Here is a 44748-nt window from a genome sequence, read left to right on the forward strand (position 1 = left end):
TCCGCATCCGCTACAACAGCAGCCGCCAGCCGCTGCAGATCACCGAGACGGGCTTCAGCCCATTGGATGCCCAGGGCCAGCCCGCAGGCAATGCGGACGGCGCCACGCCCATCGAGCGCAGCACGCGCTACCGCTACACCGAGATCAACGGCCGCAGCGTGCTGGTGGACATCGACGGGCCGCTGCCCACCTCGCTGGCAGGCTATGACGATGGAAGCCCGGCGCAGAACGACCTCACGCGGCTGCGCTGGGACCGCAGCGGCAGCCACGTCACGCGCGTGCTGCAGCCCGATGGCACCGCCGTGGCGCTGGAGCATGACCAGGCCGGGCGCATCATCCAGATGCACAGCCGGGATCCCTCGGCCAAGGAGGATGAAACGGGCTGGCGCACCGAACTGCGCCACGACGCCCAGGCCCGACTGGTGGCCATGCGCAGCCTGGCCCCAGACACCAGCGTGCTGCAAGAGCAAAGCTGGCACTACGACGCGCTGGGCCACCTCACGGAAACCGGCACCGGCGGCTGGCCCGGCAACGGGGACAAGACGGGCAATGCCGCCTATGCGGCCCAGACCCGCCAGCACCATGACGCCCTGGGCCGCCTGCTGTGGAGCGCCGATGTCCGAGGCAGCTTCACACAGCACCGCTACGACACGGAAAGCCGCCTGCTGCAGTCCGGTCGCTACGGTGGCCGCGCCGATGACGGCAGCCGCCTCATGGCCCAGGTGCAGACCTACCGGCCCGGCGCGCCAGAGCAGCCGCCATCCGCCGCAGACGAGGCCGGCACTGAACCTGCACCGCAGGCACGCCAGTTCTACGACGACTTCGGCCGCAGCGTCGCCACCCTCAGCCCCGACAGCGGCCTGAGCATTCGCGGCTACGACGCCACCGACCGGTTGGTCTCGGGCCGCGACGCCCTGGGCCAGCAGGCGCGCTACGAATACGACCTGCGCGGCCGCATCCTGCGCCAGACCATCACGCAACTGCCGCAAGATGGTGCGCGGCCACGAACCACCACCACCCGCTGGCGCTACCAGGGCCCCAGGCTGGTGGCGCTGGAGCATCCCGAGCAAAGCGAGGCCTACGAATACAACGACCGCGGCCTGCGTGTACGCAAGCGCATCACCCGCCATGAAGAAAGCGGTGCAAACGGTGAAAGCGGGGAGAGCAGCCAGCACCACACCCTCCACTACGAATACGACAGCCACGGCAGACTCTCCGCCGCCAGCCTTCCCGACGGCAGCTGGCTGCACTACCTGCGCGACGGCCATGGCCAGATCACCGGCCTGCAGCGGCAGCGCGTGCGCACTCCCTGGCTGCGCTGGCTCAGCCCGGCGCAAACCATTGCCACCGGATTCGAGCGCGACCTGGTGGGACTGCGCAGCTGGCAGGCAGGCAACGGCATCAAGGCCCGCTATCAGCGCAGCCGCGAAGGCCTGCTGGCGCGCATCGTCTACCGCCAGACCGGCAAGAACAACACACGCACTGCCTCTGGCACATCCCATGACTGGATGCTGGGCGCCCGGCCCACCGACATTGCAGAGCAACTGCTAGGCCTGACCCCGGCCCATGCGGCCGAGCCCATGCAGGCCAAGGCACAGGCCACTGCAGCAACTGCCGCGCAAACGACAGCCGAACCGGCGCCCGACCAGCCCGGAGCACTGGGCCAGCCCACCGACCCCCAAGCCCTGCTGGACATGCGCTACCTGTGGGACAGCCAAGGCAACCTGCTGCTGCGCCAGGACCACTACAGCCAAGCCCCGCAGACTTTTCACCAGGACAGCCATGCCTACGACATGCACGACCGCCTGATCGTCCAGGTCCAGCGCACTGGCCAGGAACTGCGCTCCAGCCGCTACCACTATGACGAGGCCGGCAGGCGCACCCTGGACCAGCAGAACGTGTCCTCCGGCAATCTGAAGGCGGGCACGCGGGCCATCGCCTACCTGCCAGGCAGCCACCGCTGGAGTGCCGAGCGTGCAGCGGACCAGAAAGACACAACCACCCAGCGCACCCAGTACAACGCCAACGGCCAGCCCCTGCAGGCAGGCCCGCACAGCTACCGCTGGGACGCATTGGGACGGCTGGAACAGGTCAGCGAACAGGGCGCCCCGCTGGCCCGCTACCGCTACAACCACCGGGGCGAGCGCATTGCCAAACACACCGGCAAGGCCCAAGGAGGCAGCCGGGCGTACCTCTACGAATCTGGCCAACTCAGCGCCGAACTCGATGCCCAGGGCCGCATCACGCGCCAGTACATCCACCTGGGCCAGTGGCCCCTGGCCGTCATCGACACGCCCCAAGGCCGCAAGCCTGCGGATGGCGCCGGCACGCTGGGGCGCATCGTGCAGGACCTGGGCACCATCGCGGGCCGCTGGGTGGGCGGCGGCGAACGCCTGGCCTGGCTGCACACCAACCACCTGGGCGCCGTGGAAGCGGCCACCGACACGCAGGGCCAGTTGATCTGGCGCGCCCGCTACACGGCGTTTGGCCGGCAGCAGGTGATGTCCCAACCTTCAGCCCCGGGCTTTGAAATGCCGCTGCGCCTGCCGGGCCAGTACCACGATGCCGAAACCGGGCTGCACTACAACCTGCACCGCTACTACGACCCGGACCGGGGCCAATACCTCACACCCGATCCGTTGGGCATGCCGGATGGACCCAATCCTTACAGCTATGTGCGGGGCAATCCGCTGCGGTATGTGGATCCGGAGGGGTTGATTCTTTTTGCGTTTGATGGGACCAATAATTCCAATCCACCGCCAGATAAGGATACTTGGTCCAACGTCTACAAGTTTTATTTGGCGTATGACGAAGAATCAAACGGGGAGAAATGGTATATGAACGGCGTGGGCCGCGATGACAAGGAGGGAAAAATCATCGCACCAAAAAACGACTACAAAATTGCCACTACCGCACGTTCGCGTGTGGACCATATGCTGAAAAATCTTGATAAATTCATGGAGGAGCATACGTTTTCAGATGGCAAAAAGGTCAGTATCGATATCGTGGGTTTCAGCCGTGGTGCAGCCATGGGCCGGGACTTTGCGAACCGGGTTGCCACCCGTATCAAAGAACAGCATTGGAAAGAGAAATCCGCTTGCGTTGGGCTGAATTTCTTGGGTTTATGGGACACAGTGGCGCAATTTGGTGCAAATGGGCTACACAATGATCAATGGCAACTGGCCATTCCTTTGGAAGTGCAGCATGTTTTCCATGCAGTAGCACTCAATGAGCATCGCTACCTGTTCCCAGGAGAGGGTATAACCCGAGGCACTCAACTGGGATTCATAGGAAGCCATGCAGATATCGGCGGCAGCTTTGGCACCGGAGATCTATCGAATGTGGCGTTGAACTGGATCGCTGAAATGGCAAAAGAAAGTGGTATCACTATGAATGACTGGAAGGATGTGGGAAATGCAAAATGGGGCAAGGTAACAGAGCCAGTTCTCCACGACAAAAGCTATATCTATTCTGATCCTCCCGAAGACAGTGCCTTTTGCATAAGAGAAAACAATGGAAGAGCAAAAGATTGTGTTCCCAGAAAAAAGCTCAGTCCTGGCGGCATGAGTTCTGAGGAAAGCCAGAAATTCATCATATACAGAACCAGGCCGGGGTTGGATTCAGATGGATCTTCCCGCATCACCGGTGACGTCAACATGAAGGAGTACGCCCAATGGCTCAAAGAAAATTATGGACTGACCGTCGCGCTGCAATAAGATATTGCTGCGCGACAATCGCTTCGTCTCTGACTGGTTGTGCGCATAGGGAAACAGGCTTCGGCTTATCGCTGAAATTTTATAATAAAGGTTCTCGCCCGCTGGTAACCAGAAGATTTTATTTTGACGGAAAACGAGGGCCAATACCTGGCTATCTTGGCCCTGGTGGAGGTGGCGCAAATATGAGCTTCATGCCAGGAGACATTAAAAGTGGAGTTCCGAAAATCGTAGAGGCAGAGTGGATTCTTCATAGCAAGGAATATACCGCGTGGTCAAAAAGCACCTCCCGTGAGGAAAAATACACCATTGAAAATGAAAAAATCTATGAACAACTATGGGCTGCAAACCCTCATTACATACAGCGCGTAGATTTGACTCCCATTCTGACCCCAGAGCTCATCGCAAAAGTCCAAGCAGACCGGGAGAACACTCAGTTAAAGATGATTGTCATATTTCGAGATGACAAGGTGGAAATCACCGCTGAACCTTATAAGTGGCGCTAAACAGAAGCAATTACTCAGAACATTCAACAAGGGACATATGCAGGAAAATAAACTCCAGCCCATCCATGACGATATGGATGCAAACCCCGTAAGACAGGCCTGCAACAGCCATGCCAGAGCCAGTTCGGACAACGGTGTGCCCGAGACTGCAACAGAGCCACCCACCATGCACCGTCGCCCCATCGCCGCACGAGAGCATGGCTGGGCGCGGGCATTGAGCTCTGCGCTAGCGCGGTGTGCGATCACGCCCAACCAGATCTCTGTGTCCAGTGTTCTGTTTGCAGGAGCAGGCGCCGCCATGCTGGTGTGGATGCCGACGCCCATGGGGTGGCTTGGCTGCGCAGCCTGTGTGCAATTGCGCCTGCTGTGCAATCTGCTGGATGGCATGGTGGCCGTGGAAGGGGGCAAGCAAACCCCAACCGGCACGCTCTACAACGAGTTTCCCGATCGGATAGCAGATTCGCTGCTGCTGCTGGGCCTGGGCACTGCAGCTGGGCAGTCCTGGCTGGGATGGTTGGGCGCCCTGCTGGCTGCATTGACCGCCTATGTGCGGTTAACGGGCGCCAGCCTGGGTCTGGAACAGGATTTTCGCGGCCCGATGGCCAAGCAGCATCGCATGGCGGTGCTGACAGCGGCCTGCCTTTTGGCCGCAGGCCTGGGCCTGCTGGGCCACGAAGTTGCTAGCCTCATTCTGGGCACTGCAGCCTGGGGCATAGCACTCGGAGCGCTCTTGACCTGTGTGGCCCGCACCCAGGCGATCGCCAGGCTGTTGAAAGGGGACTGAGATGCTGCCGCACCTGCTTGCCGCATCGGCACGGATTTTCATTGGCGCCTATCCGCGCTGGCAGGGCTCAAGTCCACAGTCGCGCCAACGCGTCTACTTTGCCAATCACGCCAGCCATCTGGACACGGTGGCACTATGGGCAGCACTGCCACGCCATTTGCGCGCCCGTACCCGGCCGGTAGCCGCCCGGGACTACTGGGGACGTGGATTGCACAGCCTGCTGGCCTTGCGCGGCTTCAATGCCGTGCTGATAGACCGCCACCGCGCCCAACCCGAGCAAGATCCGTTGCAGCCGCTGTATGAGGCACTCGAGCGTGGTGATTCACTGATCCTCTTTCCCGAAGGCACGCGCCATCAGGAGACCATGCCCCAGCCATTCAAGTCCGGCCTCTACCACCTGGCCCGACGTTTTCCTCAAGTGGAGTTCATTGCCGTCTATCTGGACAATGCGCGCCGCTGCCTGCCCAAAGGCAGTGTGGTGCCTCTGCCGCTGATCTGCACCGCACGGTTCGGGTCACCCGTTGAACTGCAGCCTGGCGAGAGCCGGCTGGATTTTCTGGAACGCGCCCGCGCCGCAGTGGAGAGCATGGCATGAGCACTCCATTCCAGGACCACCTTCCCGCCTCTTTGGTGGTCGCCACCAACGCACGTGTGCCCGACAGCTTCTGGTGGATCTTCGTTTCCCTGCTGGGGCTGCTTTCCGTGGCCAGCGCCACAGGCGCGGCCTTGTCGCTTTACCGCCCCGGGCCAGTGGTCCAGAACCTCAACGCACGCATACGGTCTTGGTGGCTGATGGTCGCGATTCTGGTCATCAGCTTCTTGCTGGGCAAACCCGTCACGCTGGCGCTATACGGAATGCTCTCGTTTTTTGCGCTGCGCGAATTCATCTCGCTGACGCCGACGCGGCACGGAGACCATCTTGCCTTGTGTCTTTGCTTTTATGTAGCGATCCCGTTGCAGTACTGGCTGATCGGCACGGACTGGTATGGCCTGTTCTCCATCTGCATTCCTGTCTATGCCTTTTTGCTGCTGCCTGCGGTGTCTGCACTGTCAGGCGATACCACGGATTTTCTGGCGCGCAGTGCCAAGGTCCAATGGGGCCTGATGCTCACGGTGTATTGCCTGAGCCATGCTCCGGCGCTGATGCTCTTGCAGATCCCTGGTTACGAAGGCCAGAGCCTGATGCTGCTGCTTTATCTGCTGCTGGTCGTGCAGTTGAGCGATGTCCTGCAATATGTGTTTGGCAAGCTGTTTGGCAAGCACCTGCTCGCCCCCCAGGTCAGCCCGTCGAAAACCGTGGAAGGCCTGATAGGAGGTGGCCTGAGTGCGGCATTGGTGGGAATGGGATTGTGGTGGATCACGCCTTTCACACCGGTTGAATCAGGACTACTCTCCCTATTGATCGTGCTGTGCGGTTTTCTGGGAGGTCTGGCCCTGTCAGCCGTCAAGCGCAGCCTGAAAGCGAAAGATTGGGGCGAGATGATTCAAGGCCATGGGGGCATGCTGGATCGCCTGGATTCAGTGGTGTTCTCTGCCCCCGTCTTCTTTCATGTTGTGCGCTATGCCTATGCATGAATTCGACAGACCATCGATCTATATATCATCATCTTAATTGTTTATACTCATTTCAAAAAACACATATCAATTATGAGAAATATTATTGCCCAAAAATTAATTTCCTATGCTATAGCGATATTTTCTTCTGCGCTGGTTTCCGGCTGTGGAATCTGGAGACCTTATGATGGATTCAAGGACCCACCCTACGCAAAGGGACAGCTTGTAGAAGTGCAGCATAAAATCAACCAATGTCATTGGTGCAAGTCTGGAGGCTATGGTGACTCAGCATATTTTTCAAAGGAAAACTGTTCCAACGGAATGTCATCTTCAAGCCAGATGTATGACATTGAAAAAATATTTAAAGATGCAGATAAACTGCTGGCTCAAGCCATACCAAAAGAAAAATGGATTTTCACCAGAAAGACATTTGTTGGCACTGATAGATATTTTTATCCAGCAAGAGTGTTCATACCCAGCATAGACCCCTTGACACTTATCATTATTCCTTGGAATAAATATGACTTAAAGCAAATACTCGATCATTCGTCACACATATTAGACATTACACAGAAATACTATGAATTTGAATATATCGATAAAAGTAAATCAAATTTACAAAAAAGAATCGTCATTGGATGGCCATCCGAACTATTCATTCCACTTGAAGTAAGAGGTAGCTTGCCGGTGATTCCAGAGCAACTAAGAGTTATTGCCAAGGGCTTCGATAAGACAATAACCATCCCGGCAGTCCACAAAAATCAAAAATTTACCTTGGACGTTGCAGATCAGAAAATTGAATTCACTCCATCAGGTGAAAAATTAAATATCGCGTTCACAAGTAAAGGCATAAATTGCCGATAGACTCAAAAAAGCATCATTCAATGCGGGGGCCCTCGCTTTCGAACAACCAAAATATTGCAGGGCCTACATGCAACGGCCACAGCGTTGACCGTGGGCTGTCCAAGCCGGCACCCACCAACCGGCCCTTCCCCTCACCGCAACGTAAACACCTCCAGCGACCGCTCCAGCGATTGGGCGCTGGCGCGCAGCGAGCCCGCCGCGCCGGCCGATTGTTCGACCAGGGCGGCGTTTTGCTGGGTGACGGAGTCGAGCTGGGCCACGGCGTCGTTGACCTGGGCGATGCCTACGGATTGTTCGCGCGTGGCGATGCTGATCTGGTGGACCAGGTCGCTGACGCGGCCCACGGCGTCGACCATGCCGTCGATGGTGCGGCCTGCGGCGTCCATGCGGGCGTTGCCGTCGTTGATGCCGTCCACGGTGCGGTTGATGAGGCCGCTGATTTCCTTGGCGGCGGAGGCGCTGCGCTGGGCCAGGGCGCGCACTTCGCCGGCCACGACGGCAAAGCCGCGGCCCTGCTCGCCTGCGCGTGCCGCTTCGACGGCGGCATTCAGGGCCAGCAGGTTGGTCTGGAAGGCAATGCTTTCGATCACGCCGATGATCTCGCCCATGCGGCGCGAGGAGCCGCGGATGTGCTCCATGGCAGCGCCCACTTCCTGGATGGCGGCGCCGCTCTTGCCGGCGACCTGGCGGCTCTGGTCGCTTTCATGGGCCATGAGCTGGGCCGTGTCGGCGGTCTGTGCGACGGTGCCCGATATCTCTTCCATCGAGGCTGCCGTCTGCTGCAGGCTGGTGGCCTGGGATTCTGTGCGCTGCGCAAGGTCGAAGCTGCCCTGGGCGATCTCGTGGGCCGTGGTGGCAAAGCCGCGCATTTCGGTGCGCACGTCGCCGACCACGGCGCGCAGGTTGATCTGGATCTGCTGCAGCCGCTGCATCAGGGCACCCATGGGGCCGCTGTAGTCGTGCTGCATGTCCGTGCCCAGCTGGCAGCTGGCAATGTCGGCGGCAAAGCCGCTGGCCTGCTCCAGGCCTGCCACGCAGCGCTGCTGGAAGCGCCACAGCACAAAGCTGCCACCCGCCAGCAAGGCGGCCAGGCGCGTGCCCCAGGCTGCGGCACCCTGCCAGCCCAGCAGGTCGGGCAGCATGGCGGCCAGGCCCACGCCGCCCAGCATCAGCGCCATGCGGGCTGTCAGGCCCAGGTCGCTGCGGCGGTCCCACAGGCCTGCCAGGCCCAGGCGGCGCAGTTCACCGCCGCGCAGTCGCAGGGTTTCCTGGCCGGCATCGGCTTCGGCGCGCATGCGGGCATAGAGGGCTTCGGCGGCTTCGATCTCAGCCGCCTGGGGCTTGGTGCGCACGGACAGGTAGCCGCGCGGCCGGCCGCCTTCCATGATGGGCGTGACGTTGGCGCGCACCCAGTAGTGGTCGCCGTTCTTGCGCCGGTTCTTGACCAGGGCGGTCCACGGGTAGCCGTGGGCGATGGTGCGCCACATGTCCTTGAAGGCGGCGGCCGGCATGTCCGGATGGCGGATGAGGTTGTGCGGCTGGTCGATCAACTCCTCGTAGGTATAGCCGCTGACCCGCACGAAGGCAGGGTTGCAATGGGTGATCTCGCCCTTGGTGTTGGTGACGGATACCAGCAGCTCATCGCCCGGAAAGTCGTAGTTGAGCTGGCTGACGGGCAAATTCACGCGCATGGGTACCACTCCTTTGGGATGTCTCTTGTTCTTGTGAAATGGCAAGGCGAAGCGCACTGAAGCCACCGGAATCCATCAAACGGAAACACAAATTCACATTTCCAAATCATCTCACAGCACGGCAACCTCAGTCCCATGCTCGGAACTGGTGCATGGTTTTACAGCGTGTGCGCCAGATTTGTGGTGATGATTCAGAACAGTTGAGGTGTAAAGGGATCGCTGTCCGGCGCGGGCTGGGCCGGTCCCCTGAGCAGTTGCTCGCGCGCCAGCGGGTCGTGGGCGGTGGCGTTCCAGTCGGCCGTGCGAACGAGGTTGCCCACGCGCACGCCCAGCAGGCGCAGCCGCTTGGCCAGGGGCACGCGCTTGAGGCATTGGCCTGCGGCGCGGCGCAGGGTGGCGGCATCGGCCATGGGCAGCTCCAGCGTGTGGTCGCGCGTGGCGGTCTTGAAGTCGTCGTAGCGCAGCTTGATGCCCACGGTGCGGCCCATGTAGCCCTTGCGCTGCAGGTCCTGGGCCAGGCGTTCGCACAGGTCGGTGAAGATGGCGCTCAGTTCGGCCCGGTCGCGCACGGCGTGCAGGTCGCGCTCGAAGGTGGTCTCGCGGCTCATGGAGACGGGCTCGCTGTGCGTGACCACGGGCCGGTCGTCACGGCCCCAGGAGGCACCATGCAGCCAGTTGCCGTAGGCGCGGCCAAACCATTGCACGAGCTGGGGCAGGCTTTGCGCGGCCAGCTCGCCGATGGTCCGTATGCCCAGCGCCTGCAGCTTGGCGTCGGCCTTGGGGCCTATGCCATTGATCTTGCGGCAGGCCAGCGGCCAGATGACGGTCTGCAGGTCCTCGGGCTGGACGATGGAGATGCCGTTGGGCTTGTTGAATTCGCTGGCCATCTTGGCCAGCAGCTTGTTGGGGGCCACGCCGATGGAGCAGGTCAGGCCCGTGGCGTCGGTGATGGTTTTCTGGATCAGCCGAGCCAGCACGCGCCCGCCTTCGCGCTGGCCGCCAGGCACGTCGGTGAAGTCGATGTAGACCTCGTCCACGCCGCGGTCCTCCATCAGCGGGGCGATGGAGACAATGATCTCCTTGAACATGCGCGAGAAGCGCCGCACCTCGGCAAAGTCCACGGGCAGCATGATGGCCTGGGGGCACAGGCGCGCGGCCTTCATCATGCCCATGGCCGAGCCCACGCCGAACTGGCGCGCCGGGTAGGTGGCCGTGGTGATCACGCCCCGGCCGACGTAGTCCTTGAGGCGCGAGAACTCGTCCACCGGAATCTCGTGCAGCCGCCCGGCGTAGCGCGCATCCAGCGCCTCGTCATGCGCGCGGCGCCCGCCGCCGATGACCACGGGCAGTCCCTTGAGCTGCGGATAGCGCAGCAGCTCCACCGAGGCATAGAAGGCGTCCATGTCCAGGTGGGCGATGCGGCGCGCAGGCGCAGCATCGGCAGGGCTTGCGGGTGTCGTGGGTGTCGTTTCAGGCACGCCGCCATTATTGCGGCAACTGTGCATTCATACAGCCTGCAGGGCTTGTTCCCACAGGCCCTGGACCATTCATCCCTGCAGGCAGATCAGCACCAGTCCCAGCACCATCAGAGCCATGCCGATCTTCTCCTGGCGGCTCAGGCTTTCGCTGAGCACGCGGCGCGAGACGATGTAGCTGAACACCACCTCGACCATGCCCAGCGTGCGCACGGGCGCGGCGCCTTGCAGGGCGTAGGCGGTGAACCAGGCCAGCGAGGCGGCCGCGCCCATGCCGCCGGCCAGCAGCGACACGCGCCAGGCGCGGAAGATGGGTCGCAGGCCCTGCGCGTGGGTGCGCGCAATCCATGCGCCCAGGCCCAGGGTCTGCATGAGCTGGGCAATCAGCACGCCCCAGGCGCCCGACAGCCAGGGAGATATCTCGCCCAGCCGCGCCAGTTCCACGGCGCCGCCCCGGTAGCCCACGGTGGCGATGGCAAAGCAGGCGCCACAGGCCAGGCCGTAGAGCGCCGAGCGGCTGGCCCAGGCCGACAGCGACAGCATCTGGCCGCGCGGCGGCAGCGACAGGATGAGCACGCCGAAGGTGGCCAGCGCCATGGCCAGCAGGGCCACGGCCGTGGGCAGCTCGTGCAGGAAGAGGCCTGCGAACAGGGCGACCTGCAGCACCTCGGTCTTGGACAGGGTGACGGCCACGGCGAAGTTGCGCTCCTTCATGGCCAGCAGCAAGGCCGCCGTGGCCGCTACCTGGAAGAAGGCGCCCAGCGCGATCCAGCCCAGGTAGGCCCAGGAGAACCGGGGCAGCGCCCAGGCCCCGTCCCCTCCCAGGTACAGCGCCAGCAGGTAGATGCCGGCAAACGGCAGGCCGTAGAGAAAGCGCACCAGGGTGGCCGGCAGGGTGCCGAGTTCGGAGGTCAGCGAGCGCTGGGCCGTATTGCGCACAGTCTGGGCGGCTGCGGCGAACAGCACCACGGGCACCCACAGCCAGGTCAGGTCTTGGAGGGAAGAAAGCATGTCGGCAAAAAAGGGAAGGCACCGCCGGCATGGCGCGGGCGACTGAGTGCCGGCCAGCATAGCCGCCGGTCGGGCACCAGGCGCACGCACTTGGAGAAGGCTGCCGCGCCCGGCAGCGAAACAGAGGCCGGCCAGCCAACGCTGCACGCGCGCCCTGCTCTGGCCAGGGCAAGCAGGCTGCGTTGTGCAGCAGCACGGCCGTCGCCAATGGCGAGCGGGCCTGCGCGGCGCGCTACAGGTCGCGCCGGATCAGCGCGCCCTTGAACAGCACCGGTCCCGTGGGTCCGGTCTGGCTGGGCACGCCGCCCTTGGGCTCCAGGCTGATGGCCAGGGCAGGCACGCCCTGGACTTCGGCGGCCGCTGCCGTCAGCTTCACGAGCTTGTCGCGTCCCAGCACGCCCAGCGACTGCGGGCCGCCCTGGGGCGGCAGGGCCCACAGCTGCAGCGATTTGTCTGCGGCCTCGTGGAAGTCGCCCACGCGCTGCAGCACCAGGCTGTTCTTGCCGGGGTCGAAGGTCACGAGCATGGAGGCATCGGCCTTGTCGTCGGCCAGCACGGCCACGTACTGGATCTGGGGCGTTGCCTGCAGCGCGACCTGGGCGGCCTGCAGCTGGTTGCGCAGCACGGCCAGCTGGCGCTCACCGCTTTGGCGCAGGTCCTGGTGCGACCACAGCCCCACGGCCACGGCCGCCACGGTGGCGCAGGCGCCCAGCAGGGCCGCGCCGCGCCACCAGGCCAGGGCACGGCCCACGCCGGATTTCGCGCGTTCGTCCAGGCCTTGCCCATCAACGGCGCGCCGCCGGTGCGGCTGGGCGGCGCGGGCTTTTTCGGCCTGCAGCAGGTTGTCGATGCGGACCCAGACCGCATCGTCGGGGCGCACGGGAGCCTGCATTTCGGACAGGGCCGACCAGCGGCCCTGCCACAGCAGGGCGGCGGCGCGCACCGGGGCCTGGTCACGGGCCAGTTGCTCGAAGCGGCGGCGTGCCGCACCGCGCAGCGTGCCCAGGGCGTATGCGGCGGCCAGCCGGTCCAGCAGTTCGGGGTGTCGGGAAATATTCATGGCAAATCCTTGGGCCGCTCAGAGCATGTCATCTGCATCACGCATGGCGCGAGAGGCAGCGGCGCAACTGCTCCAGGCCGCGCCGGATCCAGGTTTTGACCGTGCCCAGCGGCAACTGCAGCTGGCCGGCCAGTTCGCCATGGCTGAGGTCACGCAGGTAGGCCAGGCTGACCACCTCGCGCTGGCGGCCTTCCAGCCGCTCCAGGCACTGGTACAGCGCCACCGCCTGCTCGCTGGCCTCGGCCAGTTGCAGCGGGCCCTGGCTTTCATCGCTCCCGCCGCCATGGGCCGCCAGTTGCGCCTCATCGAACTCCTCGTTCAGGTGCAGGCGTTCGGCGCGGCGCCGGCGCAGGAAGTCCAGCGCCCTGCTGCGCACCACCAGGCCCATCCAGGCCAGCGGCGGGCTCAGCGAGCCCCGGTAGCCCGAGGCGCTGCGCCAGATGTGCAGGTAGCTGTCCTGCAGCACGTCTTCGGCCCAGTCCTTGTGCCGCAGGATGCGCAGCGCAAGCCCGTACAGCCGGGACGAGGTGGCATCGTACAGGCTGCGGAGCGCGGGCTCGTCCTGCGCTGCGATGCGGTCCAGAAGGTCCATCAGCTCTTGGTCGGTTGGTGTGGTGCCCATGCACGCATTGTGGGCGAGCGGGCGGCCCCGTGGCCCGCACTGTTGCGTCGCCGCCCCGGGGGGCTTGTCGTGTCCTTCAATCGGCTGCAGGGGTCATATCGGTGGCCTGCAGGGGGTCTGGTACCGGTCTGCCGGCCTGCGCCGGCTCTCACTGGGCAATACGCAGCACATTGCGAACCGGATGCGGATAAATTTTTTTTGCACCCAGGTGAATCCAACCTCACCCATGCTGCGTATTCCGTGTGTCGCGCCCCGGACAGCGGTCCAAGGCGACATCCCTCAACCCCTCGACCTGGAGAACCTCATGAGCTACATCCTCCCCCTCGGCCTGGCCACCATGGCTGCACTGACGCTTGGCGCCTGCTCCTCCATGGACATGAGCAAGAGCTATTCCCAGTCCGGCCTGCCGGCCGCCGTGCAGGTGCCCGCAGGCCACAAGGTCGCCATGGAAACCGTCGGCATCGGTCAGATCACCTACGAGTGCCGCGCCAAGAAGGACCAGGCGATGGAGCAGGAGTGGGCCTTCGTCGGCCCCGATGCTCGCCTGACGGACCGCCAGGGCCGCGTCATCGGCCGCTACTTCGGCCCGCCCGCCACCTGGGCGCACCAGGACGGCTCCAAGGTCACGGCCACCCAGGTCGCGGTGGCTCCGTCCAGCGCAGGCAGCATCCCCCTGCAACTGGTCAAGGCCGAACCTGCCACCGGCATGGGCGCCATGCAGGGCGTGACCTATATCCAGCGCGTGGCCACGCGCGGCGGCGTGGCGCCGGCCATGGCCTGCAACAGCTCCACGCTGGGCCAAAAGCAGGTGGTGCAGTACCAGGCCGACTACATCATCTGGAAGGCTTCCTGATCCGCCGCCACCGGTGCCGCTACGGCTGCCCGCCCCCTGCCCCGAAGGCCGAGGGCGGCATGCCGAACTGGCGCCTGAAGGCCAGCGAATAGGCGCTGTGGCTTTCATAGCCGGCCTCCAGCGCCACCTGCACGATGGGCCGGCCGGCCAGCAGGGCCTGCATGGACGACAGCAGCCGCGCGCGCTGCCGCCAGCGGCCGAAACTCAGGCCGGTGGCCTGCAGGAAATGGCGGTGGAAAGTCTTCTCGCCCATGGCCAGCCGTGCGGCCCAGTCGGCGGCCGTGGCGGCCAGGTTTTCAGCCCGTTCACCGCCCTGGCCCACGGCCTGGCCGCCTTCGGCCAGCGCGCGGCAGACAGCCGCCATGCGCGCATCCTGCGGCCAGGGCAGGTGAAATGGCACGACAGGCGGCTGGCGCAATTCCTGCAGCAGCAGTTCGACGACCAGCCGGTTCCTCGTTTCATCCTGTCCGCGCTGCGGTGCCGCCGGCCAGCGCGCGACCTCGCTGATCAGCTCGCGCAACAGCGGCGAGACCTCGATCACGCAGTCCGCCACCGGCAGCCCCTGCGCCGCCTGGGCATCCACGAACAGGCTGCGCACCTGCACGGCACCACGCATGCGCAGGCTGTGCGGCACGCCCGAGCACAGCCAGACGCCGCGCGTGGGCGGCACCACCCAGCGCCCGCTGCGCGCGCGCACCTCCAGCACGCCCTGCACGGCATAGAGCAGTTGGCAGCATTCGTGGGAGTGCTCCTGCACTTCCATCCCGGCCGGATAGTCACCGGCCACGCCCGTGACGGGCAAGGGCGCGGCAGCCTGCAGCTCAGGCAGGCCGGCATGGCCACAGGGCACGGCGGGAAGGTCGGCGGCAGTGCGCATGTTTGTCCAGATCCATGGAGAAAATGAGAAATTCTATAAAGACAGACAAATGCCCTGCCCGCAAACTGGCACCCGTTCCCTGTGATTCACCGCCATCGCACCATGCACCGCCTGCCCTCGCCCTCCCTACCATCCCTGGCCCATGGCCGGGGTCCGGGCGCCTGCGCAGGCGCCGCATTTCGCACCGACTCTCCCTGATCCCGGCCTGGCGCAGCTTCCCCACACCGGGAAGCCAGGAGAGCGGGGCTGCCGGCCGATCCGGTGGCTGCATACCCAGCGTTTCCTGCGAGGCCCGCATGCTGAAGAATCCCGCGTCCAGATACCTTCCCTTCCCCGCCGTCGACCTGCCCGACCGCCAATGGCCTTCGCGCCAGCTGAGCCAGGCGCCCGTGTGGCTGTCCACCGACCTGCGCGACGGCAACCAGGCCCTGTTCGAACCCATGAACCGCGAGCGCAAGCTGCGCCTGTTCCACGAGCTGGTGCGCATAGGCTTCAAGGAGATCGAGGTGGGCTTTCCCTCTGCCTCGCAGACCGACTACGCCATCGTGCGCCACCTGATCGACGAAGGACTGATCCCCGCCGATGTGACACCCATGGTCATCACCCAGCTGCGTGAGGACCTGATCCGCGCCACGGTGGACAGCGTGGCCGGCGCGCGGCGCGCCATCGTGCACTTCTACAACGCCGTGGCACCGGCCTGGCGCGAGATCGTCTTCGGCATGCAGGTGCCGGCGATCATCGCCATGGTGGAGCACCACATCGCCCTGCTGCGCGAACTCACCGATGCCCACCCCGAGACCGAATGGGTGCTGCAGTACTCGCCCGAGACGTTCTGCATGGCCGAGCTGGAGGTATCGCTGGCCGTGTGCAACGCGGCCATCCGCGCCTGGGATGCAGGCCCCGCGCGGCCCATGATTATCAACCTGCCGACCACGGTGGAGGTGAGCACGGCCAATGTCTTCGCCGACCAGATCGAGTGGATGCACCGCCGCCTGGAGCGGCGCGAGCACATCGTGCTGTCCGTGCACCCGCACAACGACCGGGGCACGGGCGTGGCCTGCGCCGAGCAGGCGCTGCTGGCCGGCGCCCAGCGCGTGGAAGGCTGCCTGTTCGGCAATGGCGAGCGCAGCGGCAACCTCGATGTGGTGACGCTGGCGCTCAACCTGTACACGCAGGGCATCGCGCCGGGACTGGACTTCTCGGACATCGCCGCCGTGGCGCGCATTGCGGAGGAATGCACGGCCCTGCCCATCCACCCGCGCCACCCCTATGTGGGCGACCTGGTGTTCACGGCGTTTTCGGGCTCGCACCAGGACGCCATCGCCAAGGGCTTTGCGGCGCAACGGCCCGATGCGCCCTGGCGCGTCCCCTACCTGCCCATCGACCCGCAGGACCTGGGCCGCACCTACGACAGCATCGTGCGCGTCAACAGCCAGTCAGGCAAGGGCGGCATCGCCTTCCTGCTGCAGCGCGACCATGGCGTGACCATGCCCCGGCGCATGCAGGTGGAATTCAGCGCCGTGGTGCAGCGCCAGGCCGACGCCAGCGAGGCCGAGCTGGCCAGTGAAGACCTGTGGGAGCTGTTCGAGTCCACCTACCTCGCACCCCGGCAGCTTCCCTGGCGCTACCACAACCACTATCTGTTCGACAGCGCCAAGGGCCAGGGCATTGCGCTGGAAGTGGTGCGGACGGACGGGCTTCGAATGCAGCTGCATGGCGATGGCAGCGGTCCCATCGACGCCGTGGCCGCTGCCATCGGCCAGCACCTGGGCGTGGCGCTGCGCATAGACCACTACGAGGAGCGCAGCCTGGGCCAGGGCGCCGGCGCCACGGCGCTGGCCATCGTCGAGGCCGCCCTGCCCGGCGTGGCGGGCACGCGCTTCGGTGCGGGGCGCCATGCCAACATCGTGACCGCCTCCATCCTGGCGGTGCTGCATGCGGCGGGCCGGCTGGTGGCGGCGCAGCCGGAAAACCGGCGCGTACCTGCCCAAGCCTGAGGCGCAGCCTGAAAGGAAAAAAGGACCGCCGAAGCGGTCCTTTTCTCGTGCAGCTTTTGCCGGTTCAGCGCACGGCGCCCGGATAGGTTCCGGGCAGCAGGATGCTGCGGTCCACGGTATCGATCTGCGTGTGGCCGCAGAAGGCCATGGTGGTCTCCAGCTCCTTCTGGATGATCTGCAGGGCGCGCGTCACGCCATGCTCGCCGTAGGCACCCAGGCCGTAGAGGAAGCTGCGGCCGATCATGGTGCCCTGGGCGCCCAGGGCACGCGCCTTGAGCACGTCCTGCCCGCTGCGGATGCCGCCGTCCATCCAGACCTCGATGTCCTTGCCCGCCGCCTCGGCAATGCCCGGCAGCGCCTCGATGGACGAGGGTGCGCCATCGAGCTGGCGCCCGCCGTGGTTGCTGACGACGAGCGCGTCAGCGCCGCTGTCGGCCGCCAGGCGCGCGTCCTCGGCGTCCATGATGCCCTTGAGGATGAGCTTGCCGCCCCAGAGCTTCTTGATGCGCTCCACGTCGCCCCAGTTCAGGCTGGGATCGAACTGGCTGGCGGTCCACGACGACAGCGAACTCATGTCGGCCACGCCATCCACATGTCCGACGATGTTGCCGAAGGTGCGGCGCTTGGTGCCCAGCATGCCCAGGCACCAGTGCGGCTTGGTCGCCAGGTTGGCCAGGTTGCGCAGCGTGGGCTTCGGTGGCGTGGACAGCCCGTTCTTGATGTCCTTGTGGCGCTGGCCCAGGATCTGCAGGTCCAGCGTCAGCACCAGGGCCGAGCAGTTGGCCGCGCGGGCACGCTCGATCAGGCGCTCCATGAACCGGCGGTCGCGCATCACATAGAGCTGGAACCAGAACGGATGGCGGCCCGTGTGCTCGGCAATGTCCTCGATGGAGCAGATGCTCATGGTGGACAGCGTGAACGGAATGCCGAAGGCCTTGGCCGCGCGCGCGCCCAGGATCTCGCCGTCGGCATGCTGCATGCCGGTCAGGCCCGTGGGCGCGATGGCCACGGGCATGGCGACCTGCTCGCCGATCATGGTGGTGCGCGTGCTGCGCCCCTCCATGTTCACGGCCACGCGCTGGCGCAGCTTGATCCGGTGGAAGTCGTCCTCGTTGGCGCGGTAGGTGCCCTGGGTGTAGGAACCCGAATCGGCGTAGTCATAGAACATGCGCGGCACGCGGCGCTGGGCCACGACGCGCAGGTCTTCGATGCAGGTGATTTTGGAAAGGTCGGTGGACACGTTTTCTGGCTTTCTGGAACCCGCATGCCGCGGGACTGCCGAGCATGGTAGTGCCGTGCGCGGGCTCCGGCCACCCGTTCGGGTTTGAAGTGATTTGTGCGCCGATTGAAATTTTCTCTCTCGCAGCCCAACCCAGGGCTAACGCTAGTGCGCCAAACCGCCATGGGAGTAACGATCCGCCCCGCACAACATCCTAAAAACTCTTCAGGAGAAGCTCCTATGGTTTGGCAACAGGTCTACGACCCTCTTTCCAACATGTGGCTGTCCACACTGCTTGCGGCCATTCCGGTCGTGGTCATGCTGGTGGGACTGGGCTTTTTGCACATGAAGGCCCATCTGGCGGCCGGCGCCGGGCTGGTTGCCGCGCTGGTGATCGCGGTCTTCGTCTACAACATGCCGGCCGGCATGGCCGGGCGCGCGGCGCTGTTCGGCGGCTTCACGGGGCTGCTGCCCATCGGCTGGATCGTTCTGAACATCATCTTCCTGCACCAGCTGACCGAGAAGAACGGCAGCTTCAAGATCCTGCAGGACTCCATTGCCGGCATCACCGAGGACAGGCGCATCCAGCTGCTGCTGATCGCCTTCGCCTTCGGCGCCTTCTTCGAGGGCGCGGCCGGCTTCGGCACGCCCGTGGCCGTGACGGCGGCCATCCTCATCGGCCTGGGCTTTTCGCCGCTGGCCGCCTCGGGCCTGTCGCTGATCGCCAATACCGCGCCCGTGGCCTTCGGCGCGCTGGGCACGCCGGTGATCACGCTGGCCAAGGTCCATGGCTACGACCTGATGGAGGTCACGGCCATGGTCGGCCGCCAGCTGCCGTTCTTCTCGGTGCTGGTGCCGTTCTGGCTGATCTGGGCCTTTGCCGGGCGCAAGGCCATGATGGAGATCTGGCCCATCATTTTGGTGACCGGCGTGTCCTTCGCCATTCCGCAGTACCTGGTGTCCAACTTCATCGGACCCGAGCTGGTGGACATCATCGCGGCCATCGTCTCCATGGTCTGCACGGTCGGCTTCCTGCGCATATGGCAGCCCAGGACCATCTGGCGCTCGACCTCGCTCAAGGGCCATGAGAGCAGCGGCGGCGAGGCCCAGGCGCCCCGCGCCGTGACCCAGCACCCGCGCGCCGACGTGATCCGCGCCTGGACGCCCTGGGCCATCCTCACGGTCTTCGTCTTCATCTGGGGCCTGCCCTCGGTCAAGGCGGCGCTCAATGGCCTGTTCGCACCGGCCTTTCCCATGGAAGGCTTGCACAACATGGTCGAGAAGGTGCCGCCCGTGGTGCGCCAGCCCACCAAGGAAGGCGCCATCTACACGCTGAACCTGCTGTCGGCCACGGGCACGGGCATCCTGCTGTCGGCCATCGTGGGCGGCCTGGTCATGAAGTACAACCCCGTGCAACTGGTCAGCCAGTTCGTGCGCACCCTCTGGCTGGTGCGTTATTCGCTCATCACCATCGTGCTGATGCTGGCGCTGGGCACGTTGACGCGCTACTCGGGCACCGACACCACGCTGGGCCTGGCCTTCGCCAACACGGGCGTGTTCTACCCCTTCTTCGGCACGCTGATGGGCTGGCTGGGCGTGGCGCTCACGGGTTCGGACACGGCATCGAACGTGCTGTTCGGCGGCATGCAGAAGGTGGCGGCCGAGCAGCTGGGCCTGTCGCCCAACCTCATGGGCGCGGCCAACAGCTCGGGCGGCGTGATGGGCAAGATGATCGATGCGCAGTCCATCGTCGTCGCCTCCACGGCCACGCGCTGGTTCAACCACGAGGGCGACATCCTGCGCTACGTGTTCTTCCACTCCGTCGCCCTGGCCTGCCTGATGGGCATCTTCGTGACGCTGCAGGCCTATGTCTGGCCGTTCCGCCTGATGGTCAATTGAGCCTTGCGCATCTGCGCCAGGCCTCAGCCGCCCACATGCGCCGGGCGGCTTTTTTGCGCCTGGGGTATGCATCGCTGCATCAACAGATGCGCAGCGGCATTTATGGTTGTACCATGCAACCATATTCAAACCCTGCACGGCCCCAAGGAGCACCCATGCCGCAGCACGATCTTTCCCTGGTGGACGACATCCGCGCCGCCTCGCGCCAGATGGTGCGCGAGCTGGGCTTCATGCAGGCCACGCTGGCGGCCACGGACTATCCGCCCTCGGCCGTGCACGCCATCCTGGAGATCGGCGCGCAGGGGTCCATGGCGGCCTCGCAGCTGGCCCAGGCGCTGGGGCTGGAGAAATCCAGCGTCAGCCGCATGGTGCGCAAGCTGGTGGAGGCCGGCGAGCTGAAGGAAACCGCCGATGGCGAGGACGGCCGCGTCAAGCGGCTGGCCCTCACCGCCAAGGGCCGGCGCACGCTGGCCGCCATCGAGGCCTTCGGGCGCCAGCAGGTGACGGCCGCGCTGGACCGCATGCAGCCGCCGCAGCAACAGGCGGTCTCGCGCGGGCTGGCCCTCTACGCCCAGGCACTGCAGGCGCATCGGCAGGAGGAGCCCCTGCCCGCACCCGCGCAGATACAGGTCCTGCCCGGATACCGGCCCGGCTGCATCGGCCGCATCGTGGAAATGCATGCGCGCTTCTATGCACGCCACGCAGGTTTCGGCGTCTTCTTCGAAAGCCGCGTGGCCAGCGGCCTGGCCGAGTTCGCTAGCCGGCTGGACAAACCCTGCAACCAGCTGTGGACGGCGCTGGACGGCGACCGCGTCATGGGCTCCGTGGCCATCGATGGCGAAGACCTGGCCAAGCACCCCGAGGACCGCCAGGCGCACCTGCGCTGGTTCATCCTGGACGACGGCCTGCGCGGCGCCGGCACGGGGCGCCAGCTGCTGCAGCAGGCCCTGGCGTTCTGCGACCAGCAGGCCTTCGAGGCCACCCAACTGTGGACGTTCAGCGGCCTGGATGCGGCACGCCGGCTCTACGAATCGTCAGGCTTCACCCTGGCCGAGGAATGGCCGGGCCAGCAATGGGGCGAGACCGTGACCGAGCAGCGCTTCGTACGGGCTCGGCCCTGATGCTGCCCTGAGGCTGCCCTGGGGCCGCACTGCGGCGTTCAGCGCCCGCCCGCGCGCGAAGCCACCACGCCGGCGCCGCGCACCTCCACCTGCACGCTGTCCAGCACCTGTCCCTTGGCATCGACCAGTTCCAGCCGGTGGCGGCCGGGCCAGGGCATCCAGGCGGCGGCAGCCCCCCGGCCGATCTCCTTGGGCGGCGGCTCGGCCGCGCCGGGCGCGGCAGCACTGACCATGCGCCAGCGCAGGCTGGCGTCCTGCCATTCCTGCGTGGCGGCCGTGCCTGCCGGGCGAGCCGACAGCTGCACGCGCTGGCGGTCTGGCGGAATGTCGGGGTCCAGCGCGAGGATGGTGCCGTTGGCCGGGCGCGCAATGCGCACGGGCGAGGCGGCCGAAGTCCCGCGTGTTGATGCGGATGCGGCAGGCAGGCCGCTGCCCGCCATGGCGAACAGGCTCTGCTGCGTGCCCGCCACGAACCATTCGCTGCGCGCGCTCTCCAGCGGCAGGCCCGACGCATCGGGGCCGAAACGCACGGCCTGCTGCAGCACGCCCGCCGGCGCCTTGGGCGCGCGGCTGGGCGTGTGGGCGTGCAGGAAGCCCATCACGGCGGCCCAGACAGGTGCCGCGCCGCTGGTGCCGCTGACCGAGTGCATGGCCTCGCCGCGCGCATTGCCCACCCACACGCCCACGGTGTAGCGCTGCGACCAGCCCACGGCCCAGTTGTCGCGCATGTCCTTGCTGGTGCCGGTCTTGACGGCCGACCAGAAGCGCGTGGCCAGCACGCTGTCGGTGCCGAAGGTGGGCGCGCGCGCCATGGGATCGGACAGGATGTCGCCCACGATGAAGGCCGCGCGTGCGTCGATGGCCTGCACGGGCGCAGCCGGCTTTTGCGCTGCGGACCCCGCGCCCGTGGGCTGCACCGCCCAGCGCACGGGCGTCAGCTGCCCGCCGTTGGCCAGGGCGCGGTAGGCGTTGGTGAGCTGCAGCAGCGGCACCTCGGCACTGCCCAGCGCCAGGCTGAAGCCGTGGTAGCCGCCGCTTTCGCGCAGCGGCAGGCCCAGGCGCTGCAGTTGCGAGAAGAAGGCATCGGGCGTGACCATGACCAGGGTGCGCACGGCCGGCACGTTGAGCGACGACGCAAGCGCCGTGCGCGCCGAGACCCAGCCCTTGAAGCGCCGGTCGTAGTTCTGCGGGATGTAGAGCCCGTTCTGCGTGGGAATGTGGGCCGATGAATCCTCGATCAGCGAGGCCGCCGTCAGCCGCCGCTCGGCAATCGCCTGGGCATAGAGAAAGGGCTTGAGGGTGGAGCCGGGCTGGCGCATGGCCGTGACGCCATCCACCTCGGCCGCCTGGCTCAATTCGCCCGACGAGCCCACCCAGGCCAGCACCTCGCCCGTGGCGTTGTCCAGCACGACGATGGCGCCGTCCTCCACGTTGCGGCCCTGCAGCTCGCGCAACTGCTGCTGCAGGCTTTGCACGGCAAAGCGCTGCACGGGCGCGCTCAGCGTGGAGCGCACGCGGGCCTGGCCTTTGGACTGCGGCTCGGCCAGCAGGCGGCGCGCCAGGTGGGGGGCCTGGCCTTCGCTGGCCGCCCATTGCCGGCGCAGCAGCACGCTGGCGGTGAGCAGTTCCATGGCCGTGCAGTCGCGCGCCGCCGCATCCTCGGGCGCCAGCGACTGCAGCACGCCGCAGGCGCGCCGGCCCACGCGCTCGGGCGAGGCGTTGGGGGCACGCACCAGGGCGGCGGCAATGGCGGCCTCTCGCGCGTCCAGCCCGTGCGCGGCCTTGCCGAACAGGGTGCGCGACAGCGCATCGATGCCCACGATCTCGCCCCGGAAGGGCACCAGGTTCAGGTAGGCCTCCAGGATCTGGTCCTTGCGCCAGCGCCGGTCCAGCACCTGGGCAGAGACGGTCTGGCCCAGTTTCTGCACCACGCTGCGCCCGCCCGGGCCCTGGCGCCAGTCGCCGTCCAGCAGGCCCGCCAACTGCATGGTGATGGTGCTGGCGCCGCGCGTGCGCTGGTTCCAGAGGTTGCCCCAGGCGGCGGCGGACACGGCCGCCCAGTCCACGCCGCTGTGCTCGTAGAAGCGCTTGTCCTCGCTGAGCACCAGGGCCGTGCGCAGCGCGGGAGAGATGTCGGCCAGGGCTACCCAGTCGCCACGGCGCACGCTGGCGTCGGTGCGCTGGCGCTGCAGCACCTCGCCCTCGCGCGAGAGCAGTTCGGTCTCGGAGGAGCGGTGGCCTTCGCGGACTTCGGAAAAGCTGGGCAGCGCCTGGGCGGCACCGGCCGCCGCGAACAGCAGCGCGGCCGCCAGGGCCGCGCGGGGAAGACGCATGAAGGGGGAAGGTCGCCGGGATTCGATCATGGAGCCGGCATTGTCCGCCTTTGGGCCAGCGGCTCAGGAAGAATGGCGTATGCCCTTCTTGAGCTTGAAGGACAGCAGCACCATGAGCACGCCGAAGACCACCGCATAAGTGGCCAGCACCCAGAGCATGGCCATCATGCCCGCGCCCGGCTGGGCCAGCACGAAGGCGCCGAACAGCACGGACAGCACGCCGCCCAGGATCAGCAGCCACTCGCCCGTGATCTCCTTGCGCAGCCGCACGGCCGCCACGATCTGCAGCAGGCCCGTGACCAGGGCCCAGGCGCCGATGTACAGCGTCATCACCAGGGCCGTGACGCCGGGCGCGACCACGGTGAGCACGCCCACCACCACGCCGGCCAGGCCCCACAGCAGCAGCACCCACCAATGGCGCATCTGGTCGCGCCCCTGGATGGCCGAATACACGCCCAGCAGGCCATCGACGAAGGTGAAGGCGCCGAAGGTCAGCACCAGCGCCGCCAGCGATACCGCCGGCTGCGCCCAGGTCAGCACGCCGAAGGCGATGGCGACCAGGCCGCGCAGCAGCAGTACCCACCAGGTGCGGTGAAGAATCGTGGACAGCGGATTGGGGCTCATGGATGCTCCTTCAAAACAGTCCCCATGACCTTGGAGCAGGCCCGCCACACTGTCTGTAGGCGAAGGCCGGCTTGGCGGCGGACCCTGACCTGGATCAATCCAGCTGCAGCAGCACGGGCTGGTGGTCCGAGAGCCTTGTGTCGCTGTCCACGGCCCAGCCACGCACATGGCCGCGCAGGCTGTCGCTGACCCAGGCGAAATCGCAGGCGCCGGGCTCGGGACCCCACTGGCGGTCGAACAACCGGAAGGTGGGCGGCTGGGGCTGGTCCGGGTGCAGCACGCTCCAGCTGTTGTGCCACTGGCCGGCGCTCAGTGCGCCTTCCTCGCCGGCCGCCCAAGGCCGGGACAGTCGGGCGTATTCGTCCTCGTGCGGCTCGAAGTTGAAGTCGCCGCAGAGCACGGCATGCGGCGTGTGCGGCTTGGTCTGCTGGGGCGAGCCGTCGCTGGCTGGCTGGGGCGGCGCCTCGGCCTGGCCCAGGGCCTCGATCTGCAGGGAACGCAGCGCCAGCGCCTGGGCCATGCGCTGGCGGCGCGAGAAATATTCGAGGTGGGTGCTCATCACGCGCACGGGGCCCAGTGCGGCATCCATCACGGTCACTGCCGTGCAGCAGCGCGGCATGCTGCGCACGCCGCCATCGTGCGGATACGGCAGGCGGTGATGGGCCACCTGCAGAGCAGGCAGGCGCGTGGCCACCAGGTTGCCGAAGCGCTGCCGGCCCACGGCCGTGAATTCGTCCACGGCCGCGCCGAAGAAGACCTTCCAGCCTTCGGGCAGGGCCGCGCGCACCTGCTCCACCTGGTCGCCGGGCGCGCCCTGCAGGCCCGGATAGTGGATGGCGATTTCCTGCAGGCACAGCACGTCGATATCGGCCATGGACAGCGCATGCGCCACGATGCGCTCCGGGTCCATGCGGCCGTCCAGGCCCAGGCACCATTGGGTGTTCCAGGTGAGGATCTGCATCATGCGGGCAGCGGCTCGCGCAGCTGGAACAGGTTGCCTTCGGGATCCATGGCGTTGCACACGCGAAAGCCCGGGCCCTGCCAGGACTGCTCCCACAGCTGGCCGCCATGGGCGATGACCAGGGGGCGCACGGCCGCAAAGCTTTTCACGGTGGCAAAGAACTTGATGGCCACGTTCTCGCGCGGCTGGGGTGGCTCGGTGATGGTGATGTGCCGCGCAATCGCCTCGGGAATGGCGTGCAGCACCAGTTGCAGGTCCGGCGACTGCAGCACCATGAGCTCGCTCGTGTGGTGCAGCATGCGCATGGCCAGCACCTCCATGTAGAACAGCGCCAGCCTGTCGGGCTGCTTGGCGTAGATGAACAGGCCGGCGCTAGCGGGTCCGGACATGGTGAACCTCGGCATTGAAAGCAGGGAAGAGTGACTTTAGCACCGCCGTCACTTGATCCCCGCACGCATGAAGCTCTGCACGAACTGGCGCTGGAACAGCACGAAGGCCACCAGCAGCGGGCCCGAGCTCATCAGCGTGGCGGCCGTGATGGTGGCCCATTCCACGCCAGACTCCACGCTGGAGAACACCTGCAGCCCCACGGTAAGCGGCCGCGTCTGCACGCTGTTGGTGATGATCAGCGGCCACAGGAAGTTGTTCCAGTGAAAGCTCACCGACACCAGCGCAAACGCCAGGTACACGGGCCGCGCCAGCGGCACGTAGACGCGCCACAGGATCTGCAGGGTGCTGGCACCCTCCACCCGCGCGGCCTCGTCCAGTTCCCGGGGAATGCCCAGGAAGGTCTGGCGCAGCAAAAAGATCGCAAAGGCCGATGCGAAGTACGGCAGGCCTATGCCCAGCAGCGTATCGACGGCGCCCAGTCGCGACACGGTCTGGTAGTTCGCCACCAGCAGGATGTCCGGCATGATCATCAGCTGCACCAGCACCAGCGCAAAGGCCAGGCCCTGGCCGCGAAAGCGGTAGCGTGCAAAGGCATAGGCGGCCAGCGTGCCCAGCACCAGCTGGGCCGCCAGGATCATGGCCACCAGCACGGCCGTGTTCAGGAAATAGCGCGCAAAGGGCGCGGCCTGCCAGGCACGGCGAAAGTTCTCCAGCGTCCAGGGCGCGGCCAGGTCGAAGCGTGCCGAGTATTCGGGCGGATGGAAGGCCGTCCAGAACGCATAGGCCAGCGGCAGTATCCACAGCAGGGCCAGCAGCCAGGCGGCCAGCGTGTCCAGCCAGGTGGCGCCGTACAGCGCGGGCGGCGCATGGCGCGGGGCAACGGGTGCGGCGCTCATTGGTAGTGCACCTTCTTGTCGAGCACGAAGAACTGCAGCAGCGCCACGGCCGCAAGCACCACGACCAGCACCACGGTGATGGCCGCCGCATAGCCCGTGTCCCAGAACTTGAAGCCCACTTCGTACAGGTGATAGAGCAGCAGCGTGGAGGCGTTGTCCGGCCCGCCGCGCGTGAGGATGAAGAGGTGGTCCACCAGGCGGAAGGCATTGATCACCGCATTGACCAGCACGAACAGCGTGGTCGGCATCAGCAGCGGCCACTGCACGCGGCGCAGGAAGTACCAGCGCGAGGCCCCCTCGATGGCCGCCGCCTCCTTGAGGCTGGGATTGAGCGTCTGCAGCGCGGCCAGGTAGAAGATCATGAAAAAGCCCGCCTCCTTCCACACCGCCACCACGGTCACGCAGGCCAGCGCCGTGGAGGGATCGCCCAGCCAGTTGTGCGCGGGAAGGCCCAGTGCGCCGCGCAGCTGCTCCAGCAGCCCGTACTGCGGTGTGTAGAAGAACAGCCAGATGTTGGCCACGGCAATCATGGGCAACACCGTGGGCGTGAAGTACGCCATGCGCACGAAGGCGCGGCCGGCCAGCCTCTCGTTGACCCACAGCGCCATGGCCAGCGCCAGCGCCATGGACAGCGGAATCGTGGCCGCCGCAAACCACAGGTTGTTGCGCACGGCCTGCCAGAACACCGGGTCGTCCAACATGACGGCGTAGTTCTCCAGCCCCACCCATGGCCCCGGCTGGCCGCCGCGCGGCGTGGCATGCAGGCTGTCGATCAGCGTGGCCACGGCCGGCCAGTGCGTGAAAGCCACCAGCAGCACCAGCGCCGGCAGCAGCATCAGCCAGGCATGGACGGCCTGGCGGCCGCTCGCAAAAGAGGAGGAAGCGTGGCTCATGCGGTCAACGGCGCGAGGCCATCACTTGTAGCGGCGCAGGATGCGGTCGGCCTCCCTTTGCGCATCCTGCAGGGCCTGGGCCGAGGTCTTGCTGCCGTTGAGGGCGGCCTGCACGGCGTCGTTGAGCACCTTGGTCACGCGCTGGTTCTCATGCGTGGAGAACTCGGCCACCGACACGGGCAGCTGGTCGCGCGCCACCAGGGCCTGCGGGAAGTCCTGGCCGTACTTCTTGAGCGCGGGCGTGTCATAGGCGGCGGGCGAGACGGCCACGTAGCCGCTGTCCATGCTCCACTGCGCGGCCAGCGGGGGCTGGGTGACCCACTTCATGAACTGGAAGGCCGCCTCCTGCTGCTCCCGGGGCGCCTTCTTGAACAGGTAGAAGTTGCCCCCGCCCGTGGGCGAGCCCTTGCGCACGTTGCCTGCGATCTGGCCCACGCCGAAGTCGAATTTGGCATTGGCACGGATATTGGTCAGGTTGCCCGTGGTGGTGACGATGATGGCGGCCTTCCTTTCCATGAAGTCCTTGGGCGTCGTGCCCCACTCCACCACGCCGGCAGGGTGCACGCCTTCCTTGACCAGGCCCACCCAGAAGTCCAGCGCCTCCACTACCTTGGGGCTGTCCAGCGTGACCTGGGTGCCTGCCTCGTTGGCCAGCAGCACGTCATTGGGCGTGGTCAGCGTCTGCAGCATCCAGTAGGCAAAGCCGGTGGACGGGATCTGGATGCCGTACTGCACGACCTTGCCGCTGGCGTCCTTCTTCGTCAGCCTGTGGGCGGCTTCCTTGAGCTCCTTCCAGTTCTGCGGCGCCTTGTTCGGGTCCAGGCCGGCTTCCTTGAAGGCTTCCTTGTTGTAGTACATGACCACGGTGGAACGCTGGAAGGGCACGCCCCAGGTCTTGCCGCCCGCCTGACTGTTGGCCATGAAGGCCGGGTAGAAGCCCTTGAGCCAGGCCCGGTCGGCATCGGTCTTCACGAAGTCGTCGATGGGGGCGATGGCGTCCTCGTCGATCAGCGTGAACATGTCGGTGGACAGCAGCACCGAGGTGGCCGGCGGCTTGCCCGACTTGTGGGCCGTCAGCGCCTTGACGATGGTCTCCTGGTAGGTGCCCGCATAGACGGGCGTGATCCGGTACTGCGGATGGGCCTTGTTGAACTCGGCCGCATAGCCGTCGATCACCTTGGTGATGGGGCCGCCCACGGCCACGGGAAAGTAGAACGGCACCTCCAGCGGCGTTTGCGCGCTGGCGGTGTGCAGCAGGCCCGTGGCGGCCAGGGCGGCAGCGGCTGCGAGGGTTTTGAGGAAGGCATGGCGTTGCATGGCGGACTCTCCTGGAAGGTGCTTCGGGTGCGAAAGCCGGAACGGCTGAAACGGTGGAACTGCGGAGGAAGATAGGAGCGGTGCCACGGCCTCAGGCCGCGCAGCGTCGCCCCTGTTCGTCAAAGAAATGCGTGGCCTCGCGCGCCCAGCGCAGGCCCACGAGCTGGCCCGGCTGCAGGCCGCCGAGCTGGCTGCCAGCGGTGCGCACCATCAGTTGTTCGCTGCCCACGCGGCAGCGCAGCACCAGGTCGGCGCCCAGGTATTCGAGGCTCTCGATGTCGGCAGCGACCACGGGGCCGCTGCCGACATCGCCATGGAGCGACAGGCGCATGTCCTCGGGCCTGACGCCCAGCCAGCGCGCCTGGCCCGGCTGCTGCAGGCCGGCGGGCGCGGCGCTGGCATGGCTGCCCGCGATGAGCAGGCCGTCGAGGCGCGCGATGTTCATGGCCGGCGTGCCGATGAAGCGCGCGGCAAAGGTGGTGGCGGGCCGGCGGTAGATCTCCTGGGGCGCGGCGCACTGCTCCACGCGCCCCTGGCTGAGCAGCACCACCTGGTCGGCCATGCCCATGGCCTCGGCCTGGTCGTGCGTGACATAGACCACGGTCAGGCCCAGGCGCCGCTGCAGCTCGCGCAGCTCGGTGCGCATTTCCTGGCGCAGCTGGGCGTCGAGGTTGGACAGCGGCTCATCCATCAGGCAGACCCGGGCGCGGGCCACCAGGGCGCGGCCCAGCGCCACGCGCTGCTGCTGGCCGCCCGACAGCTGGCCGGGCCGGCGCGCCAGCAGCGCGTCCAGGCCCAGCAGCGCAGCGGCCTCGTCGATGCGCCGGCGCGCCTCGGCCGCCGGGACCTTGCGCACGGACAGGCCGAAGCCGATGTTCTGCGCCACCGTCAGGTGCGGGAACAGCGCGTAGTTCTGGAACACCATGGCAATGCCGCGCCGAGCGGGCGGCAGTTGGGTGACATCCTGCCCATCGATGCGCACGCGGCCCGAGGTGGCGCTTTCCAGGCCCGCGATGATGCGCAGCGTGGTGGACTTGCCGCAGCCCGAGGGACCGAGCAGCACGCAAAAGGATCCGGGTTCAATGCGCAGATCCAGCGCCTGCAGTGCCGTGGTGCCGCCCCAGGACTTGGCAACACCTTCCATCTCGATCAAGGACATCACGCCAGTCTAGGAAGGCTGTGTGACAGGCCCGTGTCGCGCCACCGGACTGGCGGCTCAGGCAGCTCAGGCAGCTCAGGCAGCTCAGGCAGCTCAGGCAGCTCAGGCAGCTCAGGCAGCTCAGGCAGCTCAGGCAGCTCAGGCAGCTCAGGCAGCAGGGTGCCATCTGTGCCAGTCCGTGGCCTGCTGGAACGCCCAGCCCGCGCGCACCAGCAGGTCTTCGCGGAAGTCGGGGGCCACGAACTGGAAGGCCACGGGCGCGCCCTCGGGAGTGCGTCCGCCGGGCAGCGTGATCGTGGGGCTGCCCGTCAGGTCGAACGGGCAGGTGTAGCGCAGCATGCCCGAGAACAGCTCGGCATCGGAGCCGAAATGCGCCATGCGCTGCAGCGTGGGGGCCGCAAAGGCCGTGGCGGGGACCAGCAGCAGGTCCACCTGCGCGAAGAGTGCACGCACCCGGCCCGTGAAGTCCGCGCGGCGCAGCAGCAGCCGCTGGTAGTCGGTGGCAGACAGGCCCAGCCCCAGGTCGATCAGCCCGGCGAGCCCGGGGCCATAGGCCTCGCGCCGTGCAGGGAAAGTGGCGCCGTGCGCCACGGCTGTCTCCACCGCGCACAGCGCTGGCCAGTCCTCCACCGCCTGGGTGGCATCGGGAAAGCGGACCTCCTGCACGCTGGCACCCAGGCGCTGCGCCACCGCCAGGGCCTGCTCCACCGCCTGGCGGGAGGGGGCATCCACGCCGTCCAGTGCCCATTGCCGGTCCATGCCCAGGCGCAGGCCGGAGAATCCGCGCGTCATCATGGCCAGATAGTCGGGCACGCTGCACTGGCTGGCCGTAGGGTCCAGCGGGTCCGCCCCGGCGATGGCCGCGAGCATGGCTGCGGCATCGGCGGCACTGCGCGCCATCGGGCCTATGTGGTCCAGGGACGCGGCCAGTTCGAAGGCGCCGTGGCGGCTCACCCTGCCCCAGGTGGGCTTGAGCCCCGTGATGCCGTTGGCGGCCGATGGAAAGCGGATGGAGCCCCCGGTGTCCGTGCCCAGCGATCCGAAGCACAGCCCCGCCGCCGTGGCCACGCCCGAGCCGCTGGACGAGGCCCCGGGCCATAGCTGGGCGCCCCAGGGGTTGACGGGGGCAGTGATCTCGGGATGGTGGTCGGCGAAGGCGCCTTCGGTCTGCTGCAGCTTGCCCAAGATGACGGCGCCGGCCTCGCGCAGCCTGCGCACCACGGTGGCATCTTCCGTGGGGCGATGGTCGCGGTGCAGCGTCATTCCATGCGTGGTGGGGACGCCCCGGGTCCACAGCAGGTCCTTGAGCGCCAGCGGCACGCCGTGCAGCGCACCGCGGCGGCGGCCCTGCGCGATCTCGGCGTCGGCGCGGCGGGCGTCCTCCAGCGCCTGCTGCGCCATCACCGTCACGTAGCTGTGCAGCCGCGCGTCCACGGCCTCGATGCGCGCCAGCATGTGGCGGGTCACCTCTTCCGAGGAAATGCGGCGGGACTGGATCTCGCACCCCACCTCCAGCAGTTCGAGATGGTGCAGTTCGCTGTCGTTCATGGCATGTCTCCCGGCGCCCGGCTCCGGGGCGCCACCGTTGTTGCACTGGAAAAGCCGCACGGGACGCACGGCAGGCCCATGCTAGGGAGCCGGCGGCGCCGACGCTTGTTCGTGAGGGTCAGCGACCTTGCTCAGGCGGCCAGCAGGCTGCGGGGCGTGCAGCCGAACGCCTTGCGAAAGGCTCGGCTGAAGTGCGCCGCATCGGAGAACCCATGCGCGAAGGCCGCCTCGGTCACGCTGGAGCAGCGCCCCTGCATCAGGGCCTGGCGGCTGGCCTGCAACCGCAGCTGCCATACCAGGCCCATGGGCGTCTGGTTGTGCCGCGCAAAGGCCCGCGTCACGGTACGCGGCGAGACGTTGTGCTGCTGCGCCAGCCATTGCAGCGACAGCTCGGGCGAGCCCAGGTTGTCCTGGATGAACGCCTGGATGCGGCCATGCAGGTCCCTTTCCGCGCGGGGCTGCACGGCCATTTCCTGCATCTCCAGCGCCAGGGCCAGCACGTCGAGCAGCGCCATGCCGAAGCGCTGCGCCAAGGCATCACCGTGCGGCGCAGGCGGCATGGCCATGGCCTCGCCGAGCATGGCCCGCAGCGGCGCCACGGCCGGGGCATGGCCATGCAGCGCCCGGCCCGCGTGCAAGGGTGCACGGGCAAAGCGATTCAACAATTCGCTGCGCGGAATGCGCATCAGCAGGATATCGCGGGGCGCCACCGAGAATTCGAAAGGCTGCGCAGCGTCATAAAGCACCAGATTGCCCGCACTCAGCCGGGCCACTTGCCCGCCCTGGCGCACCTCGGCCTGGCCCTGGAGCAGATAGCCCAGCCACAGCTCATCGCGGGCATGCAGGCGCAGGTGGGCTGCGTTGCGCACCCAGCGGTGGCTGGGCGCCGACATGGCACTGATCTCCAGCAGTCCCAGGGACCGCACGGACAGCGTGGCCCCGAAGCCGCCGGGACCTGCACCATCCCCCTGCGCGCGGTGGCTGTCGGCAGGGATGCAGTGGCGGCAGACCACCTCGTGCCAGTAGTCGAAACGATGGCGTGGCTCCTGCGAATGGGTAGAGTATTCGAGCTGCATGGCAGCGCCCAGTATCCGCAGGCGGCCGCCGGCTGGCACCCCGGTGTTTACCCAAAGGCCCGGGGTGCCGCGACGGCGGCGCTGCCAGGCACGGCTCAGCTGTGGCCCGGCGCCCGGTTCAGCAGATGCGTGCGCTGGTCGGCGCTCAGCGACAGGTAGCGCTCGTAGTGGCGCAGGATGTCGGCGATGACTTCCTCGCTGCGCAGGTACTGGATGTCGTGGCCCAGGCGTCCGTCCTCGAAGAACGTGATGGGCTCGTAGACATGGCGGCGCTCCTGCTCGTTGGCCGCCTCGCTCACCAGGAAGGTGGGCACCGTGCGGCGCGTGGCGCGCACGCCGTAGACGAAGTCGCGCAGCGAGGGATCGGGCACGGTCAGGCGCACGGCGCCCTCGCCGTCCAGGTCCTCGGTGACCACCGCCTCGACGCCGCGCTTGTGCATTTCGGCTGCCACCTCGTTCATGGCGGGCAGCACCACGCCGGCCAGGAACCTGCGCACATCGGCGCGCGAGGGCTGGTGCACGATCTGCTCCAGGCGCTTGCGCCAGTGCTGGCCGCTCCAGAAGCTGGTGGCCGGAGCCAGGTCGGGCGAGAAGTGCGCGCGGTCGGCCAGCAGGCCGCGCCACAGCCCGTAGCACAGCGCCAGCATGATGACGGCCACCGGCAGGGCCGCCACCAGGGTCATGGCCTGCAGCGCCTTGAGGCCGCCGGCCAGCATCAGCACCATGGCTGTCGCGCCCAGCACGGCAGCCCAGAACAGCCGCTGCCAGACCGGCGAACGCGCATGGCCGCGCGAGGCGATGTTGTCCACCACGAAGGCCCCGGAGTCCGCCGAGGTGACGAAGAACACCGCGATGAGCACGATGGTGAGCCAGGCCACGGGCTTGAACCAGGGCAGGTACTCGAAGAAGCGGAACAGCAGCGCATCCACGTTCGAGGCCGTCTGCCCCAACGCGCCCATGGCCACGTGGGTGTCTATCCAGATGGCGCTGTTGCCGAAGGCCGTCATCCACAGCAGGTTGAAGGCCGTGGGCACCAGCAGCACGCCGGTCACGAACTGGCGGATGGTGCGCCCGCGCGAGATGCGTGCGATGAACATGCCCACGAAGGGCGACCAGGAGATCCACCAGGCCCAGTAGAGGATGGTCCAGCCGCCGAACCAGCCTTCCTGGCTGGGCGGCTCGTAGGCAAAGGTGCGGAACGACAGCTGCACCAGGCCAGACACGTAGTTGCCGATGTTCTCGCTCAGCGCCTCGAACAGGAAGACCGTGGGCCCGGCGACGATGACGAAGGCCAGCAGGATGAAGGCCAGCATGAGGTTGAACTCGCTCAGGCGCCGCACCCCTTTGTCCAGGCCCGAGACGGCCGACAGCCCGGCCAGGCAGACCACGATGACGATGACCGCGATGCGGAAAGCCGCCGCAGAGGTGTCCCAGCCCGTGAGGGTGTGCAGGCCGGCGGCCAGCTGCAGCGCGCCGTAGCCCAGCGTGGTGGCGATACCCGCGATGGTGCCCACCAGCGCGAAGGCATCCACGCTGTGGCCGATGGGGCCGTTGATGCGCTTGCCCAGCAGCGGGTACAGGCCCGAGCGCATGGTCAGCGGCAGGTTGTAGCGAAAGCCGAAGTAGGCCAGCACCAGGCCCATGGTCCCGTAGACGGCCCAGGCATGGAAGCCCCAGTGGAAGAAGGTGGACTGCAGGGCCTCGCGTGCGGCGGCCGGCGTGGAAGGCACGGCCGTGGGCGGCTTGAGGAAATGCTGCAGCGGCTCGCCCACGCCGAAGTACATCAGGCCGATGCCCATGCCGGCGGCGAACAGCATGGCGGTCCAGGAGATGAAGCTGAACTCGGGCTCCGCATCATCGGGACCCAGGCGGATATCACCGAAACGGCTGGACGCGACGAAGATCAGAAAGACCAGGAACAGCGTGACCGAGACGGCATAGAACCAGTCCATGTGCCCCACCACCCAGGCCTGGGCGCTGGAGAACAGCCGGTCGGCACTGTCGGGCATGAAGCCGCAGTACAGCAGCAGCAGGCCCAGCACCAGCAGGGAAGGAATGACGACGGGGCCCGAGAACGTGATGCGCGGTGCAGGCTCTGCAGGCGATGGCGTGGCCGCCTGCGGCGCATCCGGTGGCGGAGCCGCCGGTGGCGCCGTGCGGGGATCGGTGTTCATGTCTGGCATAGACCCTCTCTCTCTTGTGATCAATGGTGTGCCCGGGAACCGATTCGCAATGGTGGCGGCCTTGCCCTTGTGGGGCGGGCCGCGTTCCCTGCTCGGGGTATGTCCGCCGGGCAAAGGCCGCAAGTATCGTGACTCTTCGCGTCTGCCCGCGTCGGACGCAGGCCCTGAAGGCTTCCGTTTTGCTGACGTGATGCCTTCAGGCCAGGTCAGCCGGCCAGCCTGGCCACCACGGCCGGGGCGATGACGCGGTGCGCCGGCGCCACGCCCAGCATGTAGATACGGCCCAGGGCATTGTGCACATGGACCACGGTGGACATGGCGGCGGTGAAGGTGGCGGACGGCGCGCCCTCGGGGCCGGGCAGCCGCATGAGGGAGACCTGCACGTCCAGGTGCCTGTCGCTGTCGCCCAGCACCACTTCGCTGTCGCTCAGGGCATGGACACGGAAGATGCCGGCGCGGTCGCCCACGCGGTAGCTGGATGCGGCGCGCTGCGCGTCCACGCCGCTGAGCGTGCCCAGGTCCTTGATGCCGAAGGGCGCCACCACGCGGTTGCGCAGGCGCATCAGAAAGTCGATCCAGCCCGGCGTGCGGCCCACGCAGCGCAGGTACAGCGCCATGGGGCTGCTGCCGTCGTCCGGCAATTGCAGCTGGTAGCTGTCGTGGAAATAGGCGGTCTTGAGGCGGTCCTGCAGGGCGCTGCCCGCGGGAACCGGGGAGAGGATGACTTGTGCCATGGAGCGGAGGGTGATGAAAAAAGGGGGCGGTCCTGCAGCCATCATAGGCCGCAGGGCCGCCCCCTTGTCAGGGCGCCATCAACGCTGCATCAGCGCTTGTCGCCCACCTTGATGCGGGCGTTGGGAGCCTCGCCGAACATCTCGGGCGCATACAGCGCCTCCACCCGCGTGGGCGGCAGCGCGAAGTCGCCGGCATTGTTCAGCCGCACGGTGTACTCCACGCGCGTATTGCCCTTGGGCAGGTACTGGTAGTAGGCGCGGTAGGCCTCGAAGCTGCGCTCCTCATAGGCCAGCCAGCCCGCGCCTTCTGCGCGCTCGCCGCCCGAGGCGATCTCCGAGTCGCGCCCCAGACCGCCGCCCAGGATGGTGGCGCCCGTGGGCACGGGGTCGGTGATGGCCACCCAGGTCATGTCGGTGCGGGCCTGCACCTCCAGCGTGACGCGCAGCACGTCGCCGCGCGAGTACTGGCCTGCGGGCAGGCTCTTGTCGGCCTGCTCCACGGGCTTGACCGTGCGCTTGACGGTGTAGCCGGCGCTGAACGGCGCCTTCAGCTGCACGGCCGCCACAGACTGCAGCGTGAGCCAGGGCTTGCCGGTGCCCTGCTGGGTCACCGTCAGCTGGCCCTTGCGGGCATCACCCACCGCGCTCCAGGGCAGGAACATGGTGTTGTTGCGCAGGCCGCCGACCACCGTGGTCGCGCCGAAGCTGGACGCCTGGTGCGCCGCGCCCTCGCTGTCGCTGGCGCGCATGCGCGTGACCTGGCTCCACTCCACGCGGGCCTGGGACGCGCCCAAAGCCGCCTGGGTGGCGCCCGTCACGGGCGTGGCCTCGAACTGCTGCGAGAAGCGCTGCAGTGCCAGCGACCCCCACAGGTTGGCCGTGGTCGTGCCCCAGGCGCCATTGCTCTGGCGCGAGATGAAGCCGTTGGCCAGGCGCGGCAGCTCTTCCTTCCACGTCGGGTCGTCCATGTTGACCAGCATCAGGCGGGCCAGGTTGACCTCGGGGCCCTGCATCAGCCACCACCACTGGTCGTCCTGCTCGTTGCTGAAGGCCACGCGCGTGCCCTGGTAGCTCAGGCGGGCGCGCAGGATCTGCTGGGCCTGGGCCAGCTGCTGTTCGCGCTGGGGCAGCTCGCGCATGTGCTTGAGCAGGGCCACCCAGTCGATGACGGCATGCGTGGGCCAGTCGTTGGGCGCGATGGTGATGCTGTCGAGCATGCGCGGATTGGCGCGGCCCGTCAGCGCCAGCGCCTGGATGGCGGCCAGCTTGCGCATGTCCAGGTCCTTGCGCGGGCTCCAGAAGCTGCGCTGGATGCGGCCTTCGACGAAGGCGATCAGGCCGTTTTCCATGCGCTCGCGCTCGGCCGCCGGCAGCACGAAGCGCTTGTCCACGCCCTGCGCCAGTGCCGAGAGGTTGAGCAGGTGGGCCGTCAGCGTATCGCTGCCGCGGGCCGCACGGCCCGAGCCGTCGCCGGCCAGCGGGAAGTAGCTGGCCAGGCCGTCGCTGTCCAGGTAGCTGGGCAGCTGTCCCATGGTGGACTGCCACAGCGTGGCGTCGCTCATGCCCACGGCCTTGCTGGTGACCTGCTCCAGGCAGCTGTAGGGATAGCGCGCCCACCAGTCGCGCACGCCCGGCAGGCCTTCGGCCAGCTTGGGCGCCAGCGACATGCGCAGGCCGCCGCGGCCGGCCAGCGCGTCGGCCGGCAGCTGCACGGGCAGGTTGATGCTGCCATCGACCTGCATCAGCGTGCCCTGCTGCACCGTCAGCGGCACGGCCGGGATGATGCGCTGGCTGACTTTCAGCCTGTCGCTGGCGGGCTTGTCTCCACCTGCGGTGTCACGGGCCTCGATCTCCCAGATCAGCGACTCGGCGCGGGTCTGGCCCAGCTGGGCCGGGGCGGTGACGTTCCAGCCCACCTCGCGCGCCTCGCCCGCGGGAATCTCCACGTTCTGCGCTGCCAGCTCCAGCAGCGTGGCGCGCGGCGTGACCTGCACCTTCATGGCCTTGGCCGAGGTGTTGCGCAGCGTGACCATGGCACGGAACTGGTCCTCCTCGCGCACCAGCGGCGGCAGGCCGCTGATGATCTGCAGGTCCTGGGCCGTGCGGATGGGCGCCTGGCCCGTGCCGAACATCGACACGCCATGGTCGGCCACCGCCACCACCTGGAAGGTGGTCAGCGAGTCGTTGAGCGGCACGCTGACCTGGGCCTTGCCCTGGGCGTCCAACACCACGCTCGGATTCCACAGCAGCAGCGTCTCGAACAGCTCGCGCGTCTGGCTGCGGCCACCGCCGCCGCCAGCGGCCACGGCCTTGCGGCCGTAGTGGCGCCTGCCGATCACCTCCATCTGCGCGGTCGAGGTCTGCACGCCCCACTCGCGGCGGCGCAGCATGGCGTCGGCCAGCTGCCAGCTGGTGTTGGGCATGAGCTCCAGCAGGGCCTGGTCCACGACCGCCAGGGCCACCTCGGCGCCAGCGGCGGGCTTGCCGTCGGGCAGCGTGGCGCTGATGGTGACCTTGGCGGTGCCGCGCACCTGGTAGCTGGCCTGGTCGGCCGTGACCTTGACGTCGATGCGATGGGCCTTGGTGCCCACGCGGATCTCGGCCATGCCCAGGCGGTAGGCGGGCTTGGACAGATCGACCAGGGCCGTGGGCGCGATGTATTCCTTGCCCTCGTGCCAGAAGGCATTCCACCATTCGCGCGGCGCCTTGAAGCCCCAGGTGAAGAAGCTGTACCAGGGCACCTCGCGCAGCCGCCCGCGCAGGGCCAGCACGCTCACGTAGACGTTGGGCCCCCAGTCGGGCTGGACCTTCAGCTCCACGGTGGGGTTCTGGCCATTGAGCTGCATGACCTGGGTGCTGACGATGCCTTCGCGCTCCACGGCGACCAGGGCCGTCGCATAGCGGAAGGGCATGCGCACCTGGAAGCGCGCGGTCTCGCCGGGCTCGTAGCTGCGCTTTTCGGGCAGCACGTCCATGCGGTCATGGTCCTCGCCGCCGAACCACAGCTCGCCCTGGCGCGTGACCCAGACGCTGGAGGCGGCCTGGGCGGGCCGGCCATCCTTGTCGGAGGCGGTGACGATCAGCTCGACCTCGCCGGGCTGCGACAGCTGGGCCTCGCACTGCACCATGCCCTGGGCATCGCTGTTGCCCGTGCACACCGTGCCCATGGATTGGAGCGCGGTCTGGTTGTCGTAGCTGTAAAAGCCCCCCACCAGGCGCTTGCGGCTGCTGGTGGTGACGCGGGAGATGGCCTCCACCTTGACCGGCACGCCGGCCTGGGGCTTGCCGTCCACCCCCAGGGCCAGCGCCTGGAACTGGAGCTTGCGGCCCGTGGTGATCCAGCTTTCGGCGCGCACGCCGGCCACGATGGCCGCGGGCCACAGCATCTGCGTGCTGCGCAGGGTCTGCACCTCGCCATTGGGGTCGGCATAGGTGGCCTCGATCAGCAGCTCGCGCGGCTCGCGCAGCTTGGGCAGGTTCTCGATCTTGAGCTTGCCCAGTCCTTCACGGTCCAGCGTCACGGGCAGCTTGTCGGCCACCACCTTGCTGTCCTGGGAGGCCGAGGCCTCCTCGTCATCGCTCTGGCCCGTGTCCTGGGCGCTGCGCGGTGCCGAGAAGCTGAAGCCCTGCCAGTCGCTGCGGTCCATCCAGGTGGAACGCACCAGGGCGGACACGCGCACCGGCAAATTGGCGGCCGGGCCGCCGGAGACGTAGTTCACCTGCACCTGCACCGGCAGGCTGGAGACGCCGACCAGGGCCTGCTTGCCTTCGGGTCCCACACGGCCTTCGAGCACGGGCAGGCGGAATTCCTCGACACGGAAGCTGCCCGTGCCGAAGCGGTTGTTGCGCCCGCGCGAGCCGTTGCCCTCGCCGCGCAGCTCCACGGAGTACGAACCCAGCTTGGCGCCCTTGGGCACGGAGAAGCTGTTTTCCGCACTCAGGCCGCCCGTGCCCGTGGAACGCCACTGCAGCGGCTGCGTGTACTGCTGGCCGCTGCCTTCATGGGTGATGACCAGTTGCGTGGGCCGCTGCTCGGGCAGCGCAAAGCCGCCCTGCCCCTGGCCGATGCCGGTCTGGGTGCGCATCAGGTGCTTCATGGACACGGTCTCGCCGGCGCGCAGCAGCGTGCGGTCGAAGATGGTGTGGGCCACTTCGTCGCGCTGGGCGCTGCGGCTGGTGGGCACGTTGAAGCGCCAGGACTCGATGCCGCGCTGCCAGTCGCTCCAGGTGAAGGCCAGCTCCTGCTGGCCGTCCTTGCCCTGGGCGCGCGCGCTGACGAAGTAGGCCGGCGAGCGGTAGCCGACACCGCCCGTGCACTGGGGCGGCTCGGGCGACAGGCCGTCCAGGCGGGCCACGCCGCTGGCATCGGTGGTGGCCGAGGTCAGCACCTTGCCATTGCAGTCGGAGACCTGGACCCTGGCATTGGCCACGGCCTGGCCCTTGTCCAGCGTGGTGACCCAGGCGGCCGCGTTCTCGCGGCCAAGCTTGAAGTGCACGGACAGGTTGGTCACCAGGGCCGAGGTGCGCACATACATGCTGCGCGCCGAGCCGTAGCGCTCATCGAGCAGCGACTGCCCCAGCAGCGGCGAGGCGATCTCGACCACATGAAAGCCCGGCGTGAGCGGAATGCCCACCACCTCGAAGGGGCGCGGATCGCCCTTGACGGGCTTGGGCAGCTCCAGCGTCTTGACGTCGCCCTGGCCGGCCAGCAGCGACAGCATGCGCGTCTGTACATAGTCACGGTTTTCGTTGTCGATCACGGGCGGCAGCGGGCCCTTGATATCGCGCGAGGCGCGCTTGCGGTCCATGTCGGAGGACTCGTAGTCCGCCACGCGGCGCATCCAGGCGATGATCTCGGCATCGCTGCCGGGCTGCTTGGTGCTCACGCGGCTGGCATCCAGGGACCTGGTGGCCAGCTCGGACTCCACATTGCGCAGCGTCACGGGCAGCAGGGCCGGGCCGTCCGGGCCTTCGGCATAGCGCTCGACGATGCCGAAGGGCGAGGCCGCGAACTTGGCCAGCGGCGGCAGCGCGCCCGTAGCCACCTGCAGCGGGAACATGTCGGCATTGCTCAGGCTGCGGCCTGCCGCGTCCTTGAACTGCGGAGGCAACTCCACCGTGTAGCGCGCCTGGGCCTGCATGGTGGCCGGGAAGCTCAGGTTCTGCACCAGCGAATCCTCGCTGAGCTTTTCGCCGTATTCGCTGTCGATCACGGGCGCCACCTTGGAGGCGCCGCTGCTCAGGCGGATGCCCTCGGCCAGCTTGCGCGGCACGGGGGCATTGAAGCGCAGGCGCATGGGACGGATCGGCAGACAGGCGGCCTGGGCGTTCTCGCGCTCGCAGCTGAACTCGGCGGCGAAGGGCTCGCGCACGCGGTACTCGAAGCGCTTGTCCTGGCGGCTGGCCACGCCGTTGGGCGTGGCAATGCCGGCGCCGAAGACCAGCTTCATGGTCGTGCCCGCCGTCAGGCGGCGGTTGCAGGCCAGCGTGGCGTACTGCAGCGGGTTCTTGGCAGCGGCCTTGTCCCAGCCGCGGTGCTTGAGCAGCTCGTCGCGCTCCTTGCCTTCGATCAGGCGCACGGGAATGCGCTCGCCCACGCCTTCGGCCGTGCACCACATGTGCTGCTGCAGGCTTTGCACGGTGGCCGGGCCCGACAGGCGCAGCGCGAAGTACTGCTCCTCGTCGATCTGTTCATAGGTGTCGGGTGCCATGTCCAGCACGGCCGGGCCGCCGGTCTGGAACTGGTAGCTGGCAGCGCCCGTCACGGCCGTGCCCGCAGGCGACTTGTAGCCGGCCACGAGCTGGGCCGTGCAGCGCACGCCGGGCGGCAGGGCCTGCTTGAAGTCGAACACCCATTCGCGGTCGCTGTTCCAGCGGCCCGTGCCCTGGGTGGCCGCCGCATCGCTGCAGCTGAGCGTGACTGGCGCGGCGGCCTTGGGGTCGCCAAAGCGCACGGCCGTGCCATCGAACTGCACCACCACCTGCTCGACCTTGGCCACCTCTCCCTGCGGGCTGAACTGGCGCACGCCCACGGCCTGCGCCGCCAGCGCCGCCGATCCCAGCAGCAGGCCCAAACCCCACCTGCCCCAGGGCCGGCCGTGCGCCGGCGGACTCTGGAACCCCTTGATCGCTGTCGTGCGAAGCACCCCCATGGCAATCCCTTCTGTCGGGCTCAGATGGCCCGGTGTTTTCTTGGAATGAGCAGGCTTTCAGCGCTGCGGCGCGCGCCGTGCACGGTGCACAGGCTGCAAATGAAAAGCCCTGCGCTGCGGCAGGGCTCGGCGGCAAGGGCTGCAACGAGGCAGATGCCCGCCGCCCGCATGCGCCGAATGCAGGGCCGCATCCGCTGCGGCTGAAAACCACTGCGCGGGATGATACCGGCCCGCATCCGCTGCAGGCCCTGCTGCGGGTGCCCGGAACCGGGTCTGCGGTGTATCCATCTGTAAGACATCGGCGCACAAGGGCGTCATATATGTCTGATCACAAGGATTCGCGCCACACGCCGCGCTGCCAACCCCGGCGATGGCAGCACCAAGACACAGCGCTTGCCGGTTCACAGCGCCTGCCGGCCGCGGAGGCTGTCGCCCCGCAGTCCGCCTGTCTTACTGCGGCTGGAAGCCGCTGGTCTGGATGATGCGTTTCCAGACCTGGGTATAGGCCTGCTCGCGCTCGGCCAACTGGGCGGGCGGCATGTGGCCCACGGTCAGGCCCAGGGCGGTGAGCTGCTCGTGCACGTCGGGCTGCTTGAGCACGGTGGCCACGGCGGCGGAGAAGCGGTCGATGAAGGCCTGGGGCGTGCCGCGCGGCGCGTAGATGCCGTAGTAGGGCGTGTCCTCGAAGCCCTTGACGCCCTGCTCGGCCAGCGTGGGCACTTCGGGCATGGTGGCCTGGCGGCGCGTGCCCAGCACGCCGATCACGCGCAGCTTGCCGGCCTTGTGGTTTTCCATGAAGTCCTGCACCGAGGCGATGCCGGCCGGGATCTGGTTGCCCAGCATGTCGGCCAGCATGGGCGCGCTGCCCCGGTAGGGCGCGGCCACCAGGTCCAGCCTGTAGTGCTCGCCCAGCAGCCTGACCAGGAATTCCGGCGTGGACGCGGGCGCGGGTATGCCGAGGCTGCCGCGCTTTGCGCCCTGGCGCACCCACTCCACATACTCGGCGAGGTTGCGCGCCGGCGTGCTGGCGGAGACCGCCAGCGCGTTCACGAAGGTGGCAAAGCCGGCCACGGGAACGAAGTCATGACCTGGGTCGAAACCCGGCTTCTTCACCACCTGGGGCAGGATGGAGATGGTGTGGTCATGCGTGAGGAACAGCGTGTGGCCATCGGCCGCAGCCGCCTTGAGCTGCTGCGCCGCGATCTGGCCGCCCGCGCCGGGGCGGTTGTCCACCAGCACCGTGGTGCCCAGCACGTCCTTGAGCCGGTCGGCCAGCAGGCGCGCGATGGCATCGGTGCCGCCGCCCGGCGGAAAGCCCACGAGGATGCGAATGGCCTGCCCCGGCTGGGCCCAGGCCAGCGGGGCCAGGGCGGACGAGGCGGCAACGGCGGTCACTGCGCCGGCGGCGCGCAGCGCCCCCGTCAGCAGTTGGCGGCGGGAGGATGTCATGGCGTGGCTCCGGCGAACGGGGGGATCAGCCCAGGCGCGCGTTCAGGCGTGCATTCAAGCGCGCCTGGTGGCCTGCCAGCTGCTTGCGCACCTGGGCCGGCGCCGTGCCGCCCAGGGTGTTGCGCGCATTGAGCGAGCCTTCCAGGCTGAGTGCCTCGAAGACATCGGCCTCGATGCCGGGATTGAAGGCCTGCAGTTCGGCCAGCGGCAGCTCGGTCAGGTCCACGCCCTTTTGCGAGGCCAGCTTGACGGCATGGGCCACGGTCTCGTGCGCGTCGCGGAAGGGCAGGCCCTTCTTGACCAGGTAGTCGGCCAGGTCGGTGGCGGTGGCGTAGCCCTTGAGCGCGGCGGCGCGCATGGCTTCGGCGTTGACGGTGATGCCGCCCTTCTTGCCGCCCGTGGCCGGGTCGGCCTGGCCGCCGATCATCTCGGCGAAGATGCGCAGCGTGTCCTTCAGGGTGTCCACCGTGTCGAACAGCGGCTCCTTGTCTTCCTGGTTGTCCTTGTTGTAGGCCAGGGGCTGGCCCTTCATCAGGGTGATCAGGCCCATCAGGTGGCCGACCACGCGGCCGGTCTTGCCGCGCGCCAGTTCGGGCACGTCGGGGTTCTTCTTCTGCGGCATGATCGACGAGCCCGTGGTGAAGCGGTCGGCGATGCGGATGAAGCCGAAGTTCTGGCTCATCCAGATGATCAGCTCTTCGGACAGGCGGCTCACGTGCACCATGCACAGGCTGGCGGCCGAGGTGAATTCGATGGCGAAGTCGCGGTCGCTGACGCCGTCCAGCGAGTTCTGGCAGACGCCTTCCATGCCCAGGGTGCGGGCCACGCGCTCGCGGTCCAGCGGGTAGGTGGTGCCGGCCAGGGCGGCGCTACCCAGCGGCAGCACGTTGACGCGGCGGCGCAGGTCCAGCATGCGCTCGGCGTCGCGCTTGAACATTTCCACATAGGCCAGCAGGTGGTGGGCAAAGCTCACGGGCTGGGCCACCTGCAGGTGGGTGAAGCCGGGCAGGATCACGTCCACGTTCTTCTCGGCCACTTCGACCAGGGACAGCTGCAGCTCGCCCAGCAGGCCTTCGATGAGGTCGATCTCGCCGCGCAGCCACAGGCGCACGTCGGTGGCCACCTGGTCGTTGCGGCTGCGGCCCGTGTGCAGGCGCTTGCCGGCGTCGCCCACCAGCTGGGTCAGGCGGGCCTCGATGTTCAGGTGCACGTCTTCCAGGTCGAGCTTCCACTCGAACTGGCCGGATTCGATTTCCTGCGTGATCTGCGCCATGCCCTTGCGGATGGCTTCATGGTCGGCGGCGGCGATGATGCCCTGGGCCGCCAGCATCTCGGCATGCGCCAGGCTGCCCGTGATGTCGGCCTGCCACAGGCGCTTGTCGAAGAACACGCTGGAGGTATAGCGCTTGACCAGATCGCTCATCGGCTCTTCGAAGAGAGCGGACCAGGCCTGGGCCTTGGTATCGAGCTGGTTGTGCGAGGCGGACGTTGGTTGATTGGCAGACATGTGAGGACGCGATCTTCGATGGGGCTGTGCAGGCAGCGCAGGCGGCGGGCGGCATCGCCCCCCGGCGCAGGCAGGAAGCGAAGATTCTATCGACCTGGGCGGCGCCACGCCCGTGCAGGGGCCTACACGGGCCTGCATGGGCCTGCATGGGCGTGCATGGGTGTGCATGGGCGGTGTGACCGCTGTGCAGGCCCGCCCGGCATGACCATAATCCGGGCATGCGGCGCGAACCCCACCCGCCGAAACACTACCTGCCGCCCCTTGCCGACCCAGCCAACCC

Annotated in this window: 32 protein-coding genes; 10 read left to right on the top strand and 22 right to left on the bottom strand. The window is 67.3% G+C overall.

Annotation, left to right across the window (positions count from 1 at the left end; genetic code table 11):
• Window positions 1–302 precede the first annotated feature (302 nt).
• The 6 genes from GRX31_RS25580 (at window position 303) to GRX31_RS25605 (ending at window position 7421) form a co-directional block, all read left to right on the top strand.
• Entirely contained in the window at window positions 303–3716 is a 3414-nt protein-coding gene (locus GRX31_RS25580; protein ID WP_160855476.1) for an RHS repeat-associated core domain-containing protein, read from the top strand.
• Complete coding sequence (locus tag GRX31_RS30930) at window positions 3674–4219, top strand: hypothetical protein (RefSeq protein ID WP_237426777.1); 546 nt, start codon at window positions 3674–3676, stop codon at window positions 4217–4219. The genes GRX31_RS25580 and GRX31_RS30930 overlap by 43 nt, the downstream gene beginning before the upstream one ends.
• 298 nt (window positions 4220–4517) lie before the next feature.
• Entirely contained in the window at window positions 4518–5003 is a 486-nt protein-coding gene (locus GRX31_RS25590) for a CDP-alcohol phosphatidyltransferase family protein (RefSeq protein WP_237426778.1), read from the top strand.
• A gap of 1 nt (window position 5004) precedes the next feature.
• Window positions 5005–5598: a lysophospholipid acyltransferase family protein gene (locus GRX31_RS25595; RefSeq protein WP_160855478.1), complete on the top strand. Its 594-nt coding sequence runs from the start codon at window positions 5005–5007 to the stop codon at window positions 5596–5598.
• Window positions 5595–6578, top strand: a complete 984-nt coding sequence (locus GRX31_RS25600) for a phosphatidate cytidylyltransferase (protein WP_160855480.1) — start codon at window positions 5595–5597, stop codon at window positions 6576–6578. Before GRX31_RS25595 ends, GRX31_RS25600 begins: the two co-directional genes overlap by 4 nt.
• A 72-nt stretch (window positions 6579–6650) precedes the next feature.
• Complete coding sequence (locus tag GRX31_RS25605; RefSeq protein ID WP_160855482.1) at window positions 6651–7421, top strand: hypothetical protein; 771 nt, start codon at window positions 6651–6653, stop codon at window positions 7419–7421.
• Between the two features lie 131 nt (window positions 7422–7552).
• Here the strand turns inward: GRX31_RS25605 and GRX31_RS25610 are convergent, their stop codons facing one another.
• The 5 genes from GRX31_RS25610 to GRX31_RS25630 form a co-directional block, all read right to left on the bottom strand.
• Window positions 7553–9112 (bottom strand): methyl-accepting chemotaxis protein, encoded by a 1560-nt coding sequence (locus GRX31_RS25610; protein WP_160855491.1) that lies wholly within the window; start codon window positions 9110–9112, stop codon window positions 7553–7555.
• A 191-nt stretch (window positions 9113–9303) separates the two neighbouring features.
• Window positions 9304–10617, bottom strand: a complete 1314-nt coding sequence (locus GRX31_RS25615; protein ID WP_016447830.1) for a Y-family DNA polymerase — start codon at window positions 10615–10617, stop codon at window positions 9304–9306.
• Between the two features lie 42 nt (window positions 10618–10659).
• Window positions 10660–11598 carry a DMT family transporter gene (locus GRX31_RS25620; RefSeq protein WP_016447831.1) on the bottom strand — a complete coding sequence of 313 codons (939 nt, stop codon included), beginning with the start codon at window positions 11596–11598 and terminating at the stop codon, window positions 10660–10662.
• 232 nt (window positions 11599–11830) lie between these two features.
• On the bottom strand, window positions 11831–12658 hold the full coding sequence (locus GRX31_RS25625; RefSeq protein ID WP_016451141.1) for an anti-sigma factor: 828 nt from the start codon (window positions 12656–12658) through the stop codon (window positions 11831–11833).
• A 37-nt stretch (window positions 12659–12695) separates the two neighbouring features.
• Window positions 12696–13280 carry an RNA polymerase sigma factor gene (locus GRX31_RS25630; protein WP_160855493.1) on the bottom strand — a complete coding sequence of 195 codons (585 nt, stop codon included), beginning with the start codon at window positions 13278–13280 and terminating at the stop codon, window positions 12696–12698.
• A 304-nt stretch (window positions 13281–13584) separates the two neighbouring features.
• Here GRX31_RS25630 and GRX31_RS25635 point away from each other — a divergent pair, with 304 nt between their 5' ends.
• Complete coding sequence (locus GRX31_RS25635) at window positions 13585–14133, top strand: DUF3455 domain-containing protein (protein WP_160855495.1); 549 nt, start codon at window positions 13585–13587, stop codon at window positions 14131–14133.
• Between the two features lie 19 nt (window positions 14134–14152).
• On the opposite strand, the gene GRX31_RS25640 is transcribed toward GRX31_RS25635, so the two are convergent.
• Complete coding sequence (locus GRX31_RS25640; RefSeq protein WP_017404188.1) at window positions 14153–15010, bottom strand: AraC family transcriptional regulator; 858 nt, start codon at window positions 15008–15010, stop codon at window positions 14153–14155.
• A gap of 296 nt (window positions 15011–15306) precedes the next feature.
• Here GRX31_RS25640 and GRX31_RS25645 point away from each other — a divergent pair, with 296 nt between their 5' ends.
• Window positions 15307–17007: a 2-isopropylmalate synthase gene (locus GRX31_RS25645; RefSeq protein ID WP_160855497.1), complete on the top strand. Its 1701-nt coding sequence runs from the start codon at window positions 15307–15309 to the stop codon at window positions 17005–17007.
• 64 nt (window positions 17008–17071) lie between these two features.
• On the opposite strand, the gene GRX31_RS25650 is transcribed toward GRX31_RS25645, so the two are convergent.
• Window positions 17072–18247, bottom strand: a complete 1176-nt coding sequence (locus tag GRX31_RS25650) for an alpha-hydroxy acid oxidase (protein WP_016447837.1) — start codon at window positions 18245–18247, stop codon at window positions 17072–17074.
• A 219-nt stretch (window positions 18248–18466) separates the two neighbouring features.
• On the opposite strand from GRX31_RS25650, the gene GRX31_RS25655 reads away from it, so the two are divergent.
• Both GRX31_RS25655 and GRX31_RS25660 read left to right on the top strand, forming a co-directional pair.
• Window positions 18467–20125 (top strand): L-lactate permease, encoded by a 1659-nt coding sequence (locus tag GRX31_RS25655; RefSeq protein WP_016447838.1) that lies wholly within the window; start codon window positions 18467–18469, stop codon window positions 20123–20125.
• 155 nt (window positions 20126–20280) lie between these two features.
• Window positions 20281–21246 carry a bifunctional helix-turn-helix transcriptional regulator/GNAT family N-acetyltransferase gene (locus GRX31_RS25660; RefSeq protein WP_160855499.1) on the top strand — a complete coding sequence of 322 codons (966 nt, stop codon included), beginning with the start codon at window positions 20281–20283 and terminating at the stop codon, window positions 21244–21246.
• Window positions 21247–21284: 38 nt separating this feature from the next.
• Here the strand turns inward: GRX31_RS25660 and pbpC are convergent, their stop codons facing one another.
• From pbpC to argH, 15 genes are all read right to left on the bottom strand, one after another.
• Entirely contained in the window at window positions 21285–23609 is a 2325-nt protein-coding gene (gene pbpC / locus GRX31_RS25665) for a penicillin-binding protein 1C (protein ID WP_160855501.1), read from the bottom strand.
• Between the two features lie 33 nt (window positions 23610–23642).
• A complete protein-coding gene (locus GRX31_RS25670) occupies window positions 23643–24203 on the bottom strand; it encodes an HdeD family acid-resistance protein (protein ID WP_012207099.1) in 561 nt (186 codons plus the stop codon).
• A 94-nt stretch (window positions 24204–24297) separates the two neighbouring features.
• Window positions 24298–25167 (bottom strand): endonuclease/exonuclease/phosphatase family protein, encoded by an 870-nt coding sequence (locus GRX31_RS25675; RefSeq protein WP_160855503.1) that lies wholly within the window; start codon window positions 25165–25167, stop codon window positions 24298–24300.
• Window positions 25164–25553, bottom strand: coding sequence for a VOC family protein (locus tag GRX31_RS25680; protein ID WP_047217395.1), 390 nt, complete (start codon window positions 25551–25553; stop codon window positions 25164–25166). The genes GRX31_RS25675 and GRX31_RS25680 overlap by 4 nt, the downstream gene beginning before the upstream one ends.
• Window positions 25554–25601: 48 nt before the next feature.
• A complete protein-coding gene (locus GRX31_RS25685) occupies window positions 25602–26450 on the bottom strand; it encodes a carbohydrate ABC transporter permease (protein WP_160855505.1) in 849 nt (282 codons plus the stop codon).
• Entirely contained in the window at window positions 26447–27343 is an 897-nt protein-coding gene (locus tag GRX31_RS25690) for a carbohydrate ABC transporter permease (protein ID WP_160855507.1), read from the bottom strand. Before GRX31_RS25690 ends, GRX31_RS25685 begins: the two co-directional genes overlap by 4 nt.
• A gap of 21 nt (window positions 27344–27364) precedes the next feature.
• Window positions 27365–28660 carry an ABC transporter substrate-binding protein gene (locus GRX31_RS25695; protein ID WP_160855509.1) on the bottom strand — a complete coding sequence of 432 codons (1296 nt, stop codon included), beginning with the start codon at window positions 28658–28660 and terminating at the stop codon, window positions 27365–27367.
• A 91-nt stretch (window positions 28661–28751) separates the two neighbouring features.
• A complete protein-coding gene (locus GRX31_RS25700) occupies window positions 28752–29819 on the bottom strand; it encodes an ABC transporter ATP-binding protein (RefSeq protein ID WP_160855511.1) in 1068 nt (355 codons plus the stop codon).
• Between the two features lie 147 nt (window positions 29820–29966).
• A complete protein-coding gene (locus GRX31_RS25705; protein WP_160855513.1) occupies window positions 29967–31367 on the bottom strand; it encodes an amidase in 1401 nt (466 codons plus the stop codon).
• A gap of 131 nt (window positions 31368–31498) precedes the next feature.
• A complete protein-coding gene (locus tag GRX31_RS25710; RefSeq protein ID WP_016445818.1) occupies window positions 31499–32443 on the bottom strand; it encodes a helix-turn-helix domain-containing protein in 945 nt (314 codons plus the stop codon).
• A gap of 95 nt (window positions 32444–32538) precedes the next feature.
• Entirely contained in the window at window positions 32539–34626 is a 2088-nt protein-coding gene (locus tag GRX31_RS25715; RefSeq protein ID WP_026062436.1) for a BCCT family transporter, read from the bottom strand.
• Between the two features lie 206 nt (window positions 34627–34832).
• The gene (locus tag GRX31_RS25720; protein WP_160855515.1) at window positions 34833–35360 is read right to left on the bottom strand and encodes a DUF2867 domain-containing protein; all 528 of its coding nucleotides are present in this window, start codon (window positions 35358–35360) and stop codon (window positions 34833–34835) included.
• A gap of 89 nt (window positions 35361–35449) precedes the next feature.
• Window positions 35450–41512, bottom strand: a complete 6063-nt coding sequence (locus GRX31_RS25725) for an alpha-2-macroglobulin family protein (RefSeq protein WP_160855517.1) — start codon at window positions 41510–41512, stop codon at window positions 35450–35452.
• 450 nt (window positions 41513–41962) lie between these two features.
• Entirely contained in the window at window positions 41963–42961 is a 999-nt protein-coding gene (locus tag GRX31_RS25730; RefSeq protein WP_160855519.1) for a Bug family tripartite tricarboxylate transporter substrate binding protein, read from the bottom strand.
• A 25-nt stretch (window positions 42962–42986) separates the two neighbouring features.
• A complete protein-coding gene (gene argH / locus GRX31_RS25735) occupies window positions 42987–44468 on the bottom strand; it encodes an argininosuccinate lyase (RefSeq protein ID WP_016445811.1) in 1482 nt (493 codons plus the stop codon).
• Window positions 44469–44748 lie beyond the last annotated feature (280 nt).

Source organism: Delftia sp. CH05, assembly GCF_009827015.1.
In the GTDB taxonomy this organism is placed as follows: Bacteria; Pseudomonadota; Gammaproteobacteria; order Burkholderiales; family Burkholderiaceae_C; genus Comamonas; species Comamonas tsuruhatensis.

Excerpts from the sequence above, each read along its gene's own strand:
- GRX31_RS25600 (WP_160855480.1), top strand. The coding sequence starts at position 5,595 with ATGAGCACTCCATTCCAGGACCACCTTCCCGCCTCTTTGGTGGTCGCC.
- GRX31_RS25590 (WP_237426778.1), top strand. The coding sequence starts at position 4,518 with ATGCTGGTGTGGATGCCGACGCCCATGGGGTGGCTTGGCTGCGCAGCC.
- GRX31_RS25720 (WP_160855515.1), bottom strand. The coding sequence starts at position 35,360 with ATGGCACAAGTCATCCTCTCCCCGGTTCCCGCGGGCAGCGCCCTGCAG.
- pbpC (WP_160855501.1), bottom strand. The coding sequence starts at position 23,609 with ATGATCGAATCCCGGCGACCTTCCCCCTTCATGCGTCTTCCCCGCGCG.
- GRX31_RS25610 (WP_160855491.1), bottom strand. The coding sequence starts at position 9,112 with ATGCGCGTGAATTTGCCCGTCAGCCAGCTCAACTACGACTTTCCGGGC.
- GRX31_RS25725 (WP_160855517.1), bottom strand. The coding sequence starts at position 41,512 with ATGGGGGTGCTTCGCACGACAGCGATCAAGGGGTTCCAGAGTCCGCCG.
- GRX31_RS25635 (WP_160855495.1), top strand. The coding sequence starts at position 13,585 with ATGAGCTACATCCTCCCCCTCGGCCTGGCCACCATGGCTGCACTGACG.
- GRX31_RS25660 (WP_160855499.1), top strand. The coding sequence starts at position 20,281 with ATGCCGCAGCACGATCTTTCCCTGGTGGACGACATCCGCGCCGCCTCG.
- GRX31_RS25715 (WP_026062436.1), bottom strand. The coding sequence starts at position 34,626 with ATGCCAGACATGAACACCGATCCCCGCACGGCGCCACCGGCGGCTCCG.
- GRX31_RS25700 (WP_160855511.1), bottom strand. The coding sequence starts at position 29,819 with ATGTCCTTGATCGAGATGGAAGGTGTTGCCAAGTCCTGGGGCGGCACC.
- GRX31_RS25655 (WP_016447838.1), top strand. The coding sequence starts at position 18,467 with ATGGTTTGGCAACAGGTCTACGACCCTCTTTCCAACATGTGGCTGTCC.
- GRX31_RS25615 (WP_016447830.1), bottom strand. The coding sequence starts at position 10,617 with ATGCACAGTTGCCGCAATAATGGCGGCGTGCCTGAAACGACACCCACG.
- GRX31_RS25625 (WP_016451141.1), bottom strand. The coding sequence starts at position 12,658 with ATGAATATTTCCCGACACCCCGAACTGCTGGACCGGCTGGCCGCCGCA.
- GRX31_RS25595 (WP_160855478.1), top strand. The coding sequence starts at position 5,005 with ATGCTGCCGCACCTGCTTGCCGCATCGGCACGGATTTTCATTGGCGCC.
- GRX31_RS25690 (WP_160855507.1), bottom strand. The coding sequence starts at position 27,343 with ATGAGCCACGCTTCCTCCTCTTTTGCGAGCGGCCGCCAGGCCGTCCAT.
- GRX31_RS25710 (WP_016445818.1), bottom strand. The coding sequence starts at position 32,443 with ATGCAGCTCGAATACTCTACCCATTCGCAGGAGCCACGCCATCGTTTC.
- GRX31_RS25605 (WP_160855482.1), top strand. The coding sequence starts at position 6,651 with ATGAGAAATATTATTGCCCAAAAATTAATTTCCTATGCTATAGCGATA.
- GRX31_RS30930 (WP_237426777.1), top strand. The coding sequence starts at position 3,674 with ATGGCTCAAAGAAAATTATGGACTGACCGTCGCGCTGCAATAAGATAT.
- GRX31_RS25680 (WP_047217395.1), bottom strand. The coding sequence starts at position 25,553 with ATGTCCGGACCCGCTAGCGCCGGCCTGTTCATCTACGCCAAGCAGCCC.
- GRX31_RS25620 (WP_016447831.1), bottom strand. The coding sequence starts at position 11,598 with ATGCTTTCTTCCCTCCAAGACCTGACCTGGCTGTGGGTGCCCGTGGTG.
- GRX31_RS25670 (WP_012207099.1), bottom strand. The coding sequence starts at position 24,203 with ATGAGCCCCAATCCGCTGTCCACGATTCTTCACCGCACCTGGTGGGTA.
- GRX31_RS25645 (WP_160855497.1), top strand. The coding sequence starts at position 15,307 with ATGCTGAAGAATCCCGCGTCCAGATACCTTCCCTTCCCCGCCGTCGAC.
- GRX31_RS25640 (WP_017404188.1), bottom strand. The coding sequence starts at position 15,010 with ATGCGCACTGCCGCCGACCTTCCCGCCGTGCCCTGTGGCCATGCCGGC.
- GRX31_RS25675 (WP_160855503.1), bottom strand. The coding sequence starts at position 25,167 with ATGATGCAGATCCTCACCTGGAACACCCAATGGTGCCTGGGCCTGGAC.
- argH (WP_016445811.1), bottom strand. The coding sequence starts at position 44,468 with ATGTCTGCCAATCAACCAACGTCCGCCTCGCACAACCAGCTCGATACC.
- GRX31_RS25705 (WP_160855513.1), bottom strand. The coding sequence starts at position 31,367 with ATGAACGACAGCGAACTGCACCATCTCGAACTGCTGGAGGTGGGGTGC.
- GRX31_RS25685 (WP_160855505.1), bottom strand. The coding sequence starts at position 26,450 with ATGAGCGCCGCACCCGTTGCCCCGCGCCATGCGCCGCCCGCGCTGTAC.
- GRX31_RS25695 (WP_160855509.1), bottom strand. The coding sequence starts at position 28,660 with ATGCAACGCCATGCCTTCCTCAAAACCCTCGCAGCCGCTGCCGCCCTG.
- GRX31_RS25630 (WP_160855493.1), bottom strand. The coding sequence starts at position 13,280 with ATGGGCACCACACCAACCGACCAAGAGCTGATGGACCTTCTGGACCGC.
- GRX31_RS25730 (WP_160855519.1), bottom strand. The coding sequence starts at position 42,961 with ATGACATCCTCCCGCCGCCAACTGCTGACGGGGGCGCTGCGCGCCGCC.